The organism is Paenibacillus sp. J22R160, assembly GCF_059692135.1.
In genome coordinates, this window is sequence record NZ_JCAUAU010000003.1 from 1 (window position 1) to 57,671 (window position 57,671).

47 protein-coding genes, 1 pseudogene and 1 riboswitch (1 of these 49 running past the window's edge) are annotated in these 57,671 nt (G+C 46.3%); of the genes and pseudogenes, 23 read left to right on the forward strand and 25 right to left on the reverse strand.

Annotation, left to right across the window (positions count from 1 at the left end):
* Positions 1-1,430 precede the first annotated feature (1,430 nt).
* Positions 1,431-2,345, forward strand: a complete 915-nt coding sequence (locus AC58UW_RS07150) for a hypothetical protein (RefSeq protein WP_497420014.1) — start codon at positions 1,431-1,433, stop codon at positions 2,343-2,345.
* Positions 2,346-2,478: 133 nt separating this feature from the next.
* Here the strand turns inward: AC58UW_RS07150 and AC58UW_RS07155 are convergent.
* The 5 genes and pseudogenes from AC58UW_RS07155 to AC58UW_RS07175 form a co-directional block, all read right to left on the reverse strand.
* Positions 2,479-2,556: pseudogene (locus AC58UW_RS07155) on the reverse strand (recombinase family protein); the annotation flags it as partial.
* A gap of 856 nt (positions 2,557-3,412) precedes the next feature.
* The gene (locus AC58UW_RS07160) at positions 3,413-5,206 is read right to left on the reverse strand and encodes a metallophosphoesterase (protein ID WP_497420015.1); all 1,794 of its coding nucleotides are present in this window, start codon (positions 5,204-5,206) and stop codon (positions 3,413-3,415) included.
* 19 nt (positions 5,207-5,225) lie between these two features.
* Positions 5,226-6,422 (reverse strand): ABC transporter substrate-binding protein, encoded by a 1,197-nt coding sequence (locus AC58UW_RS07165; RefSeq protein WP_497420016.1) that lies wholly within the window; start codon positions 6,420-6,422, stop codon positions 5,226-5,228.
* 13 nt (positions 6,423-6,435) lie between these two features.
* Positions 6,436-7,533 carry an ABC transporter ATP-binding protein gene (locus AC58UW_RS07170; RefSeq protein ID WP_497420017.1) on the reverse strand — a complete coding sequence of 366 codons (1,098 nt, stop codon included), beginning with the start codon at positions 7,531-7,533 and terminating at the stop codon, positions 6,436-6,438.
* Between the two features lies 1 nt (position 7,534).
* On the reverse strand, positions 7,535-9,337 hold the full coding sequence (locus AC58UW_RS07175) for an ABC transporter permease (RefSeq protein WP_497420018.1): 1,803 nt from the start codon (positions 9,335-9,337) through the stop codon (positions 7,535-7,537).
* 204 nt (positions 9,338-9,541) lie between these two features.
* On the opposite strand from AC58UW_RS07175, the gene AC58UW_RS07180 reads away from it, so the two are divergent.
* The gene (locus AC58UW_RS07180; RefSeq protein ID WP_497420019.1) at positions 9,542-10,384 is read left to right on the forward strand and encodes a MurR/RpiR family transcriptional regulator; all 843 of its coding nucleotides are present in this window, start codon (positions 9,542-9,544) and stop codon (positions 10,382-10,384) included.
* A gap of 65 nt (positions 10,385-10,449) precedes the next feature.
* Here AC58UW_RS07180 and AC58UW_RS07185 read toward each other — a convergent pair whose 3' ends face one another.
* Positions 10,450-11,040 (reverse strand): class I SAM-dependent methyltransferase, encoded by a 591-nt coding sequence (locus tag AC58UW_RS07185; protein WP_497420020.1) that lies wholly within the window; start codon positions 11,038-11,040, stop codon positions 10,450-10,452.
* 147 nt (positions 11,041-11,187) lie between these two features.
* Between AC58UW_RS07185 and AC58UW_RS07190 the strand changes: the two genes are divergently transcribed.
* The 11 genes from AC58UW_RS07190 to AC58UW_RS07240 all read left to right on the forward strand — a co-directional run bounded on the left by AC58UW_RS07190 (position 11,188) and on the right by AC58UW_RS07240 (position 25,770).
* The gene (locus AC58UW_RS07190) at positions 11,188-11,709 is read left to right on the forward strand and encodes a cupin domain-containing protein (protein WP_497420021.1); all 522 of its coding nucleotides are present in this window, start codon (positions 11,188-11,190) and stop codon (positions 11,707-11,709) included.
* Between the two features lie 115 nt (positions 11,710-11,824).
* Positions 11,825-13,660, forward strand: coding sequence for a UbiD family decarboxylase (locus AC58UW_RS07195; protein WP_497420022.1), 1,836 nt, complete (start codon positions 11,825-11,827; stop codon positions 13,658-13,660).
* A 104-nt stretch (positions 13,661-13,764) separates the two neighbouring features.
* The gene (locus AC58UW_RS07200) at positions 13,765-16,416 is read left to right on the forward strand and encodes a winged helix-turn-helix domain-containing protein (RefSeq protein ID WP_497420023.1); all 2,652 of its coding nucleotides are present in this window, start codon (positions 13,765-13,767) and stop codon (positions 16,414-16,416) included.
* A gap of 156 nt (positions 16,417-16,572) precedes the next feature.
* Complete coding sequence (locus tag AC58UW_RS07205; RefSeq protein WP_497420024.1) at positions 16,573-17,535, forward strand: NAD(P)-dependent alcohol dehydrogenase; 963 nt, start codon at positions 16,573-16,575, stop codon at positions 17,533-17,535.
* Positions 17,536-17,808: 273 nt separating this feature from the next.
* Positions 17,809-18,033 (forward strand): hypothetical protein, encoded by a 225-nt coding sequence (locus tag AC58UW_RS07210; RefSeq protein WP_497420025.1) that lies wholly within the window; start codon positions 17,809-17,811, stop codon positions 18,031-18,033.
* 44 nt (positions 18,034-18,077) lie between these two features.
* Positions 18,078-18,491, forward strand: a complete 414-nt coding sequence (locus AC58UW_RS07215) for a VOC family protein (protein ID WP_497420026.1) — start codon at positions 18,078-18,080, stop codon at positions 18,489-18,491.
* A 207-nt stretch (positions 18,492-18,698) separates the two neighbouring features.
* Positions 18,699-20,504 (forward strand): sensor histidine kinase, encoded by a 1,806-nt coding sequence (locus tag AC58UW_RS07220; RefSeq protein ID WP_497420027.1) that lies wholly within the window; start codon positions 18,699-18,701, stop codon positions 20,502-20,504.
* The gene (locus AC58UW_RS07225) at positions 20,482-22,080 is read left to right on the forward strand and encodes a response regulator (protein WP_497420028.1); all 1,599 of its coding nucleotides are present in this window, start codon (positions 20,482-20,484) and stop codon (positions 22,078-22,080) included. Before AC58UW_RS07220 ends, AC58UW_RS07225 begins: the two co-directional genes overlap by 23 nt.
* 89 nt (positions 22,081-22,169) lie before the next feature.
* Complete coding sequence (locus AC58UW_RS07230) at positions 22,170-23,540, forward strand: ABC transporter substrate-binding protein (protein WP_497420029.1); 1,371 nt, start codon at positions 22,170-22,172, stop codon at positions 23,538-23,540.
* A 427-nt stretch (positions 23,541-23,967) separates the two neighbouring features.
* A complete protein-coding gene (locus AC58UW_RS07235) occupies positions 23,968-24,870 on the forward strand; it encodes a carbohydrate ABC transporter permease (RefSeq protein ID WP_497420030.1) in 903 nt (300 codons plus the stop codon).
* A gap of 18 nt (positions 24,871-24,888) precedes the next feature.
* On the forward strand, positions 24,889-25,770 hold the full coding sequence (locus tag AC58UW_RS07240; protein WP_497420031.1) for a carbohydrate ABC transporter permease: 882 nt from the start codon (positions 24,889-24,891) through the stop codon (positions 25,768-25,770).
* 313 nt (positions 25,771-26,083) lie between these two features.
* Here the strand turns inward: AC58UW_RS07240 and AC58UW_RS07245 are convergent, their stop codons facing one another.
* On the reverse strand, positions 26,084-26,458 hold the full coding sequence (locus AC58UW_RS07245) for a hypothetical protein (RefSeq protein ID WP_497420032.1): 375 nt from the start codon (positions 26,456-26,458) through the stop codon (positions 26,084-26,086).
* Positions 26,451-28,703, reverse strand: a complete 2,253-nt coding sequence (locus AC58UW_RS07250; RefSeq protein ID WP_497420033.1) for an FAD-dependent oxidoreductase — start codon at positions 28,701-28,703, stop codon at positions 26,451-26,453. Before AC58UW_RS07250 ends, AC58UW_RS07245 begins: the two co-directional genes overlap by 8 nt.
* 177 nt (positions 28,704-28,880) lie before the next feature.
* Between AC58UW_RS07250 and AC58UW_RS07255 the strand changes: the two genes are divergently transcribed.
* From AC58UW_RS07255 to htpG, 5 genes are all read left to right on the forward strand, one after another.
* A complete protein-coding gene (locus AC58UW_RS07255; RefSeq protein ID WP_497420034.1) occupies positions 28,881-29,687 on the forward strand; it encodes a helix-turn-helix domain-containing protein in 807 nt (268 codons plus the stop codon).
* Between the two features lie 48 nt (positions 29,688-29,735).
* Positions 29,736-30,395 (forward strand): NAD-dependent epimerase/dehydratase family protein, encoded by a 660-nt coding sequence (locus AC58UW_RS07260; protein WP_497420035.1) that lies wholly within the window; start codon positions 29,736-29,738, stop codon positions 30,393-30,395.
* A 355-nt stretch (positions 30,396-30,750) separates the two neighbouring features.
* Positions 30,751-31,200 carry a MarR family winged helix-turn-helix transcriptional regulator gene (locus AC58UW_RS07265; protein ID WP_497420036.1) on the forward strand — a complete coding sequence of 150 codons (450 nt, stop codon included), beginning with the start codon at positions 30,751-30,753 and terminating at the stop codon, positions 31,198-31,200.
* A complete protein-coding gene (locus AC58UW_RS07270) occupies positions 31,197-32,396 on the forward strand; it encodes an MFS transporter (RefSeq protein ID WP_497420037.1) in 1,200 nt (399 codons plus the stop codon). The genes AC58UW_RS07265 and AC58UW_RS07270 overlap by 4 nt, the downstream gene beginning before the upstream one ends.
* A 191-nt stretch (positions 32,397-32,587) precedes the next feature.
* On the forward strand, positions 32,588-34,465 hold the full coding sequence (gene htpG / locus AC58UW_RS07275; RefSeq protein WP_497420038.1) for a molecular chaperone HtpG: 1,878 nt from the start codon (positions 32,588-32,590) through the stop codon (positions 34,463-34,465).
* Between the two features lie 60 nt (positions 34,466-34,525).
* Here the strand turns inward: htpG and AC58UW_RS07280 are convergent, their stop codons facing one another.
* Together AC58UW_RS07280 and nrdR are read right to left on the reverse strand one after the other, a co-directional pair.
* Positions 34,526-34,708, reverse strand: coding sequence for a hypothetical protein (locus AC58UW_RS07280; protein WP_497420039.1), 183 nt, complete (start codon positions 34,706-34,708; stop codon positions 34,526-34,528).
* 74 nt (positions 34,709-34,782) lie between these two features.
* A riboswitch (cyclic di-GMP riboswitch) is annotated at positions 34,783-34,878 on the forward strand.
* Positions 34,879-35,359: 481 nt separating this feature from the next.
* Complete coding sequence (gene nrdR, locus AC58UW_RS07285; RefSeq protein ID WP_127458074.1) at positions 35,360-35,839, reverse strand: transcriptional regulator NrdR; 480 nt, start codon at positions 35,837-35,839, stop codon at positions 35,360-35,362.
* A 109-nt stretch (positions 35,840-35,948) separates the two neighbouring features.
* Between nrdR and AC58UW_RS07290 the strand changes: the two genes are divergently transcribed.
* Positions 35,949-36,164: an alpha/beta-type small acid-soluble spore protein gene (locus AC58UW_RS07290; protein ID WP_127458075.1), complete on the forward strand. Its 216-nt coding sequence runs from the start codon at positions 35,949-35,951 to the stop codon at positions 36,162-36,164.
* Between the two features lie 97 nt (positions 36,165-36,261).
* Here AC58UW_RS07290 and AC58UW_RS07295 read toward each other — a convergent pair whose 3' ends face one another.
* From AC58UW_RS07295 to polA, 5 genes are all read right to left on the reverse strand, one after another.
* A complete protein-coding gene (locus AC58UW_RS07295; RefSeq protein WP_497420040.1) occupies positions 36,262-36,843 on the reverse strand; it encodes a lytic transglycosylase domain-containing protein in 582 nt (193 codons plus the stop codon).
* On the reverse strand, positions 36,840-37,436 hold the full coding sequence (gene coaE / locus AC58UW_RS07300; RefSeq protein ID WP_497420041.1) for a dephospho-CoA kinase: 597 nt from the start codon (positions 37,434-37,436) through the stop codon (positions 36,840-36,842). Before coaE ends, AC58UW_RS07295 begins: the two co-directional genes overlap by 4 nt.
* 33 nt (positions 37,437-37,469) lie before the next feature.
* The gene (locus AC58UW_RS07305; protein WP_497420042.1) at positions 37,470-38,189 is read right to left on the reverse strand and encodes an MntP/YtaF family protein; all 720 of its coding nucleotides are present in this window, start codon (positions 38,187-38,189) and stop codon (positions 37,470-37,472) included.
* Between the two features lie 105 nt (positions 38,190-38,294).
* Positions 38,295-39,155: a DNA-formamidopyrimidine glycosylase gene (gene mutM, locus AC58UW_RS07310; protein WP_145659401.1), complete on the reverse strand. Its 861-nt coding sequence runs from the start codon at positions 39,153-39,155 to the stop codon at positions 38,295-38,297.
* 35 nt (positions 39,156-39,190) lie between these two features.
* Positions 39,191-41,854: a DNA polymerase I gene (gene polA / locus AC58UW_RS07315; protein ID WP_497420043.1), complete on the reverse strand. Its 2,664-nt coding sequence runs from the start codon at positions 41,852-41,854 to the stop codon at positions 39,191-39,193.
* A 133-nt stretch (positions 41,855-41,987) separates the two neighbouring features.
* Between polA and AC58UW_RS07320 the strand changes: the two genes are divergently transcribed.
* Entirely contained in the window at positions 41,988-42,737 is a 750-nt protein-coding gene (locus tag AC58UW_RS07320) for an HAD family hydrolase (protein ID WP_497420044.1), read from the forward strand.
* Positions 42,738-42,743: 6 nt separating this feature from the next.
* Here the strand turns inward: AC58UW_RS07320 and AC58UW_RS07325 are convergent, their stop codons facing one another.
* On the reverse strand, positions 42,744-44,486 hold the full coding sequence (locus AC58UW_RS07325; RefSeq protein ID WP_497420045.1) for a GGDEF domain-containing protein: 1,743 nt from the start codon (positions 44,484-44,486) through the stop codon (positions 42,744-42,746).
* Positions 44,487-44,676: 190 nt separating this feature from the next.
* Between AC58UW_RS07325 and AC58UW_RS07330 the strand changes: the two genes are divergently transcribed.
* Complete coding sequence (locus tag AC58UW_RS07330) at positions 44,677-46,260, forward strand: response regulator (protein WP_497420046.1); 1,584 nt, start codon at positions 44,677-44,679, stop codon at positions 46,258-46,260.
* A gap of 165 nt (positions 46,261-46,425) precedes the next feature.
* Here the strand turns inward: AC58UW_RS07330 and phoU are convergent, their stop codons facing one another.
* The 5 genes from phoU to AC58UW_RS07355 all read right to left on the reverse strand — a co-directional run bounded on the left by phoU (position 46,426) and on the right by AC58UW_RS07355 (position 50,783).
* Positions 46,426-47,085 carry a phosphate signaling complex protein PhoU gene (phoU, locus tag AC58UW_RS07335; RefSeq protein ID WP_497420047.1) on the reverse strand — a complete coding sequence of 220 codons (660 nt, stop codon included), beginning with the start codon at positions 47,083-47,085 and terminating at the stop codon, positions 46,426-46,428.
* A gap of 23 nt (positions 47,086-47,108) precedes the next feature.
* Complete coding sequence (gene pstB, locus AC58UW_RS07340; protein WP_497420048.1) at positions 47,109-47,882, reverse strand: phosphate ABC transporter ATP-binding protein PstB; 774 nt, start codon at positions 47,880-47,882, stop codon at positions 47,109-47,111.
* 2 nt (positions 47,883-47,884) lie between these two features.
* A complete protein-coding gene (pstA, locus tag AC58UW_RS07345; protein ID WP_497420049.1) occupies positions 47,885-48,742 on the reverse strand; it encodes a phosphate ABC transporter permease PstA in 858 nt (285 codons plus the stop codon).
* Positions 48,739-49,677, reverse strand: coding sequence for a phosphate ABC transporter permease subunit PstC (gene pstC / locus AC58UW_RS07350; RefSeq protein WP_497420050.1), 939 nt, complete (start codon positions 49,675-49,677; stop codon positions 48,739-48,741). Before pstC ends, pstA begins: the two co-directional genes overlap by 4 nt.
* 182 nt (positions 49,678-49,859) lie before the next feature.
* The gene (locus AC58UW_RS07355; RefSeq protein ID WP_497420051.1) at positions 49,860-50,783 is read right to left on the reverse strand and encodes a phosphate ABC transporter substrate-binding protein; all 924 of its coding nucleotides are present in this window, start codon (positions 50,781-50,783) and stop codon (positions 49,860-49,862) included.
* Positions 50,784-51,072: 289 nt separating this feature from the next.
* Between AC58UW_RS07355 and AC58UW_RS07360 the strand changes: the two genes are divergently transcribed.
* The gene (locus AC58UW_RS07360; RefSeq protein WP_497420052.1) at positions 51,073-53,055 is read left to right on the forward strand and encodes a methyl-accepting chemotaxis protein; all 1,983 of its coding nucleotides are present in this window, start codon (positions 51,073-51,075) and stop codon (positions 53,053-53,055) included.
* Positions 53,056-53,120: 65 nt separating this feature from the next.
* On the opposite strand, the gene AC58UW_RS07365 is transcribed toward AC58UW_RS07360, so the two are convergent.
* The 4 genes from AC58UW_RS07365 to motA all read right to left on the reverse strand — a co-directional run bounded on the left by AC58UW_RS07365 (position 53,121) and on the right by motA (position 57,066).
* Positions 53,121-53,960 (reverse strand): MBL fold metallo-hydrolase, encoded by an 840-nt coding sequence (locus AC58UW_RS07365; protein WP_497420053.1) that lies wholly within the window; start codon positions 53,958-53,960, stop codon positions 53,121-53,123.
* A 43-nt stretch (positions 53,961-54,003) separates the two neighbouring features.
* Entirely contained in the window at positions 54,004-55,305 is a 1,302-nt protein-coding gene (locus AC58UW_RS07370) for a hemolysin family protein (RefSeq protein WP_497420054.1), read from the reverse strand.
* A 163-nt stretch (positions 55,306-55,468) separates the two neighbouring features.
* Positions 55,469-56,275, reverse strand: coding sequence for a flagellar motor protein MotB (motB, locus tag AC58UW_RS07375; protein WP_497420055.1), 807 nt, complete (start codon positions 56,273-56,275; stop codon positions 55,469-55,471).
* Positions 56,272-57,066, reverse strand: a complete 795-nt coding sequence (gene motA, locus AC58UW_RS07380; protein ID WP_497420056.1) for a flagellar motor stator protein MotA — start codon at positions 57,064-57,066, stop codon at positions 56,272-56,274. Before motA ends, motB begins: the two co-directional genes overlap by 4 nt.
* Before the next feature lie 340 nt (positions 57,067-57,406).
* Here motA and AC58UW_RS07385 point away from each other — a divergent pair, with 340 nt between their 5' ends.
* A protein-coding gene (locus tag AC58UW_RS07385) for an aldo/keto reductase (protein WP_497420057.1) crosses the window boundary here: on the forward strand, positions 57,407-57,671 show its 5' end (the start). The gene runs 599 nt beyond the window's last position; the window shows 265 of its 864 coding nt (coding positions 1-265); its start codon is at positions 57,407-57,409; its stop codon lies beyond the right edge, outside the window.

Consider the following 57,671-nt stretch of genomic DNA (forward strand, 5'->3'; position numbering starts at 1 on the left):
CTCCATATTATAAAGAACCGCGCTCCTTCGGGATCGCGGTTCTTTTGTATGGAGCCGTGGGGAGAGAACCCCGGTGGGTTCGCCCGCGCGGACGGTACGGATGGATAGACTCCGTAGCTTTGCTTCGAGTGTAGGAGCACGGCGTCTGAATCTACCGCTAAGCTTGTCCTCGTCGAGTTACCTTCGTCAGCCATTTAAATCGAGATTCATACATCCCCCCTAGGCTCCATACATAAAGAAGCATCACAACCATTTTGGTTGTGGTGCTTCTTTCTTTTGGTAGGTAAGATACTGCGTGAGCTTGATAAGATCTATAAACAGAAGCCGCCGCAATTCGGCTAAGCGACTTACTATGCGTTCCTCGTACGGACGGAGATTCTTTAATCGTTGGATGAAGCGCGATTTCCGATTAAGGGTTATTATGAGATAACTGCATCCGGACGAGTTTTTAGTATAAGCAGAAACCGTTATCGAGAAAGGGGGTATTGTCCCCGTTCCGACACGATGTCGATAACTACGCTTATATAGCTAAGTTCCATAATTATTCTCTCGAAGCTGGGAGGAATCGAAGGATGACTCATTCAAATTTATTCCTTCGCTATTTGTTTATCAGAGCGGTTTCATTAAAGGTGAGCAATACCTGATTATGGAACTAGCAGAAATAGAAGAAGAAAAGACCTTCGTTAGGAAAGGTCTTTTCTTATATGAGTATTCGCGTGTTATGCGTTAATTTGTGTATCCGCTCTTACGATCCCATCATCAATATTCATATACATGATTGGTTGTTTTATTGACTCCCTCGAATATCATTCTTTAGTTCAGACACCGCATTATCTATCTTGTCGTTTAGTCGAGACTCAAGATCAGTTAGCATCGCCTGTATTTGTGTTAGTAATTCTTCGTTTTCCATCCGCGATCACCTCTATTGATTATTATAATACTTCGGGCTTTGAAATGTCACGCGGTTACATGTTTGTATTGTTTGCTTTTATTGTGACGATCTACGAGAATATGTTACTTTTCTGTATCTTTCGGTTTTTTTGACTTTACCAAACATAAGAGTGGATGATAACCTCCCTCCCACGATAAATGAAAAGTAAAAAAATGGATATTATTAGAAATGAATCAAAATATCTAACGGCGATATATGTGTTGGAACCGATCCGCCTGCACAGTGGATGATCCTTCAGATTTTAACGTCTCCTCTCGGATCAGCAGGAGATGAAGATGCTACAGATACGGCACGATTCCCACACGGGGGTGGTGTCTTTTAAGTTAATAAAAGAGCTCCTTAAAGGCTTCATCAACCTCACCATTAATAGTTTTTGAATGTCTTCATCAAACGACAAACATTTCTTCGGTCTGCATTTATAGTTATGGTGGAATGGTCTCAGATCATTTTTAAATTGATACATAACAGGAGGGTAAGTATGAGTAAAATGGAAAACTGCCAAAAGGGGAATGTATATATGGTCCGAAACCTTGTTCTTAAAACGCTTCTACTAGCTATATTCGTATCATTCTTTTCGACATTCTGGTTTCACCCAACAGCAAAAGCAGACGTTTACGTGAAAGGTTACTATCGGAAAGATGGGACTTATGTTAAACCGCACTACCGATCGGACCCAGATGGGATAAAATCAAATAATTTCAGTTACTGCGGGAATGTGAATCCGTACACTGGAAAAGTCGGCTCTACTGATTGTGGAAGCGTAAGTACACACAATTATGTGGATTTTAGGACAGAAGCAGAAAAACAAGCGGATGAATACATTTGGCAAGCAGAGTTTTACTCGAAACAGCAAAGTAACTATAACGCTTTTTATTATTATGGGAAGGTATACGAAACCGGATATTCCTTTAAAGTGCCTTATCAAGTTTCCACACTCGCTTTGAGGGTTTCTGAACAAGCTTATGCCTACTTTGTGAACGGTGACTTAGTGAATGCGCTACAGTACTACACGCTATTGAGAGACAGCAAAGCAACACCATCTACATTGGCTCAAAATGCGAAGAATAACGTGGAAATCGTTAATGAAAAGTTAATATTCAAAAACACTTTTGCCGGTGCTTTGTGGTATTATGAGCAGAATGATTTCCTGAATGCCGTTCTTGTGGCTAATGCTAAAATGGCCGAAGGTAATACAAGTACATCTGCTTATGCTTTTATGACTCAAGCCGCAGAAAAACTTTCTGGAAAAGCGTATTCATCTTTTGTTAATATGGATTATTCCTATTCCTTTAAATGTTATTCGGCGCTTTCCTATTTGAGCTTTGTACCAAAAGAGTTGAAAGCAAATGGTTTGACGAATGCCAAAATTGCTCAATCCCATATCGTCAAATAACTATGATTAGGCTAATGAGAAAGGTTTCCTTTTACGGGGGCTTTTCTCTTTTTCTTTAAACAATTAGGGCTATTGATCTAGTGGTTAGCCTTATGTCTTCTAGCTTCACGTATAAGCGCTGACTTACTGATACCTGAGGACGATCCTTCTTAGTGCCGGTGAACTTCTCAGAATAGATCTTTTGTGCCCCGTTCGCTTCTAGCTGTTGGATCTGCGCTTCTAGATCCTGCCCTACCGTGTTACTGTAACTTTAGGTCGCCCAACAAGTAAAGAATACGCGTTTACGGTAAAAGATTCACTCGGCAGTCGGCCAGATGATTTAGTGTGGGGAACCAATTCAAGCGGACTGTTCACAGCTTCATTTACATTAAAGGCCGATACAACTTATAAAATAAATGTCTATGGTGTCGGACCAAACGATAATACACCAGGATCAACAAGTCCTTCTGATAAATACTACTTATCCATGAATTAATATTGGATTTATTATTGACAAATAAGTCTGGGATTTCTTCCTTGGACTTATTTGTCTTCCCGATCACCATGAGTTAAACCTCGTTTTTTTGCTTGTTAATCCTCCCAAGTTCCTCCGTATTCATTTTGTATCTTCGCCGGTCTAGACATTTCTTCGTTCTTTATTTCTAATCAAATTCTAATGAATTAATTGCTGACTTTAAGCATACAGGCATAGCTCATTGGATATAAATTGATTAGAAAGGTAGGTGAATACAGATCAAACATTACAGCATTACCACTCAGCAAGACCTCATTGATATCGTGCAGGCATGCATTGAGCAAAGAAAGTGGAAAGCCGCTTTAAGACTAATTGAAATTTTAGAAAATATGGAACAGGACCATAAGACTTCCTTACTTATAGAGGTTAGATCACCTTAGCCACTTTATTAGTGGCTATTTGTTATATCAATTAGGTACAACAGATGACTCCGCCCTGTTCGATGAACGATTGGGCAGCCAATTGCCGTACATCGCGTTGTATGTTTGTGTTCATTTCGGAAAAAGAAAAAAACACCGCATCCTCCCTAAGGGACAATGCAATGTCTCAATAATCATTTTCTACTCCACACGGACCAAGGAATCCTAACAGATTCCCCATGAACCGCTGAGGCATACTCATAGAAGCGGCGAATGAAATCCAGCCTCTCCATAGCAGGCCCATACTTATAGCTGTCAGCAGGATTAGAATCGCTCATGTCCCGCCCGCCGATCCGGCGGTGTCGGTTCAGATAGTCATCCAAGCTAATTTTACCGCCATGACGAAGCATGTCATAAAGCAGAATGAAAGTAGTAGCGCGTCCCACACCGCCACGGCAATGGAAATGGAGCCACACCCCCTCGGGGAGTGCGTCAAAAAATGCCACAAATTCGTCGACGACCGGATCCAGCGGCCGGTGATGGTCTGTTACCAAGAATCGGGCATAGTCCATCCCTTCTCGCTTAACAAGCTCCTCTTCCGATAGAACCGACTTGTCGTTCAATATCGGCTTGACGTCTACTGATTTCCCTTCAAATTGCTCGAACTCTATGATGGGCAAGTTGTTCAGTTCCGTTAGCAGCCGGGCTTCTCTGAGCAAAACGTCCTCGCGGGACATCCCTTTATTCATGGCGTTATTCGGCGCGTACCAGCTAATTGCCTTGCCATCAACGAAGCCATGGCACTCTTGGCGCATATCGACAATAACGATCGGCCATTCGCCGATTCGCCGCTTCATAGCTCGCAACCCGTTAAGGGAAAATTGTCCGCTGGCCGATGCGTTCAGTTCTCGGAATCCGCTAAGGTCCGGCAGGGTGGTGTCTCCATCGCGAAGCGGATCTGTGCTCATCCGAAACCGCTTGGGCAGCTCGTCCAGACTATCGACGTCCACGATTCGTTTCGGCGCGGGCAAAGTCAGATCATTTCGCTTGCCAAAGGGATCCATGTAAGCAGCGTGGTGCACGGGTGGATGAGTCAGAACGGTCCCATCGTCCAAGCGCTGGTAGGTGTCGAAGCCCCGCTCCCCTTCTTTCAACACGATGACTCTCGCCCCTCGGGCGAAATCCTCCCGTCCCTTTCCATACCCGCTAACCCTGGAATAACAGAGCCGAATGCCGTGCAAGTCTCCGTAAAAATCATTGTGATGGTTATGCCCGACAAATGTACCCATCACATCACCCATTTCCACCATAGCCGAGAAAAATCCCGAGTTGATTTTGGGGCAAGACACGTTGGAGTTCTTAGTTCCGTAACAGGTTTTGAAATCCCAGATTTCGTTGTATTCCGGAAGAGGGATATGAAAGAAGGCCAAAGCGGGAAGCGGTACGCCATTGTTCGTATTAGTCCACCGGCTTGATTGTTCGAGATACCAGGCGATCTGATTCCGGTGAATCCAGGCGGACCCCCCGAACGGCAGCTTCGTCTTGGCTCCAGAATCGAGCATATAGAGAATTGCTTCCACCTGCTCCGATTCACTGCCGTTGATGCCAATAATATAGTTGGATACCCCTTGAATCGAAGTCGGCCCCGATACGAAGAGACTATTCGGAAGGCGCTGCAGCAACTCCGCCAACTGCTCGATATCGATATCGATTTCCCAATCGTGATTGCCAAATACGAAAGCCCAAGGAATTCCACTTGCTGTCACCGAAGCTAAGGCGCACTCGAAAGCATGAAGAGGGTCCTGTGTTTCCAGTTTGTGAACAACGTCTCCCGTAATGACGATCAGATCGGGTGCTTCGTGTACGATTACTTCCTCGATAAAGGCTTGAGTCCGCTGATCTCTCTCGTCGCCATTCCTCCAATGAAAATCGGTCAAATGCACAATCTTAAACGTTCCATCGGGTCTAAACTTCAAAGCTTCTGTCATCTAAGGTGCCCCCTCTGTTCTATTGCTGTTTCAACCAAAACTCGGATACCTTTGGCGAGGCTTGATAGAAGGCTTCCGAGTCATATGGCCACAACTTCACTTGATCCAGTTCCACTGGATTATTCTGTTTAACGTCCGTTCTAACCAGCCATGCTCCCTCTTGGACAAAGGCTTTCATTCCTTCCGCTTGCCCGTCAGCCCCGCCTGCCATCCAACGAAGCAATAGTTTGGCCGCATTCGGATGGGCCGCATTTTTCGCTAAGAATAAATAAGCCGGATTAACAACCGAGAGTCGAGGGTTGATCTTATACGTCATGGTCGCTGCATATTTCTTCTGTTTCACCGTCTGCAGGTCGTCACTGTTGCCTATCGCAACCATCGGTTTATCCGGTGTTGATTTGGCTACGCCATCAATCAGATCATCTTCGTTCTTGAATAAGACGACGTTCTTCTCCAGCTGTTGGATGAACTCATAACCCGCATTCTCGGTATTGTTCAACACGATATCCTTGCCGAACTTGTCTTTATAGGCTTGCTTCATCTCGTCCGCGTGAATCGCGAAGGCCGTAATGAAATCCAACTGAGGTCCCCCTTTTGCCGGATCAATCATCAGCACGCGACCTTTCCATTCCGGTGTAGTAAGATCCCACCAATTCGTGATTGGCGAGGTTTGGAAGGTATCCGTATTGTACAAAATTGACTTGAACTGCAGAAAGCTCACATATCCCATAGCCTTGTTATACGGCTCTGCCAATTTGCTGGCGATATCTGCCGGGATAAAAGGCACGAACGCTCCGCTATCCACCATCTCATGTTTGATAGCACCGCCGTTTTCCTTGATCAGGATGAAGTCAGCGTTGTAAATACCCGCTTTCTGCTCTTGAACGACTTTATCCATTAAGGCTTGCGTGCCCAAGCTGAATACTTCTACCTTGACCCCGGGATATTGCTTCTCGAACGTGGCCTTAGCTTGATTCGTTACGCCAGTTGATGCCGTATAGACCGTGACTTTCCCTTCTTGTTTCGCCTTTTCGTACAATTCAGCATCGGTTTCCACGCTTGGCGTTGGTTTGGTCGCTGTCGTTTGCACGGCGGTCTGACTGCCTTGCTCGACCGTTGTTTTCGGAGCAGCACCACAAGCAGCAGTCGTCAAAGATAAACCTAGGGTGAGGGACAATACGATCCAGCTTTTGCTCGAACGGATTCCATATTTCATGAATAATGCCTCCTTAAGTTCGGGCAATAAGCTTGCCCGTCTCTTTTTCATATATATTTACTTTCGCTAACGCCAACGATATCCAACCCTGATCGCCTTTTCGAAATTCATTCTCTCCTGTAGCCTTCATTAACAAATCCAACCCTTGGCTTGTGACAAGCTGGACTAACGTCTCTGCGCCTGCGGGCAGAACAGAGCGTATCGTGCACGGGATCCCTCCCTCGACGGGTTCGGAATCAACCTTGATATCCTCCGGATAAATGGCGAGGACTACCTTGCCTGCATACGATGGACGAGAAGCAAACTGCATCGCCCCCAGCTTCGAATCGACATGCAAGCTGCCAGCTTGATACGTACTTTCAGCCTCTATGAAATTTAGCATGGGATTCCCTATAAAATCGGCAACTCGCAGTTCAGCCGGATACCGGTAAATCCGATGAGGCTCGTCTACCTGAACCAAAGCTCCCTCGAAAAACACGGCAATTTTCGTAGACATCGTCAAAGCCTCTACTTGATCATGCGTTACATACACGATTGTCGTGTTCAGCTCTTCATGCAGCCGTTTTAACTCGGCTCTCATTTCCATTCTCAACTTAGCATCGAGATTCGATAGTGGTTCATCCAGTAGCAGAATACCCGGCTCGGTCACAATCGCCCTCGCAATCGCCACTCTCTGCTGCTGGCCGCCGGATAGCTCGGAGGGATACCGATCAAGCAGATGAAAGATTTTCAGCTTGTCCAGCGCCTTCTCAACTCGGTTCCTGACGGCGGCCTTCGGGATCTTGTGCAGCTTAAGCCCGAAGGCCACATTCTCATAAACGGTCATATGAGGCCACAATGCATAGTTCTGAAAGACAAGATTGAGTCCCCGCTTCGACGCATGAACATAATGATGGGCGCTGCAATCGACGACGGTTCGATCGCCGATGGTGATGATCCCCGACTGCGGATTCTCAAGCCCGCTAATCAGGCGTAACGTAGTCGTTTTCCCGCAACCGGAAGGACCGAGCAAGGTCATAAAGTCCCCTTCCTCAATGACGAGGTCCAGGTTGTTCAGAATAGTTTGATTGTTAATGGACTTATGAATTTGTTTTAATTCGATTCTACTCATCTTAACCCCCTATTCCCTTCGTCATATCGGCTTTGAACCATTTGACCGCCATGAAGTAAAACCCTAAGATGATTGCAATAATCAACAACACACTGGCAGCCGAATATTGCGGATAGCCTTTCTCCGCATAGCTGAACGTTAACGTGGTCAACGTGCTTGTCTTTGGCGTGATTAACATAATAATCAATTCCAATTCCTTCATGGTGCCGATAAAAGAGATTAGGAATACGCTAACTAAGCTCTTGCGGCTGATCGGGATAATGATTTTTCTAAATCGTTGAAACCAGGATGCCCCCTGAATGGTTGCCGCCTCTTCCAGCTCCCCGCTGATCTGGAGCATGGCGCTAGTTCCGGCTCGTGTAGCGAAAGGCAATTCATTCACTACGCTGATCAGTACTACGATGCTCAAGGTTCCATATAGAGCCGGAATGGGTGGATGCGGTTTTGCGAACATGACCAGGAAGATGGATGCGAGTGAGATCCCCGGGATCAGATACGGCAGGAATGACAATTGCTCAATGACTCTAGTTAGCCATAATGTTCTTCTTCTGGCGATGACATACCCTAGCAACAAGCCAATCAAGCCGGCGAAACAGGCCGTAATCAAGGAAACCTCTAAGGAATTGGCAAGTGCCTTCCAGATCTGGTCGCTTCTCAGAATCCCCGCCAATCCGTTGGCCAACTGCGGCGTCGCCTCGCCAATCCAGTAGTGCAGCGTCAGATTCGACACGCTGTAATTCCCATTCTCCTGCATGAACGATTGCCAGATTAACAAGAAGAGCGGAATTACGCCACTGATCAGCAAGAAGAGGAATACGCCGATGGCAGCTGGTACTCTCCAGCGACCAAGCTCGGTGAGCGTCTTTCTGGCATCTTTTCCTCCTATCGTTGCATAACTCTTTCTTCTGCCGATTAATCTCTGGTTGATATAAATCATTAAGGAGGAGATTACGATAAGAATAAGGCTAAGTACGTAGGCCGTGGACGGAATTCGGCTGTTCATGCTGTTGTAGAGCATCGTCGAAAGCGTGTAAAATTTGGTAGGAAGCCCGAGAAGAGCAGCTGTGCCGAAATTACCCATGCTGGAAGTAAAGGTTAGCAGCAGTCCCGATAGTATGGCGGGCGCAACCAAAGGCATCACGATTCTCCGCAAAATGGCGGATCGGGTCGCCCCGAACAACTCCGCCGCTTCTTCCATATTGACGTTGATCGAACTGAAGGCAACCGCCAGCAGCAAATAGAAATACATATAGCCGTGCTCGGTCAACACGATGGAGATCGGCAAGAATCCATAAGAGATGCTATCAGGAGGCGCTTTACCCGTCAGGTACTCCAGAATGCCCGGACTTCCGCCAATTCGATCATTCTTGAACATAATGATCCATGCAAAGCCTTTAATCCAAGAAGGGATAATGTAAGGAATAATCAATAAAGAAGCGATGAGTTTCTTGCAGGGAAGATCGGTACGAACAACGAGCCATGCTAGCACCCCCCCAATCAGGAGGGACAGGATCGACACCGTAATTGCAATGCTGGACGAATGTAGTAAAGGTTTGTATAAGACGGACGCGCTAATATCGCTGTGCAAGACATGCATCCAATGGTAAATTGTCCAGTTGCCGGCAACCGAATGCGGATTTTGCCGAAGATCTTCCGGATGCCATTGCAACGTATAGGAAATGATTTCCCATAACGGATACGCAATGGTGTACGACAGAAAGCCTAGCGCTATGATCCCGATGACATATACGGGGTTAGTCAAAATCATGCTCATATAGTTCAAAAAAGCCCGCATTCTGCCCATAACTGTTCCTTCCCACACCCATCTTTTTTGTTGATAGTATGACTATAAGCAAGCAGTGTTAACCGAGTGTTAGAACCAGGTTAAGGACATGTAAATTTTATTACATAAAATTATATTATGTAATAAAATTATCATTTTCTGTATATTTTCAATCCATCATGCCTTATAATAGGGTTGTTGCTTGGATTACGAAGGGGAGAGGAAATGCCATTGCCGAACACATTTGACTGGGAAGTTAGCAAGTTGTCGCCAACTCAAAAAAACATAGCGGATTTCATTGAAAGAAATGCCAGCCAACTGCCTTACTTGACGGAAAACGATATTGCCCGAGGGGTCGGGACTAGCATCGCGTCCGTCTCTCGTTTCTGGCAATCGGTCGGCTCCGCTAACCTAAAAGAGTTTAAGAGCAAACATCGGGAGCTGCATACCGTTACACCCGCTATAAAAATGAAAAATAGTATCAACAAATTATCGTCGGAAGATATAGTCGGGGATATGCTGGGACTGACAGCCGACTATTTGCAAGAAACATCGCTCAATTTGGTTCGTGAAGAATTCAACAAGGCTGTTGACGTCTTGGCTCAAGGAAGAAAAACATATATATTCGCTCCTGGCCCCGCAGAAGGCCTGGGACAGTTATTGCATTTTCGATTGAACCGTCTGGGGATTCCGAGCGAAACGATCGAAAAAAGTGGAGCTCAATTATTCGAATCTATCCTTCAGTTAAACGAGCAAGATGTCATCGTCATCTTCGGTTTCTTCTCTCTCATTGCCGAGATTAAGGTTATTCTGGATTATGCCTCTGAGTTGAAGTGTACAACCATCGTCATTACGGACCGCCTGGTCTCCGATCTCAATGCTCAAGCCAGCATCTTGCTCTACGCTTATCGCGGGCAGATCGGAGATTTCCATCCGATGGTAGCGCCAACCGCCGTGGTTGAGAGCCTCGCGCTTGCTGTCGGGCAACATATCGAGACACAAGCGTTAACGCATCTGAATCGTCTCCAATCCTTGCGTCACCGTTATTCGAATTATATTCCGTATTAACTAAACAAAAGTGCACCCGTTAACCGGGTGCACTTTCGATATAAGGATTGGACCGATTTTATCCTTTATCCATTCAACTCAGAAAGTTTCCATAGTGCCATTGTTTTAATTGTCGTTGTTTCTTCTATGACTACAATGGGTTCGCAGAAATTAAACGGTTCCAGACAAAAATTTAAAGGCCTCCAATCGCCAGTATGAATATCTTTATTTTCTTTCACTATCGGGAAGTAAGTCGTTAATACATATTTACTACCGCTTTTTTTAAAATTTGCTATAGCCAATTTGATCTGATTGTAAGTCAAATGAACAAGGCAATCACGGCAAATGACCAAATCCGCAGCTGGAAGCTCGTCTTCGACAATATTTTTAACCATAAAACGAACATGCTCATTGGCATATTTAGCACTATTGTTTTGAATTAATTCATCTACAATATCAACCCCTGTGTAGGAGATGTTAGTTTTCGGGACATGCTGCATCCAGTGAAAATCACCGCAAGGAGCATCCAAGATAGATGTAATTTTAAACATATCAAAAAGCGATGGCAGTTTTTCCATTAGCCTTTTTGATTCAAACAAAGATGAACCAGGTCCAGAAACAGACTCTGTCCCTCCCCATAGATTATATTTGTAAATTTCAGAGAAAATTTCCTTCATCATCTATTCCTCCTTCCATTGCTTAAGTCATATTATGTATTTCTCGTGTAAAATGCGTAGACTCTATTAAGCTATGATTGATATCATGGACACGCTAGATTATAATACAAGCTTGGAATGTTACATTAGAAAAAAGGAAATGATGACATGCTTACAAATAGCCCCGAATATTGGATTTCTAAACTTGAACTCGAAGCCCATCCCGAGGGCGGTTATTATAAACGAACTTTTCAAGCAGAAGAAAAGATTACGGATCAAGAGTTGTCCGCCCGATTCAATGGTTCAAGATTGCTTTATACTAGTATCTACTTTCTCCTGCAATCCCATGATGTCTCGCATTTCCATCGGTTGAAGTCGGATGAGTTATGGTATTTTCACGCCGGAAGCCCATTAACTATTCATGTTATTCACGAGAATGGCACCTATGAGGAAGTTAAACTAGGCCTTCATTTAGAAAATGGAGAAACTCCACAATATCTAGTGCCCAAAAACTGTATTTTCGGATCCTCTGTCATGGAAAAAAATACGTTTTCGCTTGTGGGATGCATGGTTGCGCCTGGATTCGACTTTCAGGATTTTGAACTATTTTCGCAGGAAGAGTTACTTAAGCAATACCCGCAACATGAAGAAGTCATCAAAAAGTTAGCCTATGAACTGCTTCCTGTCTAAAGGAAGACGAATATAACACGTCGATATGACGTGTTTTTATTTTTGGCGATATTTGTTGTAGAATGACAGTATCAAATAAGACCTTTGGGGAATAGCTATCCGATTGGAGAAAATCATGATCTATCAAAATCTAGAAGAATGCCTCATTGATTTAGAGAATAACGGACATTTGGTCCGCATTCATGAAGAAGTTGATCCTGAGCTAGAGATGGCAGCCATCCATATGAAGGTTCATGCAGCTGGCGGCCCGGCCTTATTATTCGAGAATGTAAAAGGTTCGAAGTTTCGCGCGGTATCCAACCTTTTTGGCACTGTTGAGCGCAGCAAATTTATTTTTCGGGATACGTGGGAAGGCGTACAAAAGGTAATCTCTTTGCGGAGCGATCCTATGAAGGCAATGAAAAGCCCCCTGAAACATTTCGGAACGGGGCTAGCTGCATGGAAAGCACTGCCGCTCCAAGTAATTGGCGGACTGCCGGCTACTTTTGAAGAAGTCAGCATAGCTGATCTCCCTCTCATTAAACACTGGCCAGATGATGGTGGTGCCTTCGTCACTTTGCCTCAGGTATATTCAGAAGATCCGGAGAAGCCGGGAATCATGAATTCCAATCTGGGGATGTATCGGATTCAACTGAGCGGAAACGAGTATGAATTGAATAAGGAGATCGGCCTGCATTATCAAATTCATCGCGGCATCGGCGTGCACCAAGATAAGGCAACTAAACAGGGACTCCCTCTCAAAGTAAGCATCTTTATTGGCGGGCCGCCGGCACACACGTTGTCAGCGGTGATGCCTTTGCCGGAAGGCATGAGTGAGATTACTTTTGCTGGCTTGCTTTCTGGGCGCCGTTTCCGTTATAGCTATATCGATGGATACTGCGTTAGCCATGATGCTGATTTCGTTATTACCGGGGAAATATATCCTGGCGAAACCAAGCCGGAAGGTCCTTTCGGCGATCATTTGGGCTATTACAGCCTGACGCATCCTTTTCCTCTCATGAGAGTTCATAAAGTTTACGCCAAGAGTAATGCCGTCTTTCCATTTACAGTCGTTGGCAGACCGCCGCAAGAGGATACGGCATTCGGTGCCTTAATTCATGAATTAACCGGGGACGCGATCAAGCAAGAAATTCCTGGTGTCAAAGAAGTTCATGCCGTCGATGCCGCCGGGGTGCATCCTTTGCTCTTTGCGATCGGCAGTGAGCGGTACACGCCTTATCAACAAGTAAAACAACCGGCTGAGCTGCTCACAATAGCCAATCGAATTTTAGGAACTGGACAAGTGAGCTTAGCCAAGTATTTATTCATTACGGCACAAGAGAGCGAGCCTCTGGATTCTCATGATGTTGAGCATTTTTTAACTTACATTTTAGCTAGAATGGATCTTCATCGCGACCTTCATTTCCAGACAAATACGACTATCGACACGCTCGATTACTCAGGTACTGGGCTAAATACCGGAAGTAAGGTTGTTTTTGCAGCAGTTGGGGATATAAAAAGAGATTTGTGCGCAGAGGTGCCTGATATTTTCACTGACATAAAGGGAATTGAGCATGCTCATTTGGTCATGCCGGGAATCGTTGCGATTCAGGCTTCTGAATTTAAAAGTTACAGCGATACGCAATTGGAAATGAGAGATTTATGCGAAGCCATCGGGGCAAAAGGCCCGCTCCCAACTTGTCCGTTGATTATCGTTTGTGACGACAGCCCATTTATGAGTGCGTCCATTGACAATTTCGTTTGGGGCACATTTACACGCAGCAACCCCTCCCATGATATATATGGGGTGAACAGTTATTATGAGAATAAGCACTGGGCTTGCGATAATATCGTGATTGATGCCCGCATCAAACCTCACCAAGCACCTCCATTAATCCCAGACCGGACGGTTGAGACAAACATCATGCGATTCTTCACCGATGGCGCCAGTTTGAGCGGCTTACACAAGTAAGATTGGACTTCTGCCACAGCAAAAAGCAGCATCACGACCAATGAGGTTGTGGTGCTGTTTATCAAAGCGCTGCAATGACGGCGCAGAACGGTGGTTACAGATCCATGTCTATGACACTTTTATCCACTAAACTGCATATCCCTCCTCTGCGGCCTAAAATGGTTTTTCGCACCCGCCTGGTTGAAAGGCTGAATGCAGGTCTGCACCGCAAACTGACCCTCCTCTCTGCGTCTGCTGGGTTTGGTAAAACCCTGCTGGTCAGCGAATGGTTGGCAAGTTGCAAGCAGCCAGCAGCCTGGGTATCGATCGATGAGAGCGATAACGATTGCGCACGTTTCCTAACTTACCTCTCGGCAGCCCTTCAGAGCATTGGAGCGAAGATTGGGGAAGGCTTGTTTGATGCACTCCAAACCCCTTATCCACCGCCTGTAGAGTCAATCCTAACCGTGCTGCTTAATGAACTTAACAGCATTCCGCACCCATTCATCCTCGTACTTGACGACTACCATATGATTGATGCTGAACCGGTACACGATGCCCTGACCTTTCTGCTCGAGCACCTGCCGCCACAGATGCATCTAATTATCACCACACGGGAAGATCCGTCCCTTCCGCTAGCTCGGCTGAGAGTGCGCGGACAATTGACGGAACTGCGCGCTGCTGACTTGCGTTTCACGTATTCGGAAGCTGCTGAATTCCTCAACCAGACGATGGGGTTGAACCTCTCAGAGGGCAATGTTGCCTTGCTGGAATCGCGCACAGAAGGCTGGATAGCCGGCCTACAATTAGCAGCGCTTTCCATGGAGGGGCTTCATGACACCACTGGCTTCATCAAGTCTTTCACCGGCAGCCACCGCTTCGTGTTGGACTATTTGGTTGAAGAGGTGCTGCACAAACAAACCGAGAGCATTCAGACTTTCTTGCTGCACACTTCGGTTCTCGACCGCTTGTGCGCACCACTTTGTGATGCCGTAATGCGCTTCACTTCCTCACCCGCCAGTCAAGAAACTTTGAAAATGCTCGAGCAATCCAACCTTTTCATCATCCCGTTGGACAACGAGCGGCGTTGGTTCCGTTATCATCATCTCTTTGCTGATTTACTGCGGAAGAGACTGCAACAGAGTACCGCATTCACCCGATCGGCAGGAGAAGTTACCGAAGCCGAACTGCACCTTCGTGCCAGCGAGTGGTACGAGGAAAATGGCCTGGAGCTTGAAGCATTTCACCATGCTGCTGCCGCGAAGCATGTAGATCGAGCTGCTCGTTTAATGGAAGGCAACGGAATCCCCCTGCATTTTCGCGGTATGATGACCCCTGTATTAAACTGGCTAGCCTCATTGCCAACGACTGTGTTGGAAGCTAGGCCTTCTTTGTTGGTCATGTATGCCTTGGCTTTAGTATTTACCGGACAAAATAGCAGCGTAGAACAAAAAATACAAACGGCTGAAAAAGCACTAAAAAAAGTCGAAGCAGACGACAAGTCGCGTGACCTTGCAGGACAAATCGCCTCCATAAGGGCTATGTTGGCTATCCCCCAATATCAAAGCGACATCATCTTCACCCAGTCACGCCGCGCTTTGGAGTTACTGCACCCTGATAACTTGCTGGTCCGTGCTGCCGCTGCCTGGACGCTGGGTTTTGCTTATCAGCTTCAAGGAGACCGTCCCGCAGCAAGCCGGGCGTATAGGGAAGTCATTTCTTTCGGTCAATCGACTCCATCGATCATGATCACTATCGCAGCTACAACAGGCCTCGGCAGCATACAAGAAGCAGATTGCCAGCTATTACTGGCAGCCGAGTCTTACGAGCGAGTGGTCCAGTTAGCAGGCGATCCTCCTCTCCCGGCGGCTTGCGAAGCACACCTAGGGCTGGCTCGCATTTACTACGAATGGAACGAGCTCAATGCCGCTGAACGGCACGGACAACAATGCATGCCATTAGCGATGCAGGTAGAAAGCGTTGACACTTACGCTCTCTGTGAATTGTTTTTCACCCGGCTCAAACTTGCCCGAGGGGATGTGGCTGGTGCTGCCGCTAATTTAGCTAAAGCTGATCAGTTCATCCGCGAGCATAACTTCGTATCTCGGATGCCTGAAATTGCTGCTGCACAAGTGCTTATGCTGCTGCATCAGGGCAATCTGGCGGCAGCGGCCCGGCTGGCTCATTCACAAGAGCTCCCCATCAGCCAAGCTCGGGTACATTTGGCTCTAGGCGATGCGCCAGCCGCACTGGCCTTGTTGGAGCCGTTACGTCGGCTCACCGAAGAAAATGGCTCGCTAGATGAACGGCTTAAGGTAATGGCCCTGCAAGTAGCCGCTCTACATGCTTATGGTGACAAGCAACGTGCAGCGGAGCTGCTTGTTGAAGTGCTTAAGCTGGCAGAGCCGGGAGGCTACTTCCGACTTTTTGTTGACGAAAGCATTCCTATCGCGGAGCTGGTCTCCGAAGCAGATGGGATCAGGCAAGACTATCTGAGCAAACTGCTAGCTTCATCTGAAATTGTGGAACAGCTTGAGACTGACAATTTCTATTCGCTCCCTGCTCAACCTGCACAGAACCTTATCGAACCCTTAAGTGTACGCGAGTTAAAAGTGCTCGAGCTCATTGCAATGGGACTCTCGAACCGTGAAATTAGCGAGCGCCTTTTCGTCGCTTTGACGACAGTAAAAGGTCACAATCAACGGATATTTGACAAACTCCAAGTCAAAAGGCGCACCGAAGCGATTGCCCGCGCCCGCGAGTTAGGTTTGATATAGCCCAAAACTTCCTTTAGCCAACGATAATACCTCAAAACAATACTTTAGTATCTACACAGGGATACCTGCTTGTAGCTATATTGTTCTTAGATTAGCAAGCGGCATATCTCGTTTATGATGGGATGACCGAATCTGCGTAATCTTGGAGGAGTGCTTATGAAAGCAATCATAACTACAAAATACGGATCACCCGATGTGCTTCGGCTTAGAGAGGTTGAAAAGCCTATTCCGAAGGAGCATGACATATTGATCAAAATAAATGCGACGGTCGTCACGCCAGCAGACTGCGCTTTTCGAAAAGCCGACCCTTTCCTGACAAGGTTGTTCAGCGGTTTGACCAAACCTGCATGCATACCAGGATTTGAGCTAGCCGGGGAAATTGAGGAAGTTGGCAACGGGGTAACGCTTTTTAAAAAAGGTGATCAAGTATTTGGAACTTCCGGCACGGGTTTCGGCGCTCATGCTGAATATAAATGCTTGCCGGAAACCGGCGTAGTCATCACTAAACCCACTAATATGACCTATGCAGATGCCGTCGCTGTCTGTGATGGAGGCTTAACAGCCTTGTCTTTCCTTAGAGATATTGGCAAAATCCAAAGTGGACAACAAATCCTTATCAATGGCGCTTCTGGTGCGGTAGGTGCCTACGGGGTGCAGCTTGCCAAGTACTATGGAGCGGAAGTTACTGGGGTATGCAGTGAAGCTAATGTGAATTTAGTCAAATCGCTAGGTGCCGACCATGTCATTGATTATACAAAAAGCGACTTTTCTAAAACCCGTAACACCTACGATATTATTTTTGACGCTGTGGGTAAAAGCTCATTTACACGCTGCCAAAGCTCGCTGAAGCAAAATGGTATCTATCTTTCGGCGGTCCCTTCGCTCGCTATCCTGCTCCAGATGGTATGGACATCGAAGTTCGGTACCAAAAAAGCCTACTTTGCAGCCACTGGACTCAAGCAAAAGAAAGAAAATCTCACTTTTCTCAAAGAACTGGCTGAAGCTGGGAAAATAAAATCCGTCATAGACAGGCGATATCCCTTGGAACAAATCGCCGAGGCTCACCGCTATGTGGATACCGGGCATAAAAAAGGCAATGTCGTCATCACAGTTGGATAAAGCGAATCCAAACTAGAAAACCTAACCTGAAATGAGATTCATGTCAGGAGCGAACATTTATGGAAAAGCTGAATAACTGGATTGGGGCCATTAGCCACAATTACATTTTGATCATCATAGCGGCCGTTATTTTCTTTGGGATAAAATCTGTGATTGGCTATTTAAAGACCGAATGTAGCCCCGAAATAAAATCTATGAATCATAAAATTCCCCCTGTTCTCCCTCTAATAAATATGGTAGATTGATTGTATCATCCATTGGAGGTAAATCATTTTGAATGCAGTCACCGAGAAGCTCATAAAGCAGCATCAACACTATTTGTCTGTTAACTCCAATGAACTTAAAAACTATGATTCAATCTATGATCATATGCTTTATTACTTCACAAGCGTGCTAGGAATTGATAAGCAGCAGGCTTTGCATACCATACAAGATTTTAAATCTGATCTATCTTGCGATGTACTTAAGAATATCGTGCAATCCAAGGTAAATTTGTAGACGTTAATCGTAAGGAATTTCACCAGTGCAAAGGAGACATTGGTATGACGAAAGAATTTTGGCTCAACTTGCCGGTTAAGGACCTGCAGAAATCAAAAGAATTTTTCGCTCAACTTGGATTCACTTTTCACCCGCGGCACGAGCATAGCGAAGAACTGGCTGGTATGTTTGTCGGACATAGCCCAGTCATTATTATGTTGTTCCCAGAGTCGGCTTTCCAAGGCTTTACGAATAATGAGATCGCCGATACGACGAAAGGCACGGAGATGCTGATTTCTTTCGATGCGGAGAGCAGAGAAGAAGTGGACGCAGTGCTTGAGAAAGCAGTCAAAGCAGGTGGCACCATCTATGGCAAGCCTACGGACCAAGGCTGGATGTACGGCGGCGGGTTCATTGATTTGGACGGCCATCGTTGGAATGTGCTGTACATGGATCAGAGCACAATGCCACAGGCGTAAGCCGCCTTTGAGCTACGAAAGCCCTTGAGGTTATGCCTCGAGGGCTTTGTTTACTTTCAATGTCGTTTGTGCACAACAAGCTAGCACGATTCTTTTTACTTTACGGCAAATTCTTTGATCTTGTTAGACCGCTTTCAAGTCCTATGGCATCATTGGATTCATCCGTTGTATGATAGAAATAGATCTTCCTACTAGGAAAATACAGGAATGGTGACGACCATGAATCTTTTGCGAAGTCCCTTCAAAACGTTACGCGGAAAAATTCTTATTTCCCTGTTTGTTCTCATCATTTTACCCGTCGTTATCATCCTTTACCGCTTCTATAATTCCTCTGAACTTATTGTCCAGATGCAGCTCAATCAATCCAACCAGACCGCCGTTGCTCAAAAAGCAGACAGGATGAACGATCTAGCCGTTCGTATTATTAAAGCCTCCAGCCTAATTATCAACGATCCAGAAACAGAAAAATTTCTAAGAGAGCCCGCTGACTGGTCCGATAGCTACAGCTCTTTCATTAAATTAACTAGCTTGCAAAAAAAACTGTCTAACGTGAAAGACCTGCTGCTCGACAGCGATTCTTATTTAGGCCTCTATGACAATCGGGGCTATACGCACACCACCTGGTCGGCAGTCACCAAAACGGATATTGCCTCCTATAGCAAGGAAAGCTGGTATCAACCCACCTTGCAGCTTGGCGGCTCTCCCTACTGGTCTGTACCCTACACGCTGCGCACTGCTGCCAGCAGTCAAGACCTCGTTGTCATGACTAGACAGGTCAACGGAGATTATACGAGCAATTACGGCTTTTTTATGATTGGGGTTCCGACATCGATATTCTTCTATAACGCGCAGGAGCTGCACCAGCAACAAGAAACCGGCGTCATCTCTTTTCTGTTAGATCAGGATCATAAGCTTCTACTTGGTGACAGTACGTCGAGCCATTTTAAAGCCTCAGATTCACTCCAAACCATGCACAAAGACGTCAGCGGCATTCAGAAAATAACCTTGAACAACCAGAACTACCTCGTCAATGATGCCTATGTTCCCCAGCTTGGCTGGAGGCTAGTACAGCTGATGAATCAGAAGGATTTTGCCACACAGTTAAGCCGTGAAAAAGACAAGTCCATCGGTTGGGTCGTCGCATGGTTTTTCTTATTTGCAATCGCTTTCATTATACTGATGCTCCGTGTTACTAGTCCTTTCAAGCAGCTCGCCAAATCGATGAACAGGGTCGGAAAAGGCGAATTTAATACGATGGTCACGATTAAAGGCGAGGATGAAATTGCCGTCTTGGGGAGTAACTTCAACAAGATGGTCAGCCATTTGCAGCATTTGATTGCCAACTTGTACGATGAGCAGCAGCGCAAACAGAAGGCGCAATTTCAGGCACTTCAGGCGCAAATTAATCCTCATTTTCTGCTGAATACACTTAATTCCATTAAATGGATGGCCATTCTATCGGGGGCAGAACACGTCAGCGAAATGATTACGAAGCTTGGCAAGCTGCTGGGCTTCACCATGCGCAATGAACAGGAATTCGTGACGCTCCGAGAAGAACTCGACTACATTCAGGTCTACCTCTCCCTACAAGAAATTCGCTATCATGATCAAATCAAGTTCTCTTTCGATATTCCAGAGTCGCTGCTGGATTGTGAAATGTTGAAGTTCACGCTGCAACCAGCAGTCGAAAATAGCATTATACACGGCAACCGCTTCCCGTTAATGATTGAGCTCCAGGCTACGGAAGTCGCCGGCAAGCTGCACATCCTCCTGCAGGATAACGGTGTCGGCATGAGCTTGGAGAAAATCCAACAAGTTGAAACCGAACTGAATCAACCCCACGTCAAATTCAGCGGAATCGGCATTCGGAATGTGAATGAACGAATTAAGCTGCATTTCGGCTCACAATACGGCATACACATCGCCAGCTCTCCGAGCGAAGGTGTTCGGTTGACATTGATACTGCCACTTAACAGGAGGGACCCCCAACATGCGCATTCTGATCGTAGATGATGAGATTTTGGTACGTATTGGGTTAAAAACGATTATTCCTATGGACAGCGAGGAATTCCAAGTGATTGGCGAAGCAGCCAATGGTCTCGAAGCTTTGGCGATTCTGGAGAACCATCCTTGTGAAATCGTGCTTACGGATATCCGTATGCCCGAAATGGATGGACTGGCGCTGCTCAAAATCATCCGAGAACGCTGGCCGGCCATGAAGTGCCTCATTTTATCGAATCATAGTGATTTCGCGTATGTGCAGATGGCCCTGCGGCTTGGGGCTACGGAATACATCACAAAGCTGGAAATTAGTCCTTCCGAGCTCATGCAGAAGCTGAGGGCTATTAGGGAACAGCTTCAGATCGAGAAGCAGGGGCTAACCGCCTATACAAAGTTGGAGCAAAAAGTGAACCAATACAGCAGCGAGGTGAAGGAAAAACGGCTTCGCGAGCTTGTGCTGGGGCATTCCTCCCGCAGAGAAGTCGAGCAGGAATTCATTGAGTTTCAATTGGAGCCTTTCCCTGCCCCACTTTCCGCCATTGCCATTCAAATTGAAGCTTATGATGAGTTAACGCATAACAATCGGTTTCAAAGCGATCGGCTTCTGACATACACGGTTAAGAATGTGCTTAGCGAAATTTTAAAAAAGTACGGAAACGGAGAATTGCTCGAGATTGGAGGAGGCAAATTTTGCGTGCTCATCGGCCAGTTAAACCCGGCTGTCCTGCAGGAAATGCAAAACGCCGTGCACACTTTTCTGAAGATTTCCATCTCCTGCGGTGTCTCTCCCCCAATAGAAGACCCTTATCTGCTTCAACAAGCCTATGAGAAAGCCGATTATTCGCTTAGCTATCGGTTTTATTTCGGGCGATCGTGCATCGTTTCCTATCAACAGATCCCCCCTGCTCCTCAGCGGCTGTCAGACCCTTGGGATGAAGAGGACTTATGTAAACGAATTGACGAACAGGATGAGTCGGGACTTAGACAGCGGTTGAAGGATTGGACGCAAGAGCTGCTGAGTAAAAAAGACGTACCTCCACTAATGCTGCGCGAGACGTGGCTCAGTCTGCTGCATATCTTTTCTCGCAGTCTCAAAGCAGAAGGCAACGATATTTATTCCGTAACGCTGCACGAGAATCAATACCCGTATCATGTGATACGGAACGCAGAAACGCTGCAGGATTTGGCAGACTGGTTTGTCGGTTGGATTCCCGTTTTCATGGCCTACAAACGGCAGCACGGCAAAGAAAAGCTGCGCCCTGAGATTCAAACCGTCATACGCATCATTACGGATCAGTACAATTTGCCGATGAAAGTAGCGGATTTGGCAAGCAAAGTCGGTTACACCGAAAATTATTTGAGCATTTTATTTAAAAAAGAAACAGGCAAAACCATCACGGATTACATGACCAACGTTCGGATGAAAACGGCTAGAGAGCTGCTCAAAAATCCCGATTACAAAATATTCGAAATCTCGGAGAAAATCGGCTACGCCGACCCGAATCATTTCAGCCGCAGCTTTAAGCAGCTCGAAGGTATGTATCCTACCGAATTTAGGAAATTGTATTTTGGCGGGCGAACATCATAGAATAATGCTTAACTTTGAAAGAATCGTGCGTGTCTTTTTCTGGCGGATTCCATTACGATTTAATTACCAAAAGAAAAGGGGATGAACACATGAAGAAAATCTTTGGAGTAAGTGCATCGCTCGCCCTCGCTGTAAGCGTTTTCGTAGCTGGCTGCGCAAAAACCGATGTTGCTCCTACTGCCTCCGCCACTGCAGCGCCTGCTGCAACAACGGCTGCCGCAACTCCGACGCCTGAAGCCCAAAAGCCGGTATCACTGAAGTTTTGGGGAGGCGTACCGCCAGAAAGCGGTCCGCAAGAAGCCGTCGACAATTGGAACAAAGCAAACCCGAACATTAAGGTTGAATATATCCGTTATGTGAATGATGATCCCGGTAACTTGAAGCTGGAAACCGCTTTGCTCTCCAATACCGACGCACCGGACATTTACATGAACTACGGCGATGATAAAATGACGAAGCGTCAAGCCGCCGGCATGGCAGAGCCACTCGATGATCTGATTGCCAAAGCGGGCTTTGACGTGGAAGGCATTATCGGCAGCGCCAATATCAAGAAATTTGCTGACGGCAAATATTATTATCTGCCTGCCAACAAGAACGTCGGTGCCGTGCTTTTCAATAAAAAAGCATTAGACGAAGCTGGCGAGAAGCTGCCAACCGCCTGGACATGGGATGACTTCAGCGCCCTTGCAGCGAAGCTCAATAAAGGCGAGCGCAAAGGCACAATGCTTGATCCAGCCTTGGCCACCTTCGGGGAGTTCGTCCTGCAAACCGGCAAAGCCAAAGACTCCTTCATCGCTGATGACGGCACGTCGAACTTCAACAGCCCGGCTCTGAAGAAAGGCTTGGAGCTTCAACAAAGCTTAGAGAGCAAAGGCATCATGATGAAATATTCCGAAGCCGTCGCCGGTAAAATTACGGTGCAGAACGAGCTGCTGACAGGCAAAGCGGCTATGACGCCTTCCCAAATCTATATTATCCGTTATATCAAAGATACGAAGAGCTTCCCGCATGATTTCAAAGTAGCTTTCGCTCCGTATCCGCAATTCACGGCTGGCGGCAACGTTAACCCTGGCGGCGGTATGGGCGACTACATGTCCATTAACAAAAACAGTAAAAATAAAGAAGCCTCAATGAAGTTCATTTCCTGGTACCTGCAAGAAGGCAACATGTCCATGGTTCCTGGCGGTCGTATTCCGACTAGTAAGAAAGCCGATGCCGGCAAAATTGCTTCTATCCTTATCGGTGATGCCAAAGATTTGATCGATGAAGAATCCCTGAAAGCACTGCTCGCTGGTAGTTACACATTCCCAACTGCTTACAACGTACCAGTCCCTACAGAACTGAAAGCAATCTACAAGGACGAAATGGAGAAATATTTACTTGGCGTCCAACCGATTGATAAAACGCTCGAAACCATGAAAACCCGCTCCGATACAACGATCAAAGGTGCCAAAAAATAAGTTCGTGCAGCCAAGGAAGCTGTCCCCACAAGTCATCCATTGACCTAGGGACAGCTTTTTTTGAATTTTTTGGACGCCTTCACGGAACTTCCGATTGGAGCTAGGCAACTGAGTATATGGGGCACTTGTAGGTAACGCCGATTCCTCCTGCTATTTGCTGCGATTAATCTATTTTTCCGGTAGCTAACTGGAGTTTCTGGCGCTAATTTTGCCAAATCCAGCTGATTTCCACGCCCGCCGACGATTTAGATGGAGTATATACCGCTATTTCGTTCACAGCCACTGAGCAGCGCAGATTAAAGGTAGTTTTTCCATCTAAACATTCTCAATAAAAATACAGAAACGTTCAATCTCACGCTATGTGCTTTAGGCTAGACTGTTGGTAAAGTATGCCTTATAACACATGAAACGAAAGGGTGACTCGCCCATGAGACCATTCTGGCAAACCGCGAAATTCAGGGAAAACCTCGCTGGTTACCTATTCATTTTGCCTAATTTTGTCGGGTATCTAGCCTTTATTTTATTGCCTATTCTATTCAGTCTCTATCTGGTGTTCGTGGATTGGGAATACCTTAAAGGCTTTGCCGGCATCACGTGGGTTGGCTTCGACAATTTTAAAGCGCTTCCAAGTGATCCGAAATTTCTCAAATCGCTCCAAAATAATACCGTGTTTACATTAGTCAGCGTGCCCGCCTCCATCGTAATCGGATTGTTCATGGCCGTTATTTTAAACAAGTATGTGTTTTTCAGAAATACGTTGCGGTTGCTGATCTTTTTACCTTACGTCTCCTCCCTTGTTGCCGTCTCTGTCATTTGGAGCATCATGTACCGTGCAACGAACGGACCTATCAACCAATTCCTGATATCGATCGGCATTGAACATCCGCCAGGTTGGCTATCCAGCCCCAAATCCGCGCTATTCGCCATTATTATCATGTCGGTGTGGGTCACAATCGGTTATGCCATGGTCATTTATTTGGCGGGTCTGCAAGGCATTTCTAAAGACTTGTACGAAGCAGCGGAGATTGACGGCGCCTCAAGGATTCGGCAATTTTTCCAAATCACGGTTCCCATGCTAACGCCAACGACATTTCTCATTGCCATTACGCTCATCATTTGGTCCTTCCAGGTATTCGGTCCAGTCGCAGTTATGACGCAGGGAGGTCCGATTGACTCAACGATGGTGCTGTCCTATCACATTTATCTGCTTGCTTTCCGTTTCTATAAAATGGGTTATGCGGCTGCGGTCTCATGGGTGCTGTTCACCATTATCTTCATCATCACACTCATTCAGTGGCAGAGCCAAAAGCGTTGGCAGGATCACTTCTAGATAGAAAGGAGAACGATTATGGAAACCACTTATCCGGTGCAAGCCACGAAACAGAAGACGCGTGTGAAAAGCAAGCAGCTTCCCTGGGCCATTAAAGCAATCATCACTATCGTTATAGCAGCCTTCGCGCTAATCATGATACTGCCTTACATCTGGATGATCTCTACCTCTTTTAAAATCAATGGAGAAGTATTCAAGTATCCGATTGACTGGATTCCGAAAACATGGCATTTTGAAAATTATAAGCAAGTGTGGACGGGTCCCAATCCCTTTTATCTGTTTTATTTAAACTCCATCAAAATCACTGGAATTACAGTTGCAGGCAACTTACTCACAAGTGCAATGGCCGGCTATGCCTTCGCCAAAATCCGCTTCAAAGGACGCAATTTCCTGTTCCTGCTTTATCTTTCAACGATGATGATTCCAAGCCAAGTACTCCTCCTCCCGCGCTTTATCTTGTTCGATTCTATGAAACTAATCAACACGCACTATTCGCTTATTTTGCCAGGTTTATTTACGGTATTTGGCACATTCCTGATGAGACAGTTCTTTAGCACGCTTCCAAATGAACTGCTCGAAGCCGCCCGTGTAGACGGAGCCGGGTACTGGCGCACCTTCTGGCAGATTTCTTTGCCGCTCATCAAACCAGCTATCGTCACCCTGCTCATTCTCTCGTTCACTTCCCATTGGAACGAATACGAAGGTCCGCTTATTTACCTCAGGGACAAACATCTATTTACGATTCCGCTAGGGCTAACCAGCTACGTCGAAGAGTTCGGGACCAATTATGTCCTAACCATGGCTGCTTCGGTTTCCGCTCTGCTGCCCCTTCTCATCGTCGTGATCGTCTGTCAGAAGTGGTTCGTGGAGGGCTTCGCCAGTTCAGGGTTGAAAGGTTAGAAGGGCATCGTTTGCGAAAAGGCTGCTGCCCGTTAAACTTCCCAAGGCTATCCAATCCAGTAGTTGATTGGATAGCCTTGGTTTTTTGTCTTCATTGGATGATTTCCAATGAAATCGTTGTTTTTGCGGGCTGATCGTCGTTTTCGTTGGACAGAATCCAACGAACTCAACTGAAAAGCCCTAATAAACACCGTAAATAGCTGGCTGCGTTGGATTCCGTCCAATGAGAAGGCAGTTTCAACGACCAAAACCCTACTTTCATTGGAATCCATCCAATGAGTTCACCAGTGCACTTCACTACACTACACTACCTCTACCCCACCCCTACCTCTCCCCCTCCCCCTTCCTCTACCTCTACCTCTACCTCTACCTCTACCTCTACCTCTACCTCTACCCCTCCCCCTCCCTCTACCTCTACCTCTCCCTCTACCTCTCCCCCTACCTCTACCTCTACCTCTACCTCTACCTCTACCTCTACCTCTACCTCTACCTCTACCTCTACCCCTACCTCTCCCCCTACCCCTCCCTCTACCTCTACCTCTACCTCTACCTCTCCCCCTACCCCTCCCTCTACCTCTACCTCTACCTCTACCTCTACCTCTACCTCTACCTCTACCTCTACCTCTACCTCTACCTCTACCTCCAGCAACCTCACCAGCATCCCAGGGTTAGCCTCTTTATTACCCATACACCCGAACTTCCACCACTTCCGCACTCGGGCTCCCGTTCGTCGACTCGACGATTAGCCGCAATCGCGTTGCAGAAACGCTGCTTGCCAACTCGTGTCTGCGTGTCCTTTTCCGATTATTCACCTCACGCTGCAGAACGACCCACATCCCATCCACATTAGCCTCAATCCGGTAATCTTTCACTAATTCCGGCATGACGTCAAAGGACGTTCTAAACGCGTGCAGATTGATCAAATCTTGATTCACATTATCATTAAAAGTGACCTGCACCCGTCTGATCTCTTTCGGCTCCGCCCACTCCAGCTCAAGCCACTCTTCTCTGCCTGCTGCCATGAGCTCCGACATCCACAAGTGCGGCGTGCCATAAGGACGCAGATAGCCGTCCGTCACGTTCTCCGCCGAGTAGGCGCTTGTCGCTTCAGAAGCTCGGAAGCAGATCGGCTTGCGGTCTAAGCCGCCTTTCATGCTCCACAGCACAACAGGCTGCTCCGGCTGGTGATCTTCGAGCTTCGGATCAACGATCGGTTTCGCTCCCTTTACCAAAGCGATCGTCCCTGTTCTTGGCTCATTCGCATGGTACACCGTTACGTCCTCGTTCGCTTTTACAATGACAAAAGCGTTCTGCGCCACCTCCGGCTCCCAGTGAAGATCAAATCCAACCCACTGCCGCTCCCCGGCCTCTATACGGGCTGATGCTGCAGTAATCAAGCTCTTCGGCACATAGTTCTCGGCGCGTCCAGTATTCCACAGCTCCACGGTAATCGTCGTTGCCTCCGAGACGTCTGCCAGAAGCTCAAAGCCCCGCAGCACCGGAGCTACTGGGAACAACACGGCCACGTCCGTGCGCAAGCGCCTAGGCTCCACAGGCTGCTCCACGCTTACCTTGTTTAACGTGCTCGACGCCGTTACCTTCGCCTGGCGGGCCAGATCCGCCTCATCTTCGCTGCGCAGACCGATGATTGAAGCATCCTGACGCAGCAGGGTCTGCTGCAGCTCCTTCAGATGCTTCTGATGCAGCTCGCGCGGCATCACCTGTTTTTGCACGCACAGGGCTGCGCCCGTACCTGCCGCCTCTCCAATGACGGCGCAGGTTGCCATGACCCGCGTCGTGCCGAACGCAACATGTGAAGCGCTGATATTGCGTCCCGCCATCAGCATGTTGCTGACGTTCACCGAATACAGCGAACGGAACGGGATATGGTAGATGCCATCGGCATGCAAGTGCTTAGATCCGCTCTCCGTAGCGTACATCCCTTGCGATGGGTGCAAATCAATGGACCATCCGCCGAAAGCGATGCGATCTTCAAAAGGCGTCTGCTCCATAATATCGTTTTGACCCAGCACATAATCGCCGACAAAACGCCGGTATTCCCTTTTTCCGGGTAATGCGCCGACCCACTCTAGCGTCATTTGCTGCGCTTCAAAGCTGCCGGAGTTTTTAATATAATCCCAAATTCCGTATATGACCGACCATAACTCGTCACGGATCTTTTCATTCTCATGCACCGTGTCCAGCTCGCCGCCCCACTCAATCCACCAATAGTGACAGCCCGAATCTCCGCTGCGAATGACCCTTTTGATCGGAATTGATGTCTTCGTAATATCCTTCGCAAAGCTCGGAGGGTTGAATTTAACCGGATGGCCCGCATCTTTCGTATAAAATAAAATTGTGCTGCCCAGTGTGATGCCGTCCGCCACTTCAGGCGCCCAGTCCTCGCCGTACTCCTGTCTCGCTTCGCGTCCAATCCTATATTTCGCGCCAGCTAGAAACCCGATGAGTCCATCCCCTGTGCAATCCAGAAACACTTCGCTTTCGAAACGAATTCTTCGCTCAGAACCCATCATCCAACCTGTGACGCTGCGGATCATCCGATTCTCCTCATCGCCATCGGCCTCCACTTCATGAACGTCCGTGTTGAGAAAAAGCTGAATACGGCTCTCTGCGCGCACCGCTTCGAGTACTGTCAAATCCCACAAATACGGATTGCCATCCATATTCTGAAATTGGTTCTCGACGAACAGCTCCCCCATAATGCCCGTTTCACGCGCATAGCGGTTGACCCCGTGCCCTGTCGCGCCGCAGACCCAAACACGCACCTCGCTGGAGGAATTCCCCCCTAACATAGGTCGATTCTGAACGAGTGCTACCGTTTGCCCAAGTCTTGCCGCTGCAATCGCTGCACACACACCGGATAAACCGCCGCCGATAACGGAAATATCCGTTTTTACCAGTTCCTCTTTCATATGCATTTCCCCCTCCACGCACGCTTATATCTTCATTTTAATTCATCGTAAGCGCTTTACTCCATGCACGTATTCAACATAAATATATACAAAATTTCACACCCATCTATCTTTACTTCCACGGTTTATATATGCTAGTCATGTGGGACAAATTGGCAGAAGCGGGGGTGGCAAATCGTGCGAATACGCGATGTAACGACCACGAAACCGGAAGTGATTAGCCATGTATACTGGAGGGAGAAAGCCGCCTTTCAACTGCAAGAGGACGTGAACGACATTTGGGTGATATTTGCTGTGGAAGAGGGCAGCTTCACCTACAAAATCGGTCCGCAGGAAGGCACCGCCTCTTTCGGTGATCTCGTGTTTTGTCCGCCTGGGTTTGCTTTTCGGAGAGAAGTCATCCACCCGTTGTCCTTTCACGTCATTTTGCTGCGTTGGGTCAATGAAGAGAAGCGTGCCTTACTTACTGAAGACGGCATCCCTGCCGGTAAAATAGCCGTCTATGATTTACATCGACTCACATCCACCTACACTTATTTGCGAAAGTGGGCAGAGCTTAGCTCCGATGCTTCCACCTCTCTGCGTCATCATTTTGTGACGGATATCTGGATGCAGGTTGTGGAAGAATGGCATACAGGCTCGCGCGTACCTTCCGGTGTAAAGGACAGTCTTGTGCAGAAAGCCATGGACTATATGCTAGAGCATGCAGCGTCCTCGTTCAATTTGAAACGGCTCGCCATGGAGCTAGGGCTTACGCAGGTGCAGTTTACGCGGAGATTCAAAAAATCGACCGGCATAGCGCCGCTTGATTACCTAACCTCTCTGAGATTGCAGAAGGTACAGAAATTATTGCTCGATAGCAACTTGACGCTGCAGCAAATTGCGGGACAATGCGGATTCGAGAATGAATTCTATTTGAGCCGTGTGTTTAAAAAGCACATGCGAATGACCCCCTCGCATTACCGGAAGCTGCACCTTTTATGAACCCTTTTAAGAGGAAACAATGGAAGTAAATAGAGAGGTGTGATCTCATTGAACGTTCTTCTTTTCGGAGCAACCGGCATGGTAGGGCAATCTGTGCTGCGGGAATGTCTCCTTGATACACGGATCAAGAGTGTAGTAACACTAGGTCGAAATGCAACCGGCCAACGTCACCCGAAACTGCACGAGCTCGTACATGCGAACTTGCTGGATCTGTCGGCGCTGGAGGGTGAACTCTCCGGGTTTGATGGTTGCTTTTTCTGCCTTGGCGTCTCTTCAGCGGGAATGAGCGAGGAGAAATATACGGCGGTAACGTACGATCTAACCATGAGTGTAGCAAAGACTTTGGCGAAGTTGAACCCCAACATGACATTTATCTATGTGACTGGCGCCGGTACAGATAGCTCAGAGCGAGGGCGCAGCATGTGGGCGCGTGTCAAAGGCAAAACAGAAAATGACCTGCTCAAGCTGCCTTTTAAAGCGGCGTATATGTTCCGGCCTGGAGGCATTCTACCCCTGCATGGCGTTAGATCCAAAACAAAGCTATATCAGGCGATTTATACCCTTATGAAGCCTTTTTACCCGATGCTTGAAAAATGGTTCCCGAATTCGGTCACGACCTCGGAGAAGGTCGGCCGCTCCATGATTCAAGTTGCTATCCACGGCTATCCCAAGTCGATCATTGAGAGCAGTGATATTAATCGCTACTAACTTCCCTAACCAACTGAAAAAGGACTCCTCGCGGAGTCCTCTTCGGACGGTGACAAATTGATGGTACTTTTGCCTTGAACCCTACTACGCTCGGTAACTACCTCATCACATTCCTGCAGTTTATGACTACATTAATGGCCTGCGGCACATCTCCTCGCTTTACGGTAGATTCAACAACAACTTCCCTGGTATTTCGTCTACATGAAATGCGACACAACACCTCTCTAAATCACCGTCGAGAATAGTATGTCCGATCTGAATTGTCTTATTCAAAGCACCTCTAAATGATTGACGAATTTATTTGCTAAGAATATAATTGCTATAGCAAGTAATTTTTGAAATGAGGTTTTGTGCTATGCAGCTGGATCATTCCTTGGGGTTTATATTGAATCATGCCGGGCGCCGAATGACACAGCTTTTAAGCTCGCAATTTCAGCCTTATGATATGACGACAGAACAGTGGGTCGTGCTTCATCGTCTGGCGTGCGAGGATGGTATTACACAGAAGCTTCTCGCTATTCGCGCGGAAAAAGATCAAACGAATATCACCCGAATCCTCGACCAATTGGAGCGCAAAGGCATGATTGAACGCCGCGCTAATGAGCAGGATCGAAGGTCCTTTCTAACGTTCATTACGGAACAGGGAAGAGCTATGAATGCCATCCTCACCCCGATAGAGCAAAAGGTCATCGCCTCGCTAGTCAGCAGCTTCACAGAGGAACAGGCTTCCCTACTCAAGGCGCTCCTTATTCAAATCACCCAAGAAGCCAACGCACGGATCAAGGAAGTGGAGGAATCACAGTGAATACCGATCAGAAATTGTGGAATCGCGACTTTGTTGCTGTATGTCTCAGCAGCTTTTTTTTATTCATGACCTTTTATATTCTAGCCGTAACTCTGCCTATCTTTGTCACAGATACCTTGCATGCAAGGCAGCAGCAAATCGGTCTGGTCATGACTGTCTTTATTATATCAACCGTTATTTTACGGCCGTTAACCGGTAAATGGATGGACGAATGGAATCGGAAGAAGATTATCTCCTTCTCACTTGCCCTCTTTATGATTTGCACCGCGATGTATCCCTTTATTCATCAGTATGGTGTATTGCTTGGCCTTCGGTTTCTTCATGGCATAGGCTTTGGGATGGCAACCACAGCCGCAGGGGCTGTAGCTATTGATCTCGTGCCAGAGCGCCGCAAAGGAGAAGGCATCGGATATTTCAGTCTTTTCATGAGCTTGGCAATGGTTGTCGGACCGTTCCTCGGTTTAACGATTATGCAATCTAACAATAATGCGCTGCTGTTTGGCGTATGTATCGTATTCTCCGTGCTCTCCCTTATGTTCGGGTTATCCCTCCGCATCCCGCAGCGCGTCGTACACGCGTCTATGAAACCGGAAAAGGGCTGGAGAAAATTCATCGAGCCGCGCGCTATTCCCATTTCCTTGACGGGTAGTGTACTCGCTTTCTCCTATGGCGCCATTACAACCTTTCTGTCCGTTTACGCAAAAGCGAACGGGTTGGAGAAATATGCGAGCTACTTCTTCATGGTGTTCGCATTAATGATTGTCATTTCCAGACCGTTTACCGGCAAATGGTTCGATCGCTCAGGACCTAACGGCTTAGTTTATCCTGGCGTTATTTTATTCACTCTGGGGATGATTGCCCTCAGTCTGATATCTTCCCCCGTTCCATTTCTTGTCGCCGGCGGACTGCTGGGACTAGGCTTCGGCGCGATGCTCCCTAGCTTCCAAACCATCGCCATCCAAGCCGCGCCTGCCCACCGAAGAGGACTAGCCACAGGCACGTATTTCTTGCTCTTCGATACTGGCTATGGAATCGGCTCGTATGTGCTTGGCCTTGTGGCATCCAAAACAAACTATCACACGATGTACTTCGTGGCCGGAATTGTTGTCGCATGTTCGGCACTGCTGTATTACGGCCTGCATCACCGGAGATCAAGTGTCGCCCTGAAGCCCGGACCAGCGGCTTCCATGAAATAAGAAAATGCCGTTTCTCACTACCACCTCGGGGTGCACGGAGAAACGGCATTTTTTTGTCATTTTCACAGGAGATTAACGATGAATAGCAATTGACATTAATTTGGAGGAATGATATAAAAATAAGGTGTAGCACTCAAGTAGAGAGAGTGCTAATATTGAACTATTGTTACATATCGAGAGGAGATTTAACCGTGGAAAAGAAACAGTTTCAGGCTGAGTCCAAAAGACTATTAGAAATGATGATTAACTCCATTTACACGCAAAGAGAAATCTTCTTGAGAGAGCTAATCTCCAACTCCAGCGATGCCATTGATAAAATTTACTACAAAGCGCTAACAGACGATTCGTTGGTATTTGACAAAGATAGCTACTTTATTAAAGTCATTGCAGACAAAACCAACAGAACGCTAACAATCCGAGATACCGGTATTGGAATGACGAAGGAAGATTTGGAGAACAATCTAGGGATCATTGCGAAGAGCGGCTCCCTTGCGTTCAAAAAAGAAAACGAAGCCAAAGACGGCCATAATATTATCGGTCAATTCGGCGTAGGCTTCTACTCTGCGTTCATGGTAGCGGATGTCGTGACAGTGACAAGTAAAGCACTTGGCAGCGACACGGCTTACAAATGGGAGTCCACGGGTGCTGATGGCTATACGATCGAAGCAGCAGAGAAACATGCCATTGGTACAGAAATCGTCTTGCAAATCAAAGAGAATACGGAAGATGATAACTACGACGAGTATTTGGACGAGTACCGTTTGAAAGCTATCATCAAAAAATATTCCGACTTCATCCGTTACCCTATTAAAATGGATGTTGCCGGCAAAAGGCTCAAAGAAGGCACAGAAGATGAGTTCGAAGATTATCAAGATGAGCAGCAGCTCAACAGTATGGTGCCAATCTGGAGAAAAAATAAAAGTGAACTAACGCCTGAGGATTATGAGAAGTTCTACCATGAGAAACATTACGGCTTCGATAAGCCGCTTAAGCATATTCATGTTAGCGCGGACGGGGCTGTTGTTTACCAAGCGATCCTCTTTATCCCGGAAAGCATGCCATTCGACTACTATTCCAAGGAATATGAAAAAGGCTTAGAGCTATACGCTAATGGCGTTTTGATCATGAACAAATGCGCAGACTTGCTTCCGGACTTTTTCAGCTTCGTGAAAGGGATGGTCGATTCCGAAAGCTTGTCTCTGAACATTTCCAGAGAGATGCTGCAGCATGACCGTCAATTAAAGCTGATCGCCAAAAACATTCAGAGCAAAATCAAAGGTCAACTTCAGTCCATGCTGAAGGATGAAAGAGAGAAATACGAGACTTTCTACAAATCGTTCGGTCGTCAACTTAAATTCGGTGTCTACAGCGATTACGGGACTCATAAGGACGTTCTGCAAGACTTGTTGATGTTCCACTCCTCCAAAGAGAAGAAGCTCGTGACACTCGACGAGTACATCGCTAGAATGCCGGAAGATCAGAAGTACATTTACTACGCATCTGGGGAGTCCATGGAACGCATTGATAAGCTTCCGCAAACGGAGCTTGTTACCGATAAAGGCTACGAAATCCTGTACTTCACAGACGATATCGACGAATTTGCCATCAAAATGATCATGACTTACAAGGAAAAAGAATTCAAATCTGTTTCCAGCGGCGATCTCGGCATTGAAGCTGACGACAAATCCGAGACCGAAGCAGACAAAAACGAAAATAAAGAGCTTTTCGACTACATGACTAGTTTATTGTCTGGCAAAGTTACCAACGTCAAAGCATCCAAGCGTCTCAAAAAGCATCCGGTGTGCCTATCTACAGACGGTGACGTGACCATCGAGATGGAAAAAATCTTGAATGCGATGCCGAATAACCCGAATGTGAAAGCGGAAAAGGTGCTTGAAATCAACATGAACCATGAAGTCTTCGGCTCGTTGAAAGACGCTTTCGAAAAAGACAAAGAGAAGCTTAACCTGTATACAGCCCTCTTGTACAACCAAGCCCTCCTCATCGAAGGTTTGCCACTTCAAGATCCGGTTGAGTTCACGAACGACATATGTAAAATTATGGTGTAGATCAATCTCCTTCATCAAGAGCACTGCCGCCGCTATGGTTGCAGTGCTTCTTTCTGAGATTTAGGAAAGCTCATCAAGTCTAATCATCAGCTGCGCGGCTCTATCCTCACTCCGTTTATTAGCGTCCATATTCGAATACACATAAGCCAGCAATCGATCTTGATCAATTCCTAACGAGCTGGCTACCTTCATAATATCTAATTCATAAGAAAAACCTGGAATTTGATTGGATTTGACGGACATATGCTTCAACCATCCTTCGAATAGATGTAATAAATGGAAATAATGTGATATAGTTTTCTTACAAGCATTAATCGGCACGACAAAGGCAAAACCACTGAAAAGTGGTGACGCAAAGCTACAGGGACTAATTTGGCAACGATCCATGTCCAAAATGTCAGCCAGCTGCCAAAACAGCCTCCGTCCGATTAATGTAGAATGACTTAGGAGGAGCTGATAATAAGGATGGAGAAAATTGTGTTAAATGGAAACATGAGCCTGGATGTGGAAAACTTAATTGCTAACCTGCATCTACCAGAAAGTGATATTTTGAACATGTTCTCCTTTAAGTTTAATAACAACGTGCTGTCCCCCGAGGAATCAATTCGGTTTATTCAATTTCTTAGGAGTGAACTGGACAAACGTACTCAATAACAGAATTATGCACGAACGTCCACAAAAATGCAGTCGGTTGATGTCTATAAAATTATTTTTTTTAAAATCGAACGAAATCGCGTAATGATAGCTTTCTAAGGATAAAACAGTAAAAAAGACAACGGGAATCCCGCTGTCTTTTTCTTATTTTTTGTCAGATTTAAGGTTTAAAGTTTAGTTGTATAACAAATAAAAGCCGATCTGAGCACGTTCAGAAGAACGAATCAGAGCCGGCTTTCTTTATTTGTCCCGGAGTAGGCCGGGATCATGCTTTCCCAATATTTGCGTTAGCTCTTTTAGGAACATGTTAATGTCCTTAAATTGTCGGTAAACGGAGGCGAAGCGAATGTAAGCCACTTCATCGACTGGGTACAATTGCTCCATGACGATTTCGCCAATGCCTAAACTGTCAACTTCCGCATGAGCCGTCGTGCGAAGCTGCATTTCAACTTCAGATACGAGCATCTCCAGTCTCTCCATGGACACCGGACGCTTCTCGCAGGCACGTATTAAACCTCTTAAAATTTTCTCACGACTAAATTCTTCCCTGCTGCCATCCTTTTTAATCACAATAAGCGGTGTTTCTTCCACCATCTCAAAGGTGGTGAATCTTCGGGCGCATTTCTCACATTCCCGGCGACGGCGGATCGATTTGTTTTCATTAGCTGAACGTGAGTCAAGCACTTTCGTACCGGAATAATCACAGAACGGACACTTCATTCGCTATCTCTCCTTTCTCTCTATCTAATGGATTACCAGATGTTACATGTCATGAACGATGAAGAAGTGCGCACAATACTAGTACCAACCGACAAGGAGGTGAACAGACATGAGCGCAGGAAACAGCAACACGCTAGTTGTTCCTCAAGCTAACGCAGCGTTGGATCAGTTGAAATACGAAGTAGCCCAAGAACTTGGTATCTCTATCCCACAAGATGGATACTACGGTAACATGGCTACTCGTGACACTGGTGCCATCGGTGGTCACATTACTCGTCGCCTGGTACAAATCGCAGAACAATCTTTGGCTGGTCAATTCAAGTAATCTTGAGTAGAAGTAGCCGCTGAATCTGCAAACGGGAAGTATTGGACTTTAAGCCCCCCTAAAGGAGCTAGTCCAATGCTTCTTTGTTTTGTGGAGACTATGATTGCTTGTTTTCCCATTGATCTGAATAAAGTTTGGTATATTTCTCGTAATAATAAATAACACGCTGAACATAATGACGCGTTTCGCCGAATGGAATTTGGTCAATGCGCTCCTGAGAGCCGTCCCAAACGTTCGTTTGCTTCCATTTATTCACATTCCCTTGTCCTGCATTGTAAGCTGCAATCGCATAAATTAAATTTCCATTGTAATGCTTGTTAAGCCAGCTCAAATACCAAGAACCGAGATTAATGTTCACATCCGCTTTTAATAAATCTTCCTGGGTATGAGGTCCTAAATTGGTGGACTCCACAATCCATTCTGCCGTATCTGGCATTAGCTGCATAAGCCCTACAGCACCTTTGCTTGATTGCAAATGGTGCTTATAGTTCGTTTCCACCCTGATGATGGCTGCAATGAGGAAAGGGTCTATATTGTGCTTCGCCGCACTTTGCCTAATTTCCTGCTCAAAATAGATCGGATACAACTTTCTTCCTATAAAAGTGCTGTTCATAAAGAGGACAAGAACGAAACAAACGAGTAAAAGGGCAAAAACTCGTTTTTTGCGTAAAAACTTCATGAAAGCCCCTTCTCTAGCCAAAACCGTTGAACCTCAGCAAAGGTTTCTTCCCAGGTTCCGCTGTTGTCGATCACGATATCCGCCCGTTTGCGTTTTTCTTCTATCGACATTTGTGCGTTGATTCGGTTGTTGGCCGCGCTTTCCGTTAAGTGATCTCTGCGCATTAAACGTTCCACCTGAATGTGAAGAGGCACATACACGACCATTACTTCTTTGAACATAAAGGATAGATCGGATTCAAACAATAAAGGAATATCGACGACAACCAGCTTGTCCGGAAATTGCTTTTCATAGGCTTCCATCTGCTCTCTAATCATCTTGCGAATAGGCGGGTGTAAGATGTGTTCTAGTTGTTTACGTGCTTCTGTACTCCCAAATACGATCTCTCCTAGCTTTTTACGATGCAGCGAGCCGTCTTCCTGAATGACCGCTTGTCCAAAATGCGCAGCAACCTGTTCGAGAACAGGGCTGCCGGGCAGGACAACATCGCGCGCAATTTGATCAGCATCTACTAATAGAGCGCCTCGGCTAACCAGCATGGCGCTAACCGTGCTTTTGCCGCAAGCGATTCCTCCTGTTAACCCGATATTCATAGGCAAATCTCTCCTAAGTGTATTCCTGTTCCACTATAACATTTTCAATAAACCCATAAGAATAAGTACACATCCTGGAAGAATAGACAGCTTCTTCATCCACGTCATTTCTGCGTAACGAAAACCAATACGCAAGCCTAGTGCAATAAACGAACCGCTCGAAATAGAAATAACGGATGCCGTTAACAAAGGAACAAAACCAATTAATGCGGCGCCAATACCTGCCCCGAATGCATCCAGCGAGAGGGCTAGCCCTAGCAATGTCGCCTCAGAAGCTGAAATATTACCCGATTTATCCACATCTGCGATGGACGGTGTTCGCAGAATTTGAATGACCAACCCAAAGCGCTTAAGCTCAATATTCAGGATTTCTTTCGTCCTTTGCAGTGTATCGAGCGTGGCGGGCTCATTGCCAGAAGGGGGAATGCTGCTGAGAGATACCTGGTCTTCAGACGATTGTGCCGCCTCTTGAGAATCATGCGACTTCTGTTGTCTTAGTTGGGAAAGTGCCCAGATGCCAATCCCGATCAGGATGAGTGCACCGATACGTTTGGCAATTCCTGGAGACATGAAAGAAGACATGAGGACGCCAATTTGCATCGAACTATAAATAATGATACCAGACCAAAGCGAGATAATACCAATAGAGAGAAATGGGATACGGATTTTACGTAATCCGTACATTACGCCAACTCCGAAACCGTCTAATGAAACTGCGAAAGCCAGAATGAGCAAAGAAACCACCGGAAGCATAATACCCCTCCTAAGAGTTTTACCACTGACGACAATAAGCCGGGTAACAGCACATCATCTGGGCTAAGTACTCCATATCATATGGGAAGGGCGCGCTTCACGTGCCTATTTCTCAGACTTCTTTATGATTCTCTTTCGCTTAAGCGGTTGACAGGTCGGACAAATGTGCGTGCCGCGACCTCCAACTACGGTTTTGTAGATTTCGCTTCCACATGTTTTGCAGCTTTGTGACTGTCTGCCGTAAATGTTGAGCTGATGCTGGAATAAGCCGATTTCACCTTGGCCGTTGACATACGATTTGATCGAAGATCCTCCCACCTCAACGGAATCGCTTAGTGTGCGAATAATCGCTTCATGCAGCAACATGAGCTCCTTCTTGCTGAGTGACGACGCCTCGCGTTCCGGGTGGATGCCAGCTAAGAAAAGGGACTCGTCTACATAAATATTACCGATACCCACAATATATTCTTGATTCAGCAGCAGCGGCTTAATCTTCGTCTTCTTGTGGGCTATCCGGTCCCGGAAAGCTTCAAACGTGAAGCCTTCATCCAGGGGCTCCAAACCAAGCTTGTGCAGCGGCGGCTGCGTAAGCTCTTCACCTCTCGGGAACAAATGCATGGTGCCAAATTGTCTCACATCCTTGTACCGCAGCTCGCTGCCATCGGTAAACCGAAATAGAACATGCGTGTGAGACTCAAGCGGATCTTCACTGCTATATAGACCATAGCGGCCTTCCATCCGCAGATGCGAGACCATGACGTAATCCGTTAAAACAAATCGTAAGAACTTGCCTCTGCGCTCAATCGTTTCAATTTGCTGCCCTTGCAGCAGTACTTCAAACATTTGAATATCATCAGGTTTCTGGATAATGCGGGGCAGTCTGACCTGAACCTGCTCGATCGTTTTACCGGTGATCAGATTATTCAGTGTGCGTTTGACCGTCTCGACTTCGGGTAGTTCAGGCACGGATGTTCACCTCTTTTGTAAATGTTCAGCCTTCCTTACTTGGCGTCATACCAAGTAAGGCCATAATCAACGTCCGCGCTCAGCGGCACGTCCAGTTTCAAAGCCCCTGCCATAACTTCAGGTACAAGGCGGCGCATCGTCTCGAGCTCCTCTTCCGGGACCTCGAAGACGAGCTCATCGTGTACTTGAAGCAGCATGCGGCTCTTCAAGCCCTCTTGCTTCAAGCGAGCATCCATCTGCACCATAGCAAGCTTAATGATGTCAGCCGCCGTACCTTGAATCGGCGTGTTCATCGCGGTACGCTCAGCGAAGGAGCGCAGATTGAAGTTCGAGTGAGTAATCTCCGGCAAATACCGGCGGCGTTGCAGCAGCGTCGTGACGTAGCCATTCTCGCGTGCTTCCTTCACGATATCGTCCATATATTTGCGCACTCCCTTGAAGACAGCAAAATACTGTTCAATGAACTGCGCTGCATCTCGGCGAGTAATATCTAGGTTCTGAGACAAGCCATAGTCGCTGATCCCGTATACGATCCCGAAGTTGACGGCTTTGGCCTGACGGCGCATATTCGCGTCGACGGCGCTCTCTTCCACCCCGAAGACGTCCATCGCCGTCTTCGTGTGGATGTCCATATTCTGAAGGAAGGCTTCCTTCAGATTCTCATCCTGCGAGATGTGCGCAAGCACGCGCAGCTCGATCTGTGAGTAATCCGCCGCGAGAATGTACCATCCAGGCTCGGATGGCACGAACACTTTGCGGATCTTACGGCCCTCCTCCAGACGAATCGGAATGTTCTGGAGATTCGGGAACTGGCTGCTGAGCCGTCCTGTGGCGGCAATGGTCTGCCGGTAATAGGTATGCACCTTACCGGTCTCCGGCCGCACCTCTTTCAGCAGCCCTTCGACGTACGTCGATTGCAGCTTCGCAAGCTGACGGTAGTTCAGAATCTGCCCGACCACTTCGTTGTAGGGCGCTAGACGCTCGAGCACCTCGGCATCTGTCGAGTAGCCAGTCTTGGTCTTCTTCCAAGCTGGCAGCCCCAGCTTCTCGAACAATATCTCGCCAAGCTGCTTCGGCGAGTTGATGTTGAACTCCACGCCGGCGAGCTTGTAAATACTGGACATAGTCGTGTCCAGCTTATTTACGAGCTCCACGCCGAGCGCCTTAAGCCCCTCGGCATCTACGGCGATGCCGCGCAGCTCCATCTCTGCGAGCACGCTGGCCAACGGCTGCTCCAGCTCATAGAAGAGCTGATGCATCTCGCCCTTCTCCAACTCTCCCGCCAGCACCGGCACAAGGCGCGCGGTCGCCATCGCTTTGCGTCCCACGTGGTCGCTAAGCGCAGCAAGCTCCGGCAGGCGGAATTTCGCGCCTTTGCCGAACACGTCCTCGTCCGCCTTCAAGCCAGGCAGGCTGTACTTCGCCGATAAGCCGCTCAGCGTAAGATTCGACTCCGTTGGGTCGAGCAGGTAAGCGGCCAGCAAGGCATCGAAATCCACGCCTTTAAGCACGATACCCTGCCAGGCCAAAGCGAGAATAGAGCGATGCAGATCAAATAGCTGCTTCTTCTTCGATTCATCAGCCAGCCAGTTGCGCAGCGGCTCGCCCGCTTCCCCTTTTAGCAGCTGGAAAGGCACATAATAGGACGTATTCACGTCACCATTATGGGTAAACCAGACCACGCCGACATTGACGGCCTGATGCGGATTCTCGCCGACAGCTTCTACATGAATCGCTCCGCTGTCGCTTAATTTGCCAACAAGCTCACCCACATTGGCTTCTGTAACAACAACCGCTTCCATGCTTTCAACAACTTGTCCTTCAGCCTCCAAGTCCACAGTGCCGAAATCCATTTTCTCCAGCAATGATTTAAACTCCAGCTTGCGGAACATGCCAGCCAAGGCCTGTCCATCAAAGCCATCGTAACGGAACGTGTCCCATTCGGTTTCCATGGGCACTTCACGGAAGATCGTTGCGAGCTCTTTACTCATGATCGCGTCTTTCGCGTGCTCCTCGACCTTCTCTTTCATCTTGCCCTTCAGGCTGGCCGTATTCGCCAGCACTTCTTCAACGGTGCCGAATTCATGGAGCATTTTGAGCGCGGTCTTCTCCCCAACTCCCGGAATACCCGGAATGTTATCTGAGGTATCGCCCATAAGTCCCTTGAGATCAATAATCTGCGCAGGTGTAAGACCGTATTTTTCTTTGATCTCAGCCGGATTATAAAGTTCAACTTCCGTAATTCCTTTGCGCGTTATTGCAACTGTGACGTGATCGGAAGCCAGCTGCAGCATATCCTTGTCTCCGGAGACGAGAAGCACCTTCTCGCCCTTGGCGTCTGCGGCTTTGGTCAGCGTGCCGATAATATCGTCAGCTTCATAGCCAGATAGCTCAAACTGCGGAATTTTGAACGCTTTCAGCAGTTCTTTGATCAGCGGAAACTGTTCGGAAAGCTCCGACGGGGTTTTGGCCCGTCCGCCCTTGTATTCGGTATATTCTTTATGTCGAAACGTAATCTTCCCGGCATCAAAAGCAACAAGAAAATGCGTCGGCTTTTCTTCTTCTATTAATTTGAGCAGCATCGTTGTAAAACCATAAACGGCATTCGTGTGCAATCCACTAGAATTGCTGAGCAGCGGTAAAGCATAGAAAGCTCTGTTCGCAATAGAGTTACCATCAATAATAATAAGCTTATCCATAAGTTCGCACCCCGTTTTTAGACATACTTCCTTCATCATAGCATACGAAATTAAAATAAAAAAACGCTAGCGCACATAAACATGTAAGGAATCCATTAATCGATGTTCCGGTCTTCAAAAGGAGGTTCTCCGCATGAGCCCTTTTTTCTCACCAACACGTAAAAAGGTCATTTTTTTCGATATGAACAATACGATTCTGGATCGCAGACAATGCTTTGACTCCGCATTCCTTGAGGTCATGAATGACTACACGGCGAGGTGGGAGCCTGACGAAACTCTCTTCACAGCCCAAGACGTTCTTCAGAGTTATAAAATGGAGTGGAGCCGGCACCGCAAAGCGCCAGTTCGGAGCCCCTTATCGCCGGATGAGCTTCGGCATATTTGTTTGCGCAAAGCGCTGCAACCTCTGCCAGTGAATGTAAGCACGGCTTTTACCCGAGCCTTTTTTGAACAGGTCGAGGAACAAGAAGACCATTTCGTCGCGCTTTTTCCCGGCGTAGAGGATACACTTGAGGCTTTATCCCAGAACTATAAGCTTGCCATTATCAGTAACGGAAACCGCAGAAGATTACAAAGTAATTTGGATAAATTGAAGCTGACCCAGTGGATAACCCAGGATCGCTTGTTTAGCTCGGAGAAGGACGGTCCGCGTAAACCGCACCCAGCCATATTTGAGAGGGCTCTGAAGGCCATGAACGCGGCTTCAAGCCAAAGTGTGATGGTCGGCAACTCGTGGCGCAATGACGTGGTAGGAGCCGCATCCAGCGGTCTAGATGCCATCTGGATACATCCCGGGAATATGAAAAAAATTTCTGAACGGCGGATCGGCAAACAGAAGGTCGTTATCATCCGTTCATTTAAACAGCTGATCTACACCTTCTAAACGTGTTTATCCTATATTTTGGAAATAATAAATACTGCCTGGATACGCCTTTGCCTTCTTTTTGAGAACAGCCGCGGTTTGTGAAATATATTCAAGTGAAATGGGAGATTCACATCTGCAAACGACTAGTGACAGCGACAGTGTGACGCCCTCGCTCTTAACCTTGTTGCCGCTCCGGTCCCACACATACTCCCATTCCTCATCTTCATAGAACATCTGCACGCCCATTTCGAACCTGCGGATCATTTCCTGACATAGAAGCTCAGGCTCATCCGTAGAAGAAATCGCGATAAAATCATCGCCTCCCACATGCCCCACAAAATCAAGCGGGGTCCCGCAAACTGAAATCGCCTGCTGCATAATGTCCGCGGTGTATTGGATCAGTTGATCCCCTTTCTGAAAACCGAACCTGTCATTGAACCATTTAAAATAATCCAGATCCGCATAGACAACATGGAATGGCTTGCTCTCATGAATTCGTTTATTCAATTCCCGATTGATTTGCAAATTCCCCGGCAAGCCCGTCAATGGATTCGCCACTCGAGCGGACTCCATGCGTACATTGGTTATACTCTCTAGGATGGCCCTGATCGAAGCAATGCCTGCCATTTTCCCATTGCTTGTAATGATCACAAGGTCATACAAATGATGAATTGACCGCGATGTCGCCATCTGAGACACTTGCTCGACTGAAATAAACTCGTCCACAATAAGCGGCGAGTCGTCCATGACACTGTCAATCGTCCGGTTCCAAAACAAAGAGAACGCATATTGCCCCGCTAGTTGCTGGAACAAGCGATCTCTCATCATAAGGCCGACCGGTTCTTCTTCACTAACGATGACAACTCCCACAGCTTCTTGATTTTTCTTGAAATAATCCGCCACTTCCGATATAGGCACTTTCTTGTCGAACACTTTCACTGGTGTTTTAAGATCGCCAATCGCCCAGGTCATATGGCCTCCTTGTACTTTGCGCTGCTGCCAGATCAACATCTTCAAGCTGTCCTGAATCGTAGCAGGTTCGGCCTGCGGTCTGCCAAGCAAAAAGCCTTGTGCATAATGCACGCCAAGCCTCGCCAATTTGGTCAGTTCATCGACATGTTCAATGCCTTCAGCGATCAAAGAGATGTTCATTTTTTGTGCAAAAGTAACGAATGTTTCCAGTATGTACTCTTTTACTTTGATGATATGGATGTCTTGGATAAGAGATCGGTCAATCTTGATAAAATCCGGCTGAAGCTCGGCAATGGCCTGCATGGAAGAATACCCCGCGCCAGCATCATCGATCGCAATCCGATAACCTTGTTTCCGGTAATGCGCCAATATTTTTTGGGCTAAGGAGAAATCCTCAATCGAGGTTCTTTCCGTTATTTCAAACACAACGTTGCTTGGACGAAGCCCGTATTTCTGTAAAATTTCCAGCGTTTTCCCCGGAACGAACCCAGGGTCATACAGCACAGGCGATGAAATATTAATAAAAAGCAATTGCTTTGGATGTTCCAAGATAGACCCCTGTATGGCTTTCTCGCGTGCCAGCTGCTCAAGCTTGTACAACTCACCGTGCTGCTCGGCGAATTGAAACATGGTTAGTGGCGAGTGGAAGTTACTATCTATGGGACCACGAATTAGTGCTTCATACCCCATTACTAGGCCATCCTGCATAGAAACAATAGGCTGATAGACAGAATAAATGGAACCTTTTTCAATGATATCGTAAAATTGGAGTAGCTCTTGTGACTGAATACTCATGTCCATCATCCCTTGCATCATTTAAGTTTATTTCCAGTCTATCAAACCAAATGGCAGGCTTTATTATCAATATGTAAAATGTGTGTAAAGAGTTTAAATAAAAAAGAGGGAATTGCCTTTTTGCCACGAAAAAATAGAAGGACGATTGCTAGGTGCGTACAAGCTTGTACAAGCACGGAAAGGAATTGAAATGGAACAACAAGTCAAAATCTTGGCGGTAGATGACCGCTACGAGAACTTGCTGGCTCTGAATAGCATTCTGGCCTCTTCCCACTATGACGTTATTTCACTGCAATCGGGTGAGGAAGTTCTTCGATATTTATTAAAGGAACCCGCCGATCATATTGCTGTTATTCTAATGGATGTACAAATGCCGGGACTAAGCGGCTTTGAAACGGTTGAGCTGATCAAACAGCGCAAAGCATGTCAGGATATTCCTATCATTTTCTTAACGGCACTCAGCACATCGATTGAGCATGTGTTAAAAGGATATCACGTAGGCTCAATTGATTACTTATTCAAGCCCGTTCATCCCGAAATGCTGCGTATGAAAGTCGATGCTTTCGTCAATATGCATTTAGGACACCAGAAAATCAAATATCAAAGCGAGCTCCTGCACAAACGGACGCTTGATCTCGAAGAGACGAACCGCAAGCTGGCGGAAGCCGAGGAGAAGCTGAAACAGCAGAATTCACTTTTAGAACAATGGGTCGAAGAAAGGACTACAGAACTAGTAGATGCCCATGAGAAACTGCTGAAGTCTCAGGACCATTTCAAGAAAATGTTCATGCTCTCCCCTTCTTTAATGGCCATCCGCCGTCTGCCGGATCTGACTTATATCGAAATTAATGAAAGCTGGAAGCAATATACCGGGTATGGCGACGAAGTCATTGGCACCAATATGGATCTATTACGATCAGATTCCGGAGAATCCATCAGCTGCGATGAGGTTATTCATAACTGCAAAGTGAAATATGAAACCAAATCCAAGGAGACTCGGACGGCTCTTCTCTCTACGGAGATTATCGATATCGAAAATGAGAGCTGCTTACTTCAGGTCGCTGTCGACATTACGGAAAGCTTGCGCTTTGAGACGGAGATGGCTCGTCTTGCTCAGCTGAATCTGGTTGGGGAAATGGCTGCCGGCATCGCCCATGAAATTCGCAACCCGATGACGACGATTCGCGGATTTCTGCAATTGTTTCGAGAAAACGATCGCAATATGCAAAAAGAGTATATTCCGATTATGCTCGAGGAGCTCGATCGGGCTAACGAAATTATTACCGAATATTTGTCGCTAGCCAAAAATAAACAATCCCATCAACAGCCGGATCAAATTAACCGGATCATCGAAATGCTCCTTCCACTTATACAAGCTGAAGCTGTAATGTCAGGCAAGCATGTTCAGTTCCAATTCACCGATTGCCCGATTATTCACCTTGATGATAAAGAGATGCGACAGCTTATCCTAAATATGTGCATGAATGGGCTAGAGGCCATGACAATAGGCGGAACGCTTACCATTCAAACTATCGAAGAAAACGGATATGTTGTCTTGCTGATTTCCGACGAGGGGACAGGCATTGATGAGAAGCATCTAGAGAAGCTTGGACGCCCTTTCTTCACCACGAAGGATGAAGGCACAGGTCTTGGTTTAGCGATTTGCTACAGCATCGCTGTTAGGCACCGCGCCTCTATTGAGGTCCAATCCAGTTCGGAGGGGACGACTTTTCTTATTCGCTTCCCTATTCCTGAGGGCAACGGAGTGGGTTAAATTAGTTAATAGACAATATAGATGAACTCTCGCGCTCCTAATTTAGGAGCGTTTTTTATTGTCCGCGATACGCTAGTTCCCAATATAAAAAAGGTTGCCCAAAAGTAGATATACTACCTTGGACAACCTATCTTTTCTATCAATCTAGCAATCAATCAAAATATCTTACACGTTCAAATCTTTACGCTTGCCCGTCACCATATAGATAACGCCTTCACCAATATTGGTCGTGTGGTCCGCCACTCGCTCCAAGAAGTGGGCAACCAACAGCAAATGAGTCAATTGACGATTACGGTTATAGTCGGAATTCATCATACCCATCAGTTCTGTCATCACAGTGCTGTACATTTTATCTACACGATCATCCTTCTCAGCCAGAGCCGCAGCCCGGTGAACATCGCGCTCGGTGTAGGACAGAAGGCTTTCTTGCAGCATCTCGATGGCGATATTCGCCATTTGCGGAATCGTTTCGAGAGGCTTCACAAGTTCTTCTCCCGCGAAGCGGATTGTAATTTTGGCGATATCTACCGCATGATCGGCAATACGTTCCAAATCGATTGCAATTTTGAGCGCAGTGCCAATAATGCGCAAATCGCTCGCCATAGGCTGCTGCAATGCAATGAGACGCAGCGACAGTTCATCAATCCTTGTTAAGTAATCATCGATTAGATCGTCATTTTTAATCACTTGCTGCGCATCTTTCTCATTGAGTGTTGCCAAGGAATTAACGGATGTAAGAATCAATTCCTTGACGCTTTCCCCCATCTCAAGAAGTTCTTTTTGCAGCAATGTTAATGATTGATGAAACCCGGGTCTTGCATCCATGTACGTTGCCCCTTCCAGTTGTGTTAACCGAATCTTCCTGTAATGTAATCTTCGGTACGTTGATCGTTCGGATTTGTAAAGATTTTATCTGTTTTATCAGTTTCGACTAAATACCCGTTCAAGAAAAAGGACGTCATATCGGAAATACGAGCTGCTTGTTGCATGTTATGTGTAACGATAATGATCGTATATTTGTCCTTCAGGGTTTGTGTCAGTTCTTCAACCTTCAAAGTTGAAATTGGGTCTAGGGCCGAAGTCGGCTCATCCATCAGCAATACATCCGGTTCTACCGCGAGCAAACGTGCAATACATAAACGCTGCTGCTGTCCACCTGACAATCCAAGTGCGGATTTGTTCAGGCGGTCCTTAACTTCATCCCATAGCGCGGCTTGTACAAGACTGCGTTCCACGATTTCGTCAAGCATAGATTTTCTCTTGATACCGTGAATGCGCGGGCCATAAGCAATATTGTCATAGATGCTCATCGGGAATGGGTTCGGGCGTTGGAAAACCATACCTACTCGCTTACGCAAAGAAACCACATCAGAATCCGAGCCATAAATGTTATGACCGTCTACGGCTACATTTCCTGTAATACGAACACTGTCAATCAAGTCATTCATCCGGTTCAAGGTACGCAGGAATGTTGATTTACCACAGCCGGATGGTCCGATCAAAGCTGCGATACTTCCTTTTTCAATCGTCAAGTCGATATCGTGAAGAGCATGATTTTCTCCATAGAATAAATTCAATTTATCTGCTTTGATCTTAGTTTTTGTCAAGGTTGAAGTCGACATGGTTATTTCCCCCCGGAAAGTCTTTTTTGTAAGATTCGGCTTGGTATGCTGACCAACAGGTTAAAGATAAGTACGACGATCAGGAGCAGCGCGGCACTTCCCTTGGCAATGTCTTTCGCATCTGGAACAAGCGCTTCAGCACCCACATACCAAAGATGAACGGATAACGTCTCGCCCATGTTCAGCGGGTTGAAATCTGGGAAGAACCGGGAAACCGATAAGCCAGCTGTGTAAATGAGAATCGCGGATTCACCCAATGCACGACCTGCAATTAGCGTGATTCCTGTGATCAAACTAGGCAGCGCCGCTGGAATAAGCACTTTGCGGATCGCCTGCCACTTGGTTGAACCAAGCGCTAAGCTTGCTTCCCAATAGGACTCCGGAACCGTACGGATCGACTCTTCTGTGACCCTGACCATTACTGGCAAATTCAACAGGGCAACCGTCGCCGCGCCGCCGATAATGGAAAACTTCAGCCCGAGCAAATTGGCAAAGAGCAAGAATCCGAACAAACCGAAAACGATAGAAGGTACAGAAGACAAAGCCTCTACAGAAATACGGACAAGATCCGTAAACCAATTTTTTTGTGCGTAAATCGCTAAGTAAATACCTGAAAACAATCCGATTGGAATGGAGATCAAGAGAGACAAGAACAAGACATAGAAAGAGTTGAATAATTGAGGCCCTACGCCTCCACCAGCTTTAATCTCTTCTGGCTTTCCGAAGATAAAATGCCAGGACAGATGAGGAATGCCATCCCCCAAAATCCGAAAGAGAAACCAAGCCAAAATCCCTATGATAACAACGCCTGATGCCCAAAAATATACCGTCGCAATCCGGTCCGTTGATTTACTTGTCATTTCACTTCACTCCTTTTTGCAACAACACGAATTATGATGATTAAGGATAAGGAGATCACAAGTAAAAGCAGCGCCATCATGTATAAGGCATTGTTCCATGTTGATCCGTAATTCGTATTACCCATGTCCTTGACGATTGCCGTTGTTAATACGGTTGTAGAATCCAGCAACGATTTTGGCATTTGTGGCGAGTTCCCAATGACCATAAACACAGCCATGGTTTCTCCAATTGCACGGCCCATCCCAAGAATAATCGCGGTTAAAATACCCGGTCTAGCTGCTGGCAGCAACACGCGCCACATTGTTTGCCAGCGTGTTGCTCCAAGCGCTAAAGATGCTTCCTCCAGACGGCCAGGAAGTGCGCGGATTGCGTCCTCTGAGATGGAGAGAATCGTTGGCAGAATCATAATCGCCAATATGATAGAAGCAGGCAGTATGCCGTAAGCGACATCGCCGGTTAATTTACCTAAAGCGGGAACGATGACTGTCATCCCGATCAAACCGTAAACGACCGAAGGAATCCCTACGAATAAATCGGTTGCAGGACGCATGATTTCACGCATCCATTTCGGAGCAATTTTGGCCATGAATAATGCGCCGGACAAAGCCAACGGTACGGAAATGACAACGGAAACAAGCGTCATCAGCAGGGTGCTGTATAAGAAAGGAAATGCTCCAAATTTATTCGAGCCTGGTGTCCAGTCCGTCGAGAAGAAAAACTCCAAAGGACTTACTCCCTGAAAAGTCTTGATCCCTTGCATACCAACGAAAACAATGATTGAGAAAATAATCGCCGATACAAGAGCAGCACTAATGACAAACACCCATCGCATGATGCTGTCTTGTCTATGTTGTCCTTGGGTCCATTTGGAAACAATTGGACGGCTTTTGCTGTCTGAACTCGCATTTGATAGTTTGTCTGCTACGGAATTCACTGGGTTAATCCCCCTTTATTTAATACCACATGCGCTAACATGTCATACTGTTATGATAGGACATGATTGTCATTGGATCATTAATGAATTGTAAAGGCAATGTAAAAGTTTATTGATTTATCATCATAGTATAGCAAAAAGAGCGCACGCATTATGCGTACGCTCTTGATGAGAAAGCTAGATTATTTTTTAAGCAAATCAGCAGGCAAGAATTTCAAATCGCGAACTTGTTTACCTTGGAATTCTTTGCTGGACATATAGGCGATGAATGCTTTTGCTGGATCTTTTGCTTCACCTTTCGTGTACATGTGCTCTACACCAAATAGTTTGTAAGTACCGTTTTTGATGTTTTCTTCGGAGAAAGCAACACCGTCAAGTTTCAAAGCTTTAACTGTGTCATCGATGTAAGGAGTATCTACATAACCGATGGAGCTGGATTGACCAACAACAGCAGTTTTCATAGCACCACTGTTTTCTTGTGTGATACCGTCTTTAGTGAAATCTTTACCATCAAGGATAATAGTTTTTACAAGAGTACGGGAACCTGAGCTATCTGGACGGTGTACAAGAACGATTTTCGCATCGTTACCACCAACTTCTTTCCAGTTCGTAATTTTACCCATGTAGATATCAGCTGCTTGTTGTTTTGTAAGGTTGTCTACTTTTACATCTTTGTTAACGATAAACGCGAAAGGAGCAATTGCTACTTGGTGGTCAACAAGACCTTTATCTTTATATTCAGCAGCCGGCTCAACGTCGGAGTTACCGATATCGGAAGTACCATCAGCTACGTTTTTAATTCCTGTTCCTGAACCACCAGCTGTAACGTTGATTGTTACTTTTGGGTTCTTTTCCATGAACTCAGTTGCCGCTTGCTTAACTAGTGGAAGCAATGCGCTTGAACCGGAAGCAGTAATTGTACCAGTAAGTTCCGTTTTAGGCGTATCAGAAGGCTTTGCCGACGCTGTAGCAGCTGTAGTTGCAGCAGGTGTTGCAGAAGCGCCTGGTTTTGTTTCTGTTTTTGCTCCGCATCCAACCAATGACCCCATCATTAATACCGCGGATAGTGTTAATGTAATTCCTTTTTTCGACATGAACTTGAACATAGTCAGCATGTCCTCCTTTTATTTTATGTTGCTTTTTCTGGTTAGTTTCGATTTCCTTGTTTGTTCCTCGCAACTAACTTACAAATACATCGTAACCCTCGAATGTAAATTCCAAACCCATGAAACGTAAACGTAATGTAAAACTTTTTCATAGGACTTTCGATAGAGTTGTATGGTTAATTTTACATCTTATTAACACAGTTCGACGCTTTAGTTAATAGAAGCATCCTATATTTATAAGTAGAAACAAGAAACGCGTCATATCTTGTCTATTTATGGAGGGATGAAAGTGAACCGGTTATTATTCTTCAATATGACCATGCGTTCCAAATTAATCGTTAGTTTCAGTGGGGTGCTCTTGATTTTTCTATCTGTTGCTTATTTCAATCTTCATCAGGTTAGTGAAATCAAACAACATATGAACGATCAGAATGAAAAGGTCGAGCTCAAAGTTATGGCTTTGGAACTAAAGGAAATGGTTCAAGACATGAACATCATTGCCTCTGGACTCGAGATCTCAAAGAAACCCGAATACATATTTAAATACAATGCCAAACGCCAGCCTTTCAATGATTACATTAAAAAGATTGGCGATACAGCTTCTACACCTGATCAGCAGAAATGGCGCAGCCAATTAATACAAGCCTCGGTAGACTACATTAATAACTTCGATTCTGCTGCCAAAATGATTCAAGTCAATAGTGGTACAAGCGCAAAGGATTTAGAAATCAACCTGATGTATTTGTACAATGAATCTCAGGATCTGAAGACTGTGATCTTTGAACTAGTCGATAAGTTCTATGTAACCTATACAGAGTCAGCCGATCAAGCGATCCTTTCCTCCACCAAAGCTTTGGATAGCACTAGTTTGGTCATGATGTATGTTTCTATAGTAGTGCTAGTGATTACGGTTTTGATCGCTTTCCTATTGATTCGTTCTTTTATCCGTCCGATTCAAAACCTGCAGAAGGCCGTTTCGCTTATTGCCGCAGGGGATTTAACCCATACGATCAATGCAACTTCCAAAGATGAGCTGGGTCAGCTCAGCCAAAGCTTCGACCATATGATTCGCCAGGTGCGTCAAATGCTTTACGCTACGAAGCAAATCGCCTCCTCTTTAAGCGATCACTCGTATGAATTTCATCGTTTCTCTCAACTTACGGCGTCGGCAAACACGGACATCTTGAAAGCGATCCATGAAATTTCACACGGGGCAGATGAGCAGGCCATGCAAACGGAATCAAGCTCCCTCATCATTACAGAGCTGGAAGCTGAGATTCGCGACATTACCGCATATACGTATGAAATGATCAAAGCAAGTGATGAAGCCGCAGCAGGTACGCTGCAAGGCACAGGTTATGTACGTGCGCTGAAGGTATCGTCCGAACAGTCGCAGGAAGTGCTGCATAAGGTAGATGCCGCGATGCAGACCTTAGCCGCCAGCTCGAAGCAGATTGGCGCCATCACACGTTCGATTACGGAGATATCGACGCAAACGAACGTCCTGGCCCTGAATGCCGCGATTGAAGCGGCAAGGGCCGGCGTGCACGGCCGCGGCTTCTCCGTCATTGCGGATGAGGTTCGTCACCTGTCGCAGCAAACGAACGACTCGTCCAAGACCATCAGCGGTATTACGCAGGCGCTGCAGAAACAAATCCAAGAGCTGCAAAGCTCGCTATTGGAAGCACAAGATTCTGCGGTTACTCAGAATCACCGTGTTGCTGATACGCTCAGCTCATTCGAGAGCATTGAGCATTCGATGACCGGCATCAAGGAGCAAATTGAGCACATTCACTCGAAAATCGAGCAAGCACGTTCCAAGAACGATAAGCTTGTTGACTCCGTTCAGTTCTTGGCGGCGATCGCCCAAGAAACAGCAGCCGGGGTGGAAGAAGTCAACTCGACATCCATTCAGCAGGATGCCTCCATCCGCCGGATTGCTGAAGAGTCAGATGACATTCTCGCATTGGCCGATCGGTTATTCGCGGAGATTAGCAAGTTTCAAATAACCGAATCTGGTGAAGAAATGGTTGATGATCATATCAACAAGGATACAGATCCTATTAGTGCCGATGAAGGCTCCACAGGAAGCAGCGATAATGACCATGACGGACAAAATAACCATGGGCAAGCTGGGGCAGCTTTCATCGTCATTAAAGAGAACGAAAACGTAAATCCCGAAACTGCTGATGAAGATAAGGATGTTGAATCCGATACGAAGACAGTTGACGCAAATTCGAAGGATAAAAAAGTGCCTGTACTGATTGGGTAATCGAAGAAATGGCCTGAGGGGTTTCCCTTAGGTCATTTCTATTTATATAGCACCTTGAAGGAATGCTAATGCACGAAACGCCCTTCCTCTGGCCGCGCAACTTCATTGAAATGGTCAGCCAAATATGCCAATTGACTCGTCAATTCTTCCCCGCGCATTGGCGTGCCATGTCCTGTCACTGCCAAGCTTGGACGAAGATCATTCAACTTCTTAACGGATGCTGCTGCAGCCTCCCAATCCGTCGTAAAGTATTTCGGCGGCCCGCTGATTTCCTGCGTTTGTAGAAGCACTCGATAGAGCGATTCCTGTTTCACCGTGACGAAAGCATCGCCAGCGATTAAGGAACGGTCTTTTTCCCGGAATAACGAAATATGACCTGGGGTATGTCCCGGAGTATGCAGCCATTGCCAATCAGGCAGTCCCGGGATGGATCCATCGGCAGGCAGCACCTTCACATGATCCCCGAGATTAATGCCGTGGTTCGGAAATAGCGGAGAAAGCTCACTAATGAGTCCCCCGTCCACAGTTGAATCCCCTTCGGGGTAATTCGTTTTTCCGGTTAGGTAAGGGATCTCCTGCTCATGCGCATACACAGGCACATCCCAATGTTCAAGCAGCTCCGCGATCGCGCCGACATGATCAAAATGGCCGTGGGTCAAAATAATTCCCTGCGGTTTCGTCATTGAGCCAAAATGATCCTCTGCCAATTGAATGATGTCGTCTGCGGAATGTGGCATCCCAGCGTCAACGAGATACCATGTCTTCGACTTGCTGGTCGGATTACCGATCAAACATATATTAACGAACTGAATACAGTAGCAATAAATATCTATGCTCACTTCTTGACCTTCCCCGCTTGATACGGTCGTTAACGGGATATGGGTATGCTCAAAGGTAGGCTCCAATTTGTCAAACTCCTCTTCAGATGGATTACTATTATCATCTCCTTTACCGATTCGGATTATAGGAAAGGTTTTTAATAATTTCGATCTTCCGGATACGGGTTTTCTCTCTCTCCCGAACGATAAAGGTCAGATCCTTATAATCCCATGGTTGCCCTTTTTCTAGTTCAGGTTGTTTCGTATAGAGCCACCCGCCAATGGAGTCGACTTCTTCATGCTCTAGTTTCGTTTCAAGAAAATGATTAACTTCATCAACGAGCGCGGTACCTTTGATCAAGAACCGATTGGAAGCCAACGATTCGATATCGCGCTTCTCATCCTTATCAAACTCGTCACGAATCTCACCGACAATCTCCTCAAGGATGTCCTCAATGGTTATTAAGCCGGCACTCCCACCGTACTCATCCAATAGCAGCGCAATATGCACCTGTTCTTTCTGCATCTTTTTTAAAAGCTGTTTTATAGGCATGACATCAGGTACAGTCATAACAGGCTGCAGCAAAGATGCAAAATCAAAATTAGGGTTGTTATCATAACTTAGGAAAAACTGTTTGGTATTCACGATACCAATAATGTTGTCCTTATTCTCTTTCGCAACAGGAAATCGCGTATATTGTTCTCGCTTAATGATCTCCAAATTTTGTTTCAGTGGTTTATTAGCGTATAAGCAAACCATATCGGTCCGCGGTATCATAATTTCGCGAGCTAACAGCTCATCAAATGTAAAGATTCTATCCGCGTAGCCGTATTCTGTTTTATTAATTTTGCCACTCTGATAGCTTTCCTGAAGAATGAGGCGAATCTCTTCCTCTGAGTGGGCTTCCTCATGTTCGCTAGCTGGCTTCAGGCCAAGTATTTTGATCATGGCATTCGCAGATCCATTGAGCAGCCAAATGAATGGATACATCATTTTGTGGAAAACAACAATGATAGGTGCTGTTAGCACTGCAATTTGCTCAGCTTTTTGAATCGCAAGAGACTTGGGCGCAAGCTCACCAAGAACAACATGAAGGTACGTCATCAAGATAAAAGCGATACCAAAAGATAATAGGTGTGACAAGCTATCACTCAAGTTTAATACTTCAAATAAGGGGTGCAGCAATTTCTCTACAGTCGGCTCTCCTAACCAACCAAGGCCGAGCGCTGTAATCGTAATACCCAGTTGGCAGGCGGATAAGTAAGCATCTAGATTGGTTGTTACCTTCTGGACGGCAAGAGCATTCTTACTACTTTCGAGAACCATCTGTTCGACTCGGCTTGGACGGAGCTTAATAATTGCAAATTCGGTAGCAACGAAAAAAGCGGTTAATAATATGAGTAAGGCTATTAAAAATAAATTTAAAACCATGAGAACTCATCCTTTACAAAATGAAATATTTCTTAAAACCAGTCTACACAAATTAGTATTACCTCTATTCAGAATTGTTTGAAACGTAATTTCAAGAAATTGCATTTCCTTCAACAAAAAAATACCCAGAACCATCGGTTCTGGGCACTTGTCTCTCATAGATTTATTTCGCAATCTCATCCGTTGCCTTAATGTTGCGCAGAATGCTGACTTCAACCCTGCGGTTTTTGGCGCGGCCTTCCGTTGTATCATTCGATGCAATAGGGCGGTATTCCCCGTATCCGACGGAGGAGTAAGAGGAAGGGTCGATTTTACCATTATTCAATAAGATTTTCATGAAATTAACGGACCGTTTAGCGCTCAAATCCCAGTTTGTTTCAAAATCCGCCCGGTGAATCGGGATATTATCCGTGTGCCCGCCCACCTCAACCTGATAGCCTGGGTAACTCGCCAGCATACCTGCAATGGATACAGCCAGCTTTTGTGAATCTTGCTTCATGGTCGCCGAACCGGAATCGAACAGCGCACGATCACTGATTGTAATCGTCAGTTTCTCGTTATCCAACTTCGTCGTTAACTGCTCATTCAACTGATTTTCTTTGATGAAAGCATCCATGCTTTTCTTCAGTTCTTCCAGATCCTTTTCTTCCTTTTGCAGCTTCGCAGCCAGTTGACTGTCCGTATTGCTCTGCTCCTTCGCAGGAGGGTTCTGATTCTTGTTATTGTTCTTGGTGGAGTTCGCTGCATCGTCAATCGGGATCAAATTAGATACCGCGAAAGGCGCTTCTCCCCCCGTAAACGCATTGTTTAAGGACCTCATAATCGAGTTATATTTCTTCGAATCCAACTGACTAGATGCAAATAAAATGATAAAAAGAGCTAGAAGCAAAGTAAGCAAATCCGCATAGGGAATGAGCCAGGATTCATCAACGTGCTCTTCATGGTCCTCATGCTTCTTCTTTTTACTCACAGTGTGGCGTCCCCTTTCTCCTCTTCTTCATACGCCGCGCGTTCGCTGTTCGCTACGAAGATCATCATTTTTTGCTTCACAGAGTTGGCGGATACACCGGATTGGATCGACAGCAAGCCTTCAACCACCATGAGTTTTATTTCTACTTCTTTCTTCGACTTCTGTTTAAGCTTGTTCGCGAAGGGATGAAAAATAACATAACCGAGGAAAATTCCGAACATCGTGGCAACAAATGCAGCAGAAATCAAATGCCCGAGTTTCTCTACTTCACTTAAGTTCCCGAGAGCAGCAATCAAACCTACAACGGCGCCAAGAACGCCAAGTGTTGGTGCATATGTACCGGCTTGTGTAAAAATACCCGCATATTTCTTATGTCTTGTTTCCATTTCTGCAATATCCTCAAGCAGGACATCGCGCACGAAATCAGGATCATTCCCATCAATGATGAGGCGCATCCCGCTTTTCATAAAAGGATCTGCCAGCTCTTCCGCTTGCTTTTCCAGTGAAAGAAGGCCTTCACGACGTGTAATGGATACCCAATCGATAAAGGTATTGATGAGTTCTTTTTTAGGCATTAATTTTTGTTCGGTAAAAATAATCTTCAACAAGGTCGGAATCTTTTTGATGTCCTCTAATGAAAACGCGATAAACAAGGCTGAAGCCGTTCCTCCGAAAATAATAAGCGCAGCTGCTGGGTTTAAAAGCGCCACCAAACTTGCCCCTTTTAACACCATACCCACACCTACCGATATAAGCGCTAAAACAATTCCAATCAACGATGATTTCTCCATATGCCAGACACCCTCTTTTCTATAGTCATAAAAGTTATGAATAACTCTATCTCCATAATTCGACAAAAATACTGTCTATGTACATAATGATAGGTTTATTTGCTATAAATTACAATCTTTTTCGATGGGAAAAATAGGACTTAAGTCGTGTAATTTTTGTGAATATTGAAGGGGAATGACGAAATCTGGCGTCTCTCTCTTACCTAATTTATACTTAAGGAGATAGATCTCCTGCTAAAATCGATATCAGCAAATCTGAAAGATGATGGTATGATCTGGCAGCCTTTTAGGAAACGCTAGACAAGAAGCAAGCAATCTTCATACATAAGGAGAGATGAACGTGGAGAAACGAATGTTCGGCCGGACGGGGCAGCAATTTCCGCTGCTTAGCTTTGGCGCACAACGCATCGTAGACGAGCACAACTGTACGGAAGATGAGGCTATTGCGATCGTGAATCGTGCGATTGACGAAGGCATCACTTATTTTGATACGGCGCCGAGTTATTCGAAAGGCCAATCGGAAGAAAGACTTGGCAAAGCGTTAGCGTTGCATGGCCGCAGAAAAGATGTTTGGATTGCGACCAAAACAAACGATCGCACGAGAG

Excerpts from the sequence above, each read along its gene's own strand:
- AC58UW_RS07295 (WP_497420040.1), bottom strand. The coding sequence starts at position 36,843 with ATGAAGTTTTTACGCAAAAAACGAGTTTTTGCCCTTTTACTCGTTTGT.
- AC58UW_RS07220 (WP_497420027.1), top strand. The coding sequence starts at position 18,699 with ATGGTGACGACCATGAATCTTTTGCGAAGTCCCTTCAAAACGTTACGC.
- AC58UW_RS07160 (WP_497420015.1), bottom strand. The coding sequence starts at position 5,206 with ATGACAGAAGCTTTGAAGTTTAGACCCGATGGAACGTTTAAGATTGTG.
- AC58UW_RS07230 (WP_497420029.1), top strand. The coding sequence starts at position 22,170 with ATGAAGAAAATCTTTGGAGTAAGTGCATCGCTCGCCCTCGCTGTAAGC.
- AC58UW_RS07205 (WP_497420024.1), top strand. The coding sequence starts at position 16,573 with ATGAAAGCAATCATAACTACAAAATACGGATCACCCGATGTGCTTCGG.
- AC58UW_RS07355 (WP_497420051.1), bottom strand. The coding sequence starts at position 50,783 with ATGTTCAAGTTCATGTCGAAAAAAGGAATTACATTAACACTATCCGCG.
- AC58UW_RS07290 (WP_127458075.1), top strand. The coding sequence starts at position 35,949 with ATGAGCGCAGGAAACAGCAACACGCTAGTTGTTCCTCAAGCTAACGCA.
- nrdR (WP_127458074.1), bottom strand. The coding sequence starts at position 35,839 with ATGAAGTGTCCGTTCTGTGATTATTCCGGTACGAAAGTGCTTGACTCA.
- AC58UW_RS07330 (WP_497420046.1), top strand. The coding sequence starts at position 44,677 with ATGGAACAACAAGTCAAAATCTTGGCGGTAGATGACCGCTACGAGAAC.
- AC58UW_RS07175 (WP_497420018.1), bottom strand. The coding sequence starts at position 9,337 with ATGGGCAGAATGCGGGCTTTTTTGAACTATATGAGCATGATTTTGACT.
- AC58UW_RS07215 (WP_497420026.1), top strand. The coding sequence starts at position 18,078 with ATGACGAAAGAATTTTGGCTCAACTTGCCGGTTAAGGACCTGCAGAAA.
- pstA (WP_497420049.1), bottom strand. The coding sequence starts at position 48,742 with ATGACAAGTAAATCAACGGACCGGATTGCGACGGTATATTTTTGGGCA.
- AC58UW_RS07170 (WP_497420017.1), bottom strand. The coding sequence starts at position 7,533 with ATGAGTAGAATCGAATTAAAACAAATTCATAAGTCCATTAACAATCAA.
- AC58UW_RS07180 (WP_497420019.1), top strand. The coding sequence starts at position 9,542 with ATGCCATTGCCGAACACATTTGACTGGGAAGTTAGCAAGTTGTCGCCA.
- AC58UW_RS07235 (WP_497420030.1), top strand. The coding sequence starts at position 23,968 with ATGAGACCATTCTGGCAAACCGCGAAATTCAGGGAAAACCTCGCTGGT.
- pstB (WP_497420048.1), bottom strand. The coding sequence starts at position 47,882 with ATGTCGACTTCAACCTTGACAAAAACTAAGATCAAAGCAGATAAATTG.
- motA (WP_497420056.1), bottom strand. The coding sequence starts at position 57,066 with ATGGAGAAATCATCGTTGATTGGAATTGTTTTAGCGCTTATATCGGTA.
- AC58UW_RS07165 (WP_497420016.1), bottom strand. The coding sequence starts at position 6,422 with ATGAAATATGGAATCCGTTCGAGCAAAAGCTGGATCGTATTGTCCCTC.
- AC58UW_RS07250 (WP_497420033.1), bottom strand. The coding sequence starts at position 28,703 with ATGAAAGAGGAACTGGTAAAAACGGATATTTCCGTTATCGGCGGCGGT.
- AC58UW_RS07265 (WP_497420036.1), top strand. The coding sequence starts at position 30,751 with ATGCAGCTGGATCATTCCTTGGGGTTTATATTGAATCATGCCGGGCGC.
- AC58UW_RS07280 (WP_497420039.1), bottom strand. The coding sequence starts at position 34,708 with ATGTCCGTCAAATCCAATCAAATTCCAGGTTTTTCTTATGAATTAGAT.
- AC58UW_RS07195 (WP_497420022.1), top strand. The coding sequence starts at position 11,825 with ATGATCTATCAAAATCTAGAAGAATGCCTCATTGATTTAGAGAATAAC.
- AC58UW_RS07185 (WP_497420020.1), bottom strand. The coding sequence starts at position 11,040 with ATGAAGGAAATTTTCTCTGAAATTTACAAATATAATCTATGGGGAGGG.
- AC58UW_RS07190 (WP_497420021.1), top strand. The coding sequence starts at position 11,188 with ATGCTTACAAATAGCCCCGAATATTGGATTTCTAAACTTGAACTCGAA.
- phoU (WP_497420047.1), bottom strand. The coding sequence starts at position 47,085 with ATGGATGCAAGACCCGGGTTTCATCAATCATTAACATTGCTGCAAAAA.
- coaE (WP_497420041.1), bottom strand. The coding sequence starts at position 37,436 with ATGAATATCGGGTTAACAGGAGGAATCGCTTGCGGCAAAAGCACGGTT.
- polA (WP_497420043.1), bottom strand. The coding sequence starts at position 41,854 with ATGGATAAGCTTATTATTATTGATGGTAACTCTATTGCGAACAGAGCT.
- AC58UW_RS07245 (WP_497420032.1), bottom strand. The coding sequence starts at position 26,458 with ATGGGTAATAAAGAGGCTAACCCTGGGATGCTGGTGAGGTTGCTGGAG.
- AC58UW_RS07225 (WP_497420028.1), top strand. The coding sequence starts at position 20,482 with ATGCGCATTCTGATCGTAGATGATGAGATTTTGGTACGTATTGGGTTA.
- AC58UW_RS07370 (WP_497420054.1), bottom strand. The coding sequence starts at position 55,305 with ATGGTTTTAAATTTATTTTTAATAGCCTTACTCATATTATTAACCGCT.
- AC58UW_RS07325 (WP_497420045.1), bottom strand. The coding sequence starts at position 44,486 with ATGAGTATTCAGTCACAAGAGCTACTCCAATTTTACGATATCATTGAA.
- AC58UW_RS07305 (WP_497420042.1), bottom strand. The coding sequence starts at position 38,189 with ATGCTTCCGGTGGTTTCTTTGCTCATTCTGGCTTTCGCAGTTTCATTA.
- AC58UW_RS07200 (WP_497420023.1), top strand. The coding sequence starts at position 13,765 with ATGTCTATGACACTTTTATCCACTAAACTGCATATCCCTCCTCTGCGG.
- AC58UW_RS07240 (WP_497420031.1), top strand. The coding sequence starts at position 24,889 with ATGGAAACCACTTATCCGGTGCAAGCCACGAAACAGAAGACGCGTGTG.
- AC58UW_RS07320 (WP_497420044.1), top strand. The coding sequence starts at position 41,988 with ATGAGCCCTTTTTTCTCACCAACACGTAAAAAGGTCATTTTTTTCGAT.
- AC58UW_RS07150 (WP_497420014.1), top strand. The coding sequence starts at position 1,431 with ATGAGTAAAATGGAAAACTGCCAAAAGGGGAATGTATATATGGTCCGA.